General features: G+C 59.7%; 50 protein-coding genes and 2 tRNA genes (1 of these 52 running past the window's edge). 33 read left to right on the top strand and 19 right to left on the bottom strand.

Translation table 11 applies throughout. From position 1 onward, the window contains the following. The 3 genes in view from carB to ACU688_RS21525 are tightly spaced (at most 28 nt apart) and all read left to right on the top strand, a layout consistent with a single transcriptional unit that may run on beyond the window. Nucleotides 1-2,270 carry the 3' portion of a carbamoyl-phosphate synthase large subunit gene (carB, locus tag ACU688_RS21535; RefSeq protein WP_257780016.1) on the top strand. Its footprint begins 952 nt before the window's first position, so only the last 2,270 of its 3,222 coding nucleotides appear in the window; its start codon lies beyond the left edge, outside the window; it ends in the stop codon at nt 2,268-2,270. Continuing rightward, a complete protein-coding gene (gene greA, locus ACU688_RS21530; protein WP_124527760.1) occupies nt 2,267-2,743 on the top strand; it encodes a transcription elongation factor GreA in 477 nt (158 codons plus the stop codon). The genes carB and greA overlap by 4 nt, the downstream gene beginning before the upstream one ends. Nucleotides 2,744-2,771: 28 nt before the next feature. Then, nucleotides 2,772-3,176 (top strand): MFS transporter, encoded by a 405-nt coding sequence (locus ACU688_RS21525; protein ID WP_448186329.1) that lies wholly within the window; start codon nt 2,772-2,774, stop codon nt 3,174-3,176. A 9-nt stretch (nt 3,177-3,185) separates the two neighbouring features. Here the strand turns inward: ACU688_RS21525 and ACU688_RS21520 are convergent, their stop codons facing one another. Beyond that, nucleotides 3,186-3,494 carry a YhbY family RNA-binding protein gene (locus ACU688_RS21520; RefSeq protein ID WP_017139256.1) on the bottom strand — a complete coding sequence of 103 codons (309 nt, stop codon included), beginning with the start codon at nt 3,492-3,494 and terminating at the stop codon, nt 3,186-3,188. Nucleotides 3,495-3,599: 105 nt separating this feature from the next. On the opposite strand from ACU688_RS21520, the gene rlmE reads away from it, so the two are divergent. From rlmE to ACU688_RS21440, 16 genes are all read left to right on the top strand, one after another. Continuing rightward, the gene (gene rlmE, locus ACU688_RS21515; protein WP_017735545.1) at nt 3,600-4,250 is read left to right on the top strand and encodes a 23S rRNA (uridine(2552)-2'-O)-methyltransferase RlmE; all 651 of its coding nucleotides are present in this window, start codon (nt 3,600-3,602) and stop codon (nt 4,248-4,250) included. Nucleotides 4,251-4,450: 200 nt separating this feature from the next. Then, entirely contained in the window at nt 4,451-6,361 is a 1,911-nt protein-coding gene (ftsH, locus tag ACU688_RS21510) for an ATP-dependent zinc metalloprotease FtsH (protein ID WP_448186328.1), read from the top strand. A gap of 8 nt (nt 6,362-6,369) precedes the next feature. Continuing rightward, entirely contained in the window at nt 6,370-7,221 is an 852-nt protein-coding gene (folP, locus tag ACU688_RS21505) for a dihydropteroate synthase (RefSeq protein WP_448186327.1), read from the top strand. A gap of 16 nt (nt 7,222-7,237) precedes the next feature. Next, nucleotides 7,238-8,575 carry a phosphoglucosamine mutase gene (glmM, locus tag ACU688_RS21500; RefSeq protein WP_448186326.1) on the top strand — a complete coding sequence of 446 codons (1,338 nt, stop codon included), beginning with the start codon at nt 7,238-7,240 and terminating at the stop codon, nt 8,573-8,575. A 66-nt stretch (nt 8,576-8,641) separates the two neighbouring features. Continuing rightward, a complete protein-coding gene (tpiA, locus tag ACU688_RS21495) occupies nt 8,642-9,397 on the top strand; it encodes a triose-phosphate isomerase (protein ID WP_026136640.1) in 756 nt (251 codons plus the stop codon). A gap of 4 nt (nt 9,398-9,401) precedes the next feature. Further along, nucleotides 9,402-9,785, top strand: coding sequence for a preprotein translocase subunit SecG (secG, locus tag ACU688_RS21490; RefSeq protein WP_010206600.1), 384 nt, complete (start codon nt 9,402-9,404; stop codon nt 9,783-9,785). A gap of 22 nt (nt 9,786-9,807) precedes the next feature. Continuing rightward, nucleotides 9,808-9,893 (top strand) — tRNA-Leu (locus ACU688_RS21485). Nucleotides 9,894-9,989: 96 nt separating this feature from the next. After that, a tRNA-Met gene (locus ACU688_RS21480) sits at nt 9,990-10,066 on the top strand. Nucleotides 10,067-10,206: 140 nt separating this feature from the next. Beyond that, nucleotides 10,207-10,665, top strand: a complete 459-nt coding sequence (gene rimP / locus ACU688_RS21475; protein ID WP_032864760.1) for a ribosome maturation factor RimP — start codon at nt 10,207-10,209, stop codon at nt 10,663-10,665. A gap of 47 nt (nt 10,666-10,712) precedes the next feature. Further along, nucleotides 10,713-12,194: a transcription termination factor NusA gene (gene nusA / locus ACU688_RS21470; RefSeq protein ID WP_207045563.1), complete on the top strand. Its 1,482-nt coding sequence runs from the start codon at nt 10,713-10,715 to the stop codon at nt 12,192-12,194. 27 nt (nt 12,195-12,221) lie between these two features. Then, nucleotides 12,222-14,738, top strand: a complete 2,517-nt coding sequence (infB, locus tag ACU688_RS21465; RefSeq protein WP_448186325.1) for a translation initiation factor IF-2 — start codon at nt 12,222-12,224, stop codon at nt 14,736-14,738. Between the two features lie 158 nt (nt 14,739-14,896). After that, nucleotides 14,897-15,292 (top strand): 30S ribosome-binding factor RbfA, encoded by a 396-nt coding sequence (rbfA, locus tag ACU688_RS21460; RefSeq protein WP_003176137.1) that lies wholly within the window; start codon nt 14,897-14,899, stop codon nt 15,290-15,292. Nucleotides 15,293-15,295: 3 nt separating this feature from the next. Beyond that, nucleotides 15,296-16,213 carry a tRNA pseudouridine(55) synthase TruB gene (gene truB / locus ACU688_RS21455; protein ID WP_026136642.1) on the top strand — a complete coding sequence of 306 codons (918 nt, stop codon included), beginning with the start codon at nt 15,296-15,298 and terminating at the stop codon, nt 16,211-16,213. 118 nt (nt 16,214-16,331) lie between these two features. After that, a complete protein-coding gene (rpsO, locus tag ACU688_RS21450) occupies nt 16,332-16,601 on the top strand; it encodes a 30S ribosomal protein S15 (RefSeq protein WP_003176135.1) in 270 nt (89 codons plus the stop codon). Nucleotides 16,602-16,795: 194 nt separating this feature from the next. After that, nucleotides 16,796-18,901, top strand: a complete 2,106-nt coding sequence (pnp, locus tag ACU688_RS21445) for a polyribonucleotide nucleotidyltransferase (RefSeq protein ID WP_448186324.1) — start codon at nt 16,796-16,798, stop codon at nt 18,899-18,901. Nucleotides 18,902-19,188: 287 nt separating this feature from the next. Beyond that, nucleotides 19,189-19,812 (top strand): BON domain-containing protein, encoded by a 624-nt coding sequence (locus ACU688_RS21440; protein WP_448186323.1) that lies wholly within the window; start codon nt 19,189-19,191, stop codon nt 19,810-19,812. A 278-nt stretch (nt 19,813-20,090) separates the two neighbouring features. On the opposite strand, the gene ACU688_RS21435 is transcribed toward ACU688_RS21440, so the two are convergent. From ACU688_RS21435 to dksA, 14 genes are all read right to left on the bottom strand, one after another. After that, a complete protein-coding gene (locus ACU688_RS21435; protein WP_448186322.1) occupies nt 20,091-23,009 on the bottom strand; it encodes a DUF748 domain-containing protein in 2,919 nt (972 codons plus the stop codon). Nucleotides 23,010-23,096: 87 nt separating this feature from the next. Continuing rightward, nucleotides 23,097-24,113, bottom strand: coding sequence for a class I SAM-dependent rRNA methyltransferase (locus ACU688_RS21430; protein WP_448186321.1), 1,017 nt, complete (start codon nt 24,111-24,113; stop codon nt 23,097-23,099). A gap of 67 nt (nt 24,114-24,180) precedes the next feature. After that, nucleotides 24,181-25,050: an oxygenase MpaB family protein gene (locus ACU688_RS21425; RefSeq protein WP_448186320.1), complete on the bottom strand. Its 870-nt coding sequence runs from the start codon at nt 25,048-25,050 to the stop codon at nt 24,181-24,183. A 16-nt stretch (nt 25,051-25,066) separates the two neighbouring features. Next, nucleotides 25,067-27,004, bottom strand: coding sequence for an acetate--CoA ligase (acs, locus tag ACU688_RS21420; RefSeq protein WP_448186319.1), 1,938 nt, complete (start codon nt 27,002-27,004; stop codon nt 25,067-25,069). Between the two features lie 105 nt (nt 27,005-27,109). After that, nucleotides 27,110-28,774, bottom strand: a complete 1,665-nt coding sequence (pgi, locus tag ACU688_RS21415) for a glucose-6-phosphate isomerase (protein WP_124527749.1) — start codon at nt 28,772-28,774, stop codon at nt 27,110-27,112. A gap of 213 nt (nt 28,775-28,987) precedes the next feature. Next, on the bottom strand, nt 28,988-29,839 hold the full coding sequence (panC, locus tag ACU688_RS21410; RefSeq protein ID WP_448186318.1) for a pantoate--beta-alanine ligase: 852 nt from the start codon (nt 29,837-29,839) through the stop codon (nt 28,988-28,990). Then, on the bottom strand, nt 29,836-30,636 hold the full coding sequence (panB, locus tag ACU688_RS21405; protein ID WP_448186317.1) for a 3-methyl-2-oxobutanoate hydroxymethyltransferase: 801 nt from the start codon (nt 30,634-30,636) through the stop codon (nt 29,836-29,838). The genes panC and panB overlap by 4 nt, the downstream gene beginning before the upstream one ends. A gap of 306 nt (nt 30,637-30,942) precedes the next feature. Next, nucleotides 30,943-31,428, bottom strand: a complete 486-nt coding sequence (gene folK, locus ACU688_RS21400; protein ID WP_448186316.1) for a 2-amino-4-hydroxy-6-hydroxymethyldihydropteridine diphosphokinase — start codon at nt 31,426-31,428, stop codon at nt 30,943-30,945. Between the two features lie 2 nt (nt 31,429-31,430). Next, the gene (locus tag ACU688_RS21395; RefSeq protein ID WP_017734147.1) at nt 31,431-32,819 is read right to left on the bottom strand and encodes a polynucleotide adenylyltransferase PcnB; all 1,389 of its coding nucleotides are present in this window, start codon (nt 32,817-32,819) and stop codon (nt 31,431-31,433) included. Nucleotides 32,820-33,515: 696 nt separating this feature from the next. Further along, on the bottom strand, nt 33,516-34,946 hold the full coding sequence (locus ACU688_RS21390) for a sigma-54-dependent transcriptional regulator (RefSeq protein WP_448186315.1): 1,431 nt from the start codon (nt 34,944-34,946) through the stop codon (nt 33,516-33,518). A 22-nt stretch (nt 34,947-34,968) separates the two neighbouring features. After that, the gene (locus ACU688_RS21385) at nt 34,969-37,923 is read right to left on the bottom strand and encodes a sensor histidine kinase (RefSeq protein ID WP_448186314.1); all 2,955 of its coding nucleotides are present in this window, start codon (nt 37,921-37,923) and stop codon (nt 34,969-34,971) included. After that, nucleotides 37,907-38,083 carry a hypothetical protein gene (locus ACU688_RS21380; protein ID WP_003176118.1) on the bottom strand — a complete coding sequence of 59 codons (177 nt, stop codon included), beginning with the start codon at nt 38,081-38,083 and terminating at the stop codon, nt 37,907-37,909. Before ACU688_RS21380 ends, ACU688_RS21385 begins: the two co-directional genes overlap by 17 nt. Before the next feature lie 62 nt (nt 38,084-38,145). Next, nucleotides 38,146-39,033 (bottom strand): tRNA glutamyl-Q(34) synthetase GluQRS, encoded by an 888-nt coding sequence (gene gluQRS, locus ACU688_RS21375; RefSeq protein WP_448186313.1) that lies wholly within the window; start codon nt 39,031-39,033, stop codon nt 38,146-38,148. A gap of 83 nt (nt 39,034-39,116) precedes the next feature. Beyond that, the gene (gene dksA, locus ACU688_RS21370; RefSeq protein ID WP_017734143.1) at nt 39,117-39,551 is read right to left on the bottom strand and encodes an RNA polymerase-binding protein DksA; all 435 of its coding nucleotides are present in this window, start codon (nt 39,549-39,551) and stop codon (nt 39,117-39,119) included. Nucleotides 39,552-39,864: 313 nt separating this feature from the next. On the opposite strand from dksA, the gene ACU688_RS21365 reads away from it, so the two are divergent. Further along, nucleotides 39,865-41,037, top strand: coding sequence for a pyridoxal phosphate-dependent aminotransferase (locus ACU688_RS21365; protein WP_448186312.1), 1,173 nt, complete (start codon nt 39,865-39,867; stop codon nt 41,035-41,037). Further along, nucleotides 41,037-41,747: a DNA/RNA nuclease SfsA gene (gene sfsA / locus ACU688_RS21360; protein WP_448186311.1), complete on the top strand. Its 711-nt coding sequence runs from the start codon at nt 41,037-41,039 to the stop codon at nt 41,745-41,747. Before ACU688_RS21365 ends, sfsA begins: the two co-directional genes overlap by 1 nt. Here the strand turns inward: sfsA and ACU688_RS21355 are convergent. Then, nucleotides 41,744-42,061: a Rieske (2Fe-2S) protein gene (locus ACU688_RS21355; RefSeq protein ID WP_448186310.1), complete on the bottom strand. Its 318-nt coding sequence runs from the start codon at nt 42,059-42,061 to the stop codon at nt 41,744-41,746. The genes sfsA and ACU688_RS21355 overlap by 4 nt on opposite strands. Before the next feature lie 156 nt (nt 42,062-42,217). Between ACU688_RS21355 and ACU688_RS21350 the strand changes: the two genes are divergently transcribed. The 3 genes from ACU688_RS21350 to ACU688_RS21340 are packed head-to-tail and all read left to right on the top strand — an operon-like array spanning nt 42,218 to nt 44,897. Next, on the top strand, nt 42,218-43,096 hold the full coding sequence (locus ACU688_RS21350) for a heme/hemin ABC transporter substrate-binding protein (protein WP_448186309.1): 879 nt from the start codon (nt 42,218-42,220) through the stop codon (nt 43,094-43,096). Nucleotides 43,097-43,146: 50 nt separating this feature from the next. Next, nucleotides 43,147-44,130 (top strand): iron chelate uptake ABC transporter family permease subunit, encoded by a 984-nt coding sequence (locus ACU688_RS21345; RefSeq protein ID WP_207045613.1) that lies wholly within the window; start codon nt 43,147-43,149, stop codon nt 44,128-44,130. Further along, complete coding sequence (locus ACU688_RS21340) at nt 44,130-44,897, top strand: heme ABC transporter ATP-binding protein (RefSeq protein ID WP_448186308.1); 768 nt, start codon at nt 44,130-44,132, stop codon at nt 44,895-44,897. The genes ACU688_RS21345 and ACU688_RS21340 overlap by 1 nt, the downstream gene beginning before the upstream one ends. A gap of 244 nt (nt 44,898-45,141) precedes the next feature. Here the strand turns inward: ACU688_RS21340 and ACU688_RS21335 are convergent, their stop codons facing one another. From ACU688_RS21335 to ACU688_RS21325, 3 genes are all read right to left on the bottom strand, one after another. Then, nucleotides 45,142-45,414, bottom strand: coding sequence for a TfoX/Sxy family protein (locus ACU688_RS21335; RefSeq protein ID WP_010562703.1), 273 nt, complete (start codon nt 45,412-45,414; stop codon nt 45,142-45,144). A gap of 200 nt (nt 45,415-45,614) precedes the next feature. Further along, the gene (locus ACU688_RS21330) at nt 45,615-45,959 is read right to left on the bottom strand and encodes a pentapeptide repeat-containing protein (protein ID WP_448186307.1); all 345 of its coding nucleotides are present in this window, start codon (nt 45,957-45,959) and stop codon (nt 45,615-45,617) included. A gap of 93 nt (nt 45,960-46,052) precedes the next feature. Beyond that, on the bottom strand, nt 46,053-47,609 hold the full coding sequence (locus ACU688_RS21325) for a bifunctional aminoglycoside phosphotransferase/ATP-binding protein (protein ID WP_448186306.1): 1,557 nt from the start codon (nt 47,607-47,609) through the stop codon (nt 46,053-46,055). Nucleotides 47,610-47,727: 118 nt separating this feature from the next. Here ACU688_RS21325 and mrcB point away from each other — a divergent pair, with 118 nt between their 5' ends. The 9 genes from mrcB (at nt 47,728) to msrQ (ending at nt 57,546) form a co-directional block, all read left to right on the top strand. Further along, nucleotides 47,728-50,052: a penicillin-binding protein 1B gene (gene mrcB, locus ACU688_RS21320; RefSeq protein ID WP_026136436.1), complete on the top strand. Its 2,325-nt coding sequence runs from the start codon at nt 47,728-47,730 to the stop codon at nt 50,050-50,052. A gap of 16 nt (nt 50,053-50,068) precedes the next feature. Next, nucleotides 50,069-50,803 carry a tetratricopeptide repeat protein gene (locus tag ACU688_RS21315; RefSeq protein ID WP_448186305.1) on the top strand — a complete coding sequence of 245 codons (735 nt, stop codon included), beginning with the start codon at nt 50,069-50,071 and terminating at the stop codon, nt 50,801-50,803. After that, a complete protein-coding gene (locus tag ACU688_RS21310; RefSeq protein ID WP_448186304.1) occupies nt 50,803-51,132 on the top strand; it encodes a YqcC family protein in 330 nt (109 codons plus the stop codon). The genes ACU688_RS21315 and ACU688_RS21310 overlap by 1 nt, the downstream gene beginning before the upstream one ends. Before the next feature lie 431 nt (nt 51,133-51,563). After that, nucleotides 51,564-53,288: an acetolactate synthase 3 large subunit gene (locus tag ACU688_RS21305; RefSeq protein ID WP_026136434.1), complete on the top strand. Its 1,725-nt coding sequence runs from the start codon at nt 51,564-51,566 to the stop codon at nt 53,286-53,288. Between the two features lie 2 nt (nt 53,289-53,290). Then, a complete protein-coding gene (ilvN, locus tag ACU688_RS21300; RefSeq protein WP_003176102.1) occupies nt 53,291-53,782 on the top strand; it encodes an acetolactate synthase small subunit in 492 nt (163 codons plus the stop codon). A 47-nt stretch (nt 53,783-53,829) separates the two neighbouring features. Beyond that, nucleotides 53,830-54,846 carry a ketol-acid reductoisomerase gene (gene ilvC, locus ACU688_RS21295; RefSeq protein ID WP_099584822.1) on the top strand — a complete coding sequence of 339 codons (1,017 nt, stop codon included), beginning with the start codon at nt 53,830-53,832 and terminating at the stop codon, nt 54,844-54,846. Between the two features lie 145 nt (nt 54,847-54,991). Further along, nucleotides 54,992-55,849 (top strand): CDP-diacylglycerol--serine O-phosphatidyltransferase, encoded by an 858-nt coding sequence (gene pssA / locus ACU688_RS21290; RefSeq protein WP_124527730.1) that lies wholly within the window; start codon nt 54,992-54,994, stop codon nt 55,847-55,849. A gap of 63 nt (nt 55,850-55,912) precedes the next feature. After that, entirely contained in the window at nt 55,913-56,926 is a 1,014-nt protein-coding gene (gene msrP / locus ACU688_RS21285) for a protein-methionine-sulfoxide reductase catalytic subunit MsrP (RefSeq protein WP_448186303.1), read from the top strand. Beyond that, nucleotides 56,926-57,546, top strand: a complete 621-nt coding sequence (gene msrQ / locus ACU688_RS21280) for a protein-methionine-sulfoxide reductase heme-binding subunit MsrQ (protein WP_448186302.1) — start codon at nt 56,926-56,928, stop codon at nt 57,544-57,546. The genes msrP and msrQ overlap by 1 nt, the downstream gene beginning before the upstream one ends. Nucleotides 57,547-57,671: the final 125 nt, after the last annotated feature.

Below are 57,671 nucleotides of genomic sequence, written 5' to 3'. Positions count from 1 at the left end.
CGATCGCCAAGGTCGCGGCCAAGCTGGCGGTGGGTTACACCCTGGACGAGCTGTCGAACGACATCACCGGTGGCAAGACCCCGGCGTCCTTCGAGCCGTCCATCGACTACGTTGTGACCAAGCTGCCACGTTTCGCCTTCGAGAAGTTCGCCAAGGCTGACGCACGCCTGACCACGCAGATGAAATCCGTAGGTGAAGTCATGGCCATCGGCCGGACTTTCCAGGAATCCCTGCAGAAAGCCCTGCGCGGCCTGGAAGTCGGCGTTTGCGGCCTGGACGAGAAGCTCGACCTGAGCAACCCGGAAAGCATGAGCGTGCTCAAGCGCGAACTGACCGTGCCGGGCGCCGAGCGTATCTGGTACGTGGCTGACGCCTTCCGTGCCGGCATGACCGTCGAAGACATCTTCGGCATGAACATGATCGACCCGTGGTTCCTGGTACAGATCGAAGATCTGATCAAGGAAGAAGAGAAGGTCAAGACCCTGGGTCTGGCCAGCATCGACCGCGACATGATGTTCCGCCTCAAGCGCAAGGGTTTCTCCGACCAGCGCCTGGCCAAGCTGCTGGGTGTGACCGAGAAGAACCTGCGCACCCATCGCCACAAGCTGGATATCTTCCCGGTCTACAAGCGCGTTGACACCTGCGCCGCCGAGTTCTCCACCGACACCGCATACCTGTACTCTACCTACGAGGAAGAGTGCGAAGCTGCGCCGTCGGGTCGCGACAAGATCATGATCCTGGGCGGCGGTCCAAACCGTATCGGCCAAGGCATCGAGTTCGACTACTGCTGCGTACACGCCGCTCTGGCCCTGCGCGCAGACGGGTACGAGACCATCATGGTCAACTGCAACCCGGAAACCGTTTCCACCGACTACGACACCTCCGATCGCCTGTATTTCGAGCCAGTGACCCTGGAAGACGTGCTGGAAATCGTGCGCGTCGAGAAGCCGAAAGGCGTGATCGTCCAGTACGGCGGCCAAACCCCGTTGAAACTGGCTCGCGCCCTTGAAGCCGCTGGCGTACCGATCATCGGTACCAGCCCTGACGCCATCGACCGTGCCGAAGACCGTGAGCGCTTCCAGCAAATGGTTGAGCGCCTGAATCTGCGTCAGCCGCCAAACGCCACCGTGCGCAGCGAAGACGAAGCCATTCGTGCAGCCAGCAAGATCGGTTACCCGTTGGTGGTGCGTCCGTCCTACGTACTGGGCGGTCGTGCGATGGAAATCGTCTACGAAGAAGAAGAGCTCAAGCGTTACCTGCGTGATGCTGTGAAAGTGTCCAACGACAGCCCGGTGCTGCTGGACCACTTCCTCAACTGCGCCATTGAAATGGACGTGGACGCTGTCTGCGACGGTACTGACGTGGTGATCGGCGCGATCATGCAGCACATCGAACAAGCGGGCGTTCACTCCGGTGACTCCGCGTGCTCGCTGCCGCCGTACTCGCTGCCGCTGCACATCCAGGACGAGATGCGCGAGCAGGTCAAGAAGATGGCTCTGGAGCTGGGCGTGGTCGGTCTGATGAACGTACAGTTGGCGCTGCAAGGCGAAGACATCTACGTCATCGAAGTCAACCCGCGCGCTTCGCGTACCGTGCCGTTTGTTTCCAAGTGCATCGGTGTGTCCCTGGCCATGATCGCTGCCCGCGTGATGGCCGGTAAGACCCTGAAGGAAATCGGCTTCACCAAGGAAATCATTCCAAACTTCTACAGTGTGAAAGAGGCGGTGTTCCCATTCGCCAAATTCCCTGGTGTGGACCCGATCCTGGGCCCAGAGATGAAGTCCACCGGTGAAGTGATGGGCGTGGGCGATACCTTCGGTGAAGCGTTCGCCAAGGCTCAGATGGGCGCCAGCGAAGTGCTGCCGACCGGCGGTACTGCGTTTATCAGCGTGCGTGATGACGACAAGCCACTGGTTGCAGGCGTAGCCCGTGATCTGATCAACTTGGGCTTCGAAGTCGTGGCCACCGCCGGGACCGCCAAGCTGATCGAGGCTGCCGGCCTGAAAGTGCGTCGCGTGAACAAAGTGACGGAAGGCCGTCCGCACGTGGTCGACATGATCAAGAATGACGAAGTCACCCTGATCATCAACACCACCGAAGGTCGCCAGTCGATCGCGGATTCCTACTCCATTCGCCGTAACGCCTTGCAGCACAAGATCTACTGCACCACCACCATTGCTGCTGGCGAAGCCATCTGCGAAGCGCTCAAGTTCGGTCCTGAAAAAACCGTGCGTCGCTTGCAGGATCTACACGCAGGATTGAAGGCATGACCAAATACCCAATGACCGTCCAGGGCTTCAAGGCCCTGGAAGAGGAGCACGCCCACCTGACCAAGGTCGTACGTCCAAAGCTGAGCCAGGACATCGGTACGGCCCGCGAGCTGGGTGACTTGAAGGAAAACGCCGAATACCACGCTGCTCGTGAGCAGCAGGGTATGGTCGAGGCGCGGATCCGTGATATCGAAGGCCGCCTGCAGAACGCGGTGGTCATCGATGTGACGACCATTCCGAAGACGGGCAAGGTGATTTTCGGCACCACCGTGGAAATCGCCAACGTCGAGACTGACGAAAGCGTGGTTTACCACATCGTTGGTGAAGATGAAGCTGACTTCAAACTCGGCAAAATCTCCGTCGGCTCGCCGCTCGCTCGCGCCTTGATTGCCAAGGAAGAGGGTGATGTGGTGGCCGTCAAGACGCCGGGTGGCGTGATCGAGTACGAGATTGTTGAAGTTCGTCACGTCTGAAAGGCGGCGCCCGCTTCGCGCGGGCGCTATGCTTTGGCAGCTCTCCCAGATGCTCTGGGTGGGCGGCCTGTGGTTGTTGCACATTGGTGTTTTACCGGCGCTGGGCCTGATTGGCCTGGCACCGTTGCTGATCGATGAGATCGGCGGATTACTGAGTGCGCTGCTGGTGGGTTTTGCGGCGGCGTGCGTGACACTCCAGACGCTGGTGCTGGTCAAGGCCGAAGGCTGGGGGAGTTTGTGGCGGGATATTCGCGGCCAACTGCTGTTGATGGCGCTGTATGCGTGTGCAATGTTCTGCATCGTGCATGTGTGGCTGCCGGAAGCGTTGCGCTGGCAGTTGTTCAGCTATCTTGTACTGGGGTTCTCTGGCTTGGTGCTGGTTGTACAGCCTGCGCCGGGATGGAGTGGCAGGGCGCGCGAAGCACGCCCGTGACCCTTTGAATCATTTGAAGCGATGAACGTTCGACAGTTGCTTGTTGACGCTGAAATTCTTGCGATACAGCAGCGCCATCTTGCCGATGACCTGAACCAGGTCCGCTTTGCCCACCTTGCACAGTTCTGCAATGGCGGCCAGGCGCGCTTCGCGGTCAAGGATGTTGACCTTGATCTTGATCAGTTCGTGATCGCCCAATGCGCGTTCAAGTTCGGCTAACACACCTTCAGTCAAACCGTTGTCTGCCACAATCAGAACTGGTTTCAGATGGTGGCCAATGGATTTGTACTGTTTCTTCTGCTCTTGAGTGAGCGGCATAATCTGACCCCTGCGTCTGATCTTGTAAAAAGCGGCGGCCAGTTTACCCGAGCGAGTCCGGGACCGCCCAGTTAATCACGACCCGTTTTATTTTCGAGGTGGCCCGTGGCCCGTTCCAAAACTAGCCTTAAGTGGCTGCAAGAGCATTTCAACGACCCTTACGTCAAAAAGGCGCAGAAGGACGGCTACCGTTCCCGCGCCAGTTACAAGCTGCTGGAGATCCAGGATAAGGACAAGCTGATTCGTCCAGGCATGAGCGTTATCGACCTTGGTGCCGCCCCCGGTGGTTGGTCCCAGGTGACCAGTCGTCTGATTGGTGGGCAAGGTCGTCTTATCGCTTCCGACATCCTGGAGATGGACAGCATCCCGGACGTGACCTTTGTTCATGGTGACTTTACCCAGGACACGGTGCTCGCCGAAATCCTTGAGGCTGTGGGAAATTCGCAGGTAGACCTTGTGATTTCCGACATGGCCCCCAATATGAGTGGATTACCGGCCGTCGATATGCCGCGTGCAATGTTCCTTTGCGAGCTGGCGCTGGATTTGGCGGGTCGGGTATTGCGCCCCGGTGGCGATTTCCTGGTGAAAGTCTTCCAGGGCGAAGGTTTCGACGAGTACCACAAGAACATACGCAAGTTGTTCGATAAGGTGCAGACGCGTAAGCCAGACTCGTCCCGGGACCGCTCCAGGGAACAATACCTGCTGTGTCGCGGCTTCCGTGGCGTCGAAGGTGCGACGAGCGAAGAGCGTTTTTAAGAAAGCCGAGGAAGGCGATAGGTTTTTTTATGTCGCTTTCGTCACGAAGCTTTACGAATATTGTGTAGTCAAAGTTTCACAAAGGGTTACAGACGGCGCCTGCCAGAGTTGTAGGTAATGTAGTAAGTTAGGCCGGTGAATATCATGCGAAGCGCGCGCCAGTAGCGGAGCTTGCTTCAGAGGGTAGTTAATTGAACGATATGGCAAAGAATCTGATCCTGTGGTTGATCATCGCAGCTGTCCTGGTGACGGTGATGAACAACTTCTCCAGCCCTAACGAGCCGCAGACCCTCAACTACTCCGACTTCATCCAGCAGGTCAAGGATGGCAAGGTCGAGCGTGTAGCGATTGATGGCTTTGTGATCAACGGCAAGCGCAACGATGGCGATAGCTTCAAGACCATTCGCCCGAATATCCCGGATAACGGCCTGATTGGCGACCTGGTGGACAACCATGTCGTTGTCGAAGGCAAGCAGCCAGAGCAGCAGAGCATCTGGACGCAACTCTTGGTGGCCAGCTTCCCGATCCTGGTGATTATCGCCGTGTTCATGTTCTTCATGCGCCAGATGCAAGGTGGTGCGGGAGGCAAGGGCGGGCCGATGAGCTTTGGCAAGAGCAAGGCGCGCCTGCTTTCCGAAGACCAGGTGAAAACGACCCTGGCTGACGTCGCAGGTTGCGATGAAGCCAAGGAAGAAGTGGGTGAGCTGGTTGAATTCCTGCGCGATCCGGGCAAGTTCCAGCGCCTGGGTGGCCGTATTCCTCGCGGCGTGCTGATGGTGGGCCCACCGGGTACCGGTAAAACCTTGCTGGCCAAGGCGATTGCCGGCGAAGCCAAGGTGCCTTTCTTCACTATTTCCGGTTCTGACTTCGTCGAGATGTTCGTCGGTGTGGGTGCCAGCCGTGTTCGCGACATGTTTGAGCAGGCCAAGAAGCACGCGCCTTGCATCATCTTCATCGATGAAATCGACGCCGTTGGTCGCCATCGTGGCGCTGGCATGGGCGGTGGTCACGATGAGCGTGAGCAGACGCTCAACCAGTTGCTGGTAGAGATGGACGGTTTCGAGATGAATGACGGCATCATCGTCATCGCCGCAACCAACCGTCCTGACGTATTGGACCCTGCATTGCTGCGTCCAGGTCGTTTCGACCGCCAGGTGGTGGTCGGCTTGCCGGACATCCGTGGTCGCGAGCAGATCCTCAAAGTTCACATGCGCAAAGTGCCAATGGGCGACGACGTGGCTCCGGCCGTGATTGCCCGTGGTACTCCAGGCTTCTCTGGTGCTGACCTGGCCAACCTGGTGAACGAGGCCTCGCTGTTTGCGGCCCGTACCGGCAAGCGCATCGTGGAAATGAAAGAATTCGAACTGGCAAAAGACAAGATCATGATGGGCGCCGAGCGCAAATCCATGGTCATGTCCGAGAAAGAGAAGCAGAACACCGCTTATCACGAAGCCGGTCACGCCATTGTGGGTCGCGTTGTGCCTGAGCATGATCCGGTCTACAAGGTGTCGATCATTCCTCGCGGTCGGGCATTGGGTGTCACCATGTTCCTGCCGGAAGAGGATCGCTACAGCCTTTCCAAGCGCGCACTGATCAGTCAGATCTGCTCGCTGTACGGCGGTCGCATTGCGGAAGAAATGACCTTGGGCTTTGACGGTGTGACCACCGGTGCCTCCAACGACATCATGCGTGCCAGCCAGATTGCACGAAACATGGTGACCAAGTGGGGTCTGTCGGAAAAGCTCGGTCCATTGATGTATGCCGAGGAAGAAGGTGAAGTGTTCCTGGGGCGTGGTGGTGGCGGTCAAAGCGCAAGCTTCTCCGGCGAGACAGCCAAGCTGATCGACTCCGAAGTGCGTAGCATCATTGACCAGTGCTACGGCACGGCCAAGCAGATCCTGACCGACAATCGCGACAAGCTGGATGCGATGGCAGATGCGCTGATGAAGTATGAAACCATTGATGCCGATCAGATCGACGACATCATGGCTGGCCGCGCCCCGCGTGAACCGCGCGATTGGGAAGGTGGCTCTGGTACTTCCGGTACGCCGCCAGTGGCTCAGAATGAGCGCCCGGAAACCCCGATCGGCGGCCCTGCGGCTGACCATTAAGGTTTGAAATGACTTCTGTGTTGTCCTCCACCCGGTTGCCTTGCGGCAATCGGGTTCTTGATTTGGCCCATACGCACGTGATGGGTATTCTTAATGTAACCCCCGATTCCTTTTCCGACGGTGGCCGCTTCAGTCAGCTTGATGCTGCCTTGCGCCATGCGGAGGCGATGGTGGCCGCTGGGGCGACGTTGATTGATGTGGGTGGTGAATCCACTCGTCCCGGCGCTCGTGTGGTTTCTCCTTTGGAGGAGCTGGAGCGGGTTGCGCCAATTGTTGAGCGTATCGCCCGAGAGCTGGATGTGATCATCTCGGTTGATACGTCTACCCCGGCGGTGATGCGTGAAACTGCGCGCCTTGGGGCTGGGCTGATCAACGATGTGCGCTCATTGCAGCGTGATGGTGCCCTGGATGCGGCAGCAGCTACCGGTTTGCCGGTGTGCCTGATGCATATGCTGGGGGAGCCTGGGAATATGCAGGACAGCCCGCATTACGATGATCTCGTTGGCGAGGTGAGTGGTTTCCTGGCTGAAAGGATCGCCCAGTGCGCCAATGCGGGGATTGCTGCCGAGAAAATCATCCTTGATCCCGGGTTTGGTTTTGCCAAGACCCTGCAACATAATCTGAGTTTGTTTAAACACATGGAGTCCCTCCATGATCTTGGTCGCCCCCTGTTGGTTGGGGTTTCGCGCAAGAGCATGATAGGGCTGGCATTGAGTCGTCCAGTGGGTGAGCGGTTGTACGGTGGCCTGGCGCTTGCGGCGCTTGCCGTGACCAAGGGCGCGCGCATCTTGCGCGTACATGACGTTGCCGAGACGGTCGATGTGGTGCGCATGCTTGCCGCTGTAGAATTCGCCGAATAAGAATGATGGAGCACTTATGACTAAAAAATACTTTGGTACCGACGGTATCCGTGGTCGGGTCGGCGAGTTTCCGATTACCCCTGATTTCATGCTCAAGCTGGGTTGGGCGGCAGGCATGGCGTTCCGCAGCATGGGCGCGTGCCGCATCCTGGTGGGCAAGGACACCCGGATTTCGGGCTATATGTTTGAGTCGGCGCTGGAGGCGGGTCTGTCTGCCGCCGGTGCTGATGTGATGTTGCTGGGGCCGATGCCGACGCCTGCGATCGCCTACCTGACGCGTACCTTTCACGCTGAAGCCGGTATCGTGATCAGTGCTTCGCACAATCCCCATGATGACAACGGCATTAAGTTCTTCTCCGGTCAGGGCACCAAGCTGCCTGACGAAATCGAGCTGATGATCGAAGAGTTGCTGGATGCGCCGATGACCGTGGTCGAGTCCAGCAAATTGGGCAAGGTGTCGCGCATCAACGACGCCTCTGGCCGCTACATCGAGTTCTGCAAGAGCAGCGTGCCGACCAGCACCAATTTTGCCGGGCTGAAAATCGTCGTCGATTGCGCCCATGGTGCGACCTACAAGGTGGCGCCAAGTGTCTTCAAGGAACTGGGCGCGGATGTCACCGTGTTGTCGGCTCAGCCTGATGGTTTGAATATCAACGAAAACTGCGGTTCCACTCATATGGAGCAGTTGCAGGCCGCTGTCCTGGCCAAGCATGCCGACCTCGGCATTGCCTTTGATGGCGATGGCGATCGCGTGTTGATGGTCGACCACACGGGCGCTGTGGTCGATGGTGATGATCTGCTGTTCATTATTGCGCGCGACTTGCATGAGCGTGACAAGCTGCAGGGTGGCGTTGTCGGTACGTTGATGAGTAATCTGGGGCTGGAGCTGGCCTTGGGTGATCTCGGCATACCGTTCGTTCGTGCCAATGTGGGTGACCGCTACGTGATCGCCGAGCTGCTGGAGCGCAACTGGCAGGTCGGTGGCGAGAACTCCGGGCATGTGGTCTGCTTCCAGCACACCACCACAGGCGATGCAATTATCGCTGCGCTGCAGGTTTTGCTGTCGTTGCGTCGTCGTGAAGAGAGCCTCGCTCAGGCGCGTCAGGCGTTGCGCAAGTGTCCGCAGGTGCTTCTCAATGTGCGCTTTGCGGGCGGCGAAAACCCGATCGAGCACCCGGCTGTCAAAGAGGCCTGCGAGCGCGTAACGCTAGCAATGGCGGGGCGTGGGCGCGTATTGCTGCGCAAGTCCGGTACAGAGCCTCTGGTGCGTGTCATGGTCGAAGGTGACGATGAAACACAGGTTCGCGAGCATGCCGAAAGCCTGGCAAAACTGGTAAGTGAAGTTTGCGCCTGAATTCGGCTTGCCAGTGATGATGTGGTTGGGTAACATCTGCGCCCACTTTGACCGACGAGGTACAGCATGCGTCGCACTATGGTAGCTGGTAACTGGAAGATGCACGGTACCCGCGCCAGTGTCGCTGAGCTGGTAAATGGCCTTCGTCACTTGGCCTTGCCTAGCGGTGTTGATATCGCTGTATTTCCGCCTTGCTTGCATATCGCCCAAGTGGTTGATGGCTTGAAAGGCAAGTCGATTCAGGTCGGCGCGCAGAACTCTGCGGTGGAAGCGATGCAAGGTGCGTTGACCGGTGAGATTTCGCCGAGTCAGCTGGTTGATGTGGGTTGTTCCTATGTGCTCGTTGGGCACTCCGAGCGTCGTCAGATGATGGGCGAGCGTGATGGGACACTCAATCGCAAGTTCGCAGCGGCACAGGCTTGTGGCTTGATTCCAGTGTTGTGCGTAGGGGAAACCTTGGCAGAGCGCGAATCGGGCAAGACTCTTGAAGTTGTCTCGCGTCAGCTGGGCAGCATCATCGAGGAGCTGGGTGTTGGTGCGTTTGCAAAGGCAGTAATTGCTTACGAGCCGGTCTGGGCCATTGGCACCGGGCTGACTGCTACACCGCAACAGGCGCAGGATGTGCACGCAGCCATCCGCGCGCAGTTGGCGGCAGAGAATTCTGAAGTCGCACAAGGTGTGCGGCTTCTATACGGCGGCAGCGTGAAGGCGGCCAATGCGGTCGAACTGTTCGGCATGCCGGATATCGATGGGGGGCTCATTGGTGGAGCTTCCCTGAATGCAGATGAGTTCGGTGCGATCTGTCGCGCCGCGGGAAACTGAAAAAATGCTGGAAACAGTCGTAGTCGTTTTTCATCTGTTGGCTGCCCTGGGCGTAGTTGCCCTGGTTTTGTTGCAACAGGGTAAAGGTGCGGATGCTGGTGCGTCTTTCGGTGCAGGTGCTTCAAATACTGTGTTCGGAAGCCAAGGTTCCTCTACCTTTCTTAGTAAGTTTACTGCTATACTTGCCGCAGGTTTTTTCATAACCAGCTTAGGGTTAGGTTACTTTGCTAAAGAGAAAGCTCATGTGCTGACTCAAGTAGGTTTGCCAAACCCAGCAGTGTTGGAAGTACCAAAAGCAAAACCGGCTTCTGATGATGTCCCGGTGCTTCAAGAGCAAAAGTCGGCTACTCCAGCGACTGACGTACCTCCAGCTCAAGAGCAGAAGTAAGAAGGGTTGTAAACGCTGTATTGCCGAGGTGGTGGAATTGGTAGACACGCAACCTTGAGGTGGTTGTGCCCATAGGGTGTAGGGGTTCGAGTCCCCTTCTCGGTACCAATTATCAGGAGAGCCCGCTGTTGCGGGCTTTCTTGTAGGTGGAAGGTTACATTGACCCTGCAAGGGATCGGTCGTATACTTCCGCCCCAGCTTTGTCGCGGGGTGGAGCAGTCTGGTAGCTCGTCGGGCTCATAACCCGAAGGTCGTCGGTTCAAATCCGGCCCCCGCAACCAGTTTTAGCGGAGCCCCTTTTAAGGGGCTTTTTGTTAGCTGGACACTTTCAACGCCGCTGTTCGACGGCGTTTCAAGGATGGGCGTTTCGCCCATTTTTTTATTTTGCACAGCATGCACATACATGCACGAGGGGGTTCAGGTGTCGAGCAAGCTAGAAGAGTTGCAGGCCTTGCTGGCCCCGGTGGTCGTGGCCCTAGGCTATGAATGCTGGGGTATTGAGTTTTCGGCTCAAGGTCGCCACTCAATGTTGCGCGTTTATATCGATAAAGAGGGCGGTGTGCTGGTGGACGATTGCGCCATTGTCAGCCGTCAGATCAGCGGTGTCCTGGATGTTGAAGATCCAATCTCCGTTGAATACACCCTCGAAGTATCCTCGCCAGGCATGGAACGCCCACTGTTCACTATCGAGCAGTTTGCTAAATATGCCGGTGACCAAGTGAAGATCAAACTGCGCTCCCCTTTTGAAGGGCGACGCAATTTTCAGGGCCTTCTGCGCGGTGTAGAAGAACAGGATGTCGTGGTGCAGGTAGACGACCATGAGTTCCTGTTGCCGATCGATATGATCGACAAGGCCAACATTATTCCCAGTTTTGACTGAGACGCGGATCCCGCGGATCCAATGGCTTGCGAAAGGCGAGGCGTACGATGAGCAAAGAAGTACTGCTGGTTGTTGAGTCGGTATCCAACGAAAAGGGTGTACCGGCAAGCGTGATTTTTGAAGCGTTGGAGCTGGCCCTGGCCACTGCTACCAAAAAGCGTTTTGAAGACGAAGTTGATCTGCGTGTGGAAATCAACCGCCACACCGGTGCCTACGAGACTTTCCGTCGCTGGACGGTCGTCGAAGAGGACGATCTTGATGATCCGGCCATCGAAACCTGGCCGAGCAAGGTTGCGCAAACGCATCCTGGCGCCCAGGTCGGTGATGTCGTCGAAGAAAAGATCGAGTCCATCGAGTTCGGCCGCATTGCTGCACAGACTGCCAAGCAAGTCATCGTGCAGAAAGTACGCGAAGCCGAGCGCGCGCAAGTCGTTGACGCTTATCGCGAGCGCCTGGGTGAAATCATCTCCGGCACCGTGAAAAAAGTGACCCGCGACAACGTGATCGTCGACCTGGGTAACAACGCTGAAGCGCTGTTGGCCCGTGAAGACATCATTTCCCGCGAAACCTTCCGTGTTGGCGTGCGTCTGCGTGCGCTGCTCAAGGAAATCCGCACCGAGAACCGCGGCCCTCAGCTGATCCTGTCGCGTACCGCGCCGGAAATGCTGATCGAGCTGTTCCGTATCGAAGTGCCGGAAATCGCCGAAGGCCTGATCGAAGTCATGGCTGCGTCCCGCGACCCGGGTTCGCGCGCCAAGATCGCGGTCCGCTCCAAGGACAAACGCATCGACCCGCAAGGCGCTTGCATTGGTATGCGCGGTTCGCGCGTCCAGGCAGTGTCGGGCGAATTGGGTGGTGAGCGTGTGGACATCGTCCTGTGGGACGATAACCCGGCGCAGTTCGTGATCAACGCCATGTCGCCGGCTGAAGTGGCGGCAATTATCGTTGACGAAGATGCCCATGCAATGGACATCGCCGTTGGCGCAGACAATCTGGCTCAGGCCATTGGTCGTGGTGGTCAGAACGTGCGTCTGGCCAGCCAACTGACCGGCTGGACCCTGAACGTGATGACCGAATCGGACATCCAGGCTAAGCAGCAAGCTGAAACCGGTGACATCCTGCGCAACTTCATCGACGAGCTGGAAGTCGACGAAGACCTGGCACAGGTGCTGGTAGATGAAGGCTTCACCAGTCTGGAAGAGATTGCCTACGTACCGTTGGAAGAAATGCTCAACATCGACGGCTTTGACGAAGACACCGTCAACGAGCTTCGCGCTCGAGCCAAGGATCGTTTGTTGACTAAAGCCATCGCTACTGAGGAAAAGCTGGCAGACGCCCATCCGGCCGAAGACCTGCTCTCGCTTGAGGGTATGGACAAGGATTTGGCGATGGAACTGGCGGTGCGCGGCGTAATTACCCGCGAAGACCTGGCCGAGCAGTCTATTGACGATCTGCTCGACATCGACGGCATTGACGATGATCGTGCCGGCAAGTTGATCATGGCCGCCCGAGCCCATTGGTTCGAGTAACTAGGCGCGGCCTGAGGAGAGAAGTGCATGACGCAAGTCACGGTGAAACAACTGGCCGATGAGGTCAAAACACCGGTAGAGCGCCTGTTGCAGCAGATGCGTGAGGCAGGTCTGCCGCACACCGCCGCCGATGAAGGTGTGAGCGATAGTGAGAAGCAGTCTTTGCTGACTCACTTGAAGAGCAGCCACAAGGCGAAAGTGGAAGAACCGCGCAAGATTACATTGCAGCGCAAAACCACCAGCACCCTGCGTGTTGCTGGTAGCAAGAGCATCAGCGTTGAAGTACGCAAGAAGAAAGTCTTCGTACAGCGCAGCCCGGAAGAAATCGAAGCCGAGCGCAAACGCGAACTGGAAGAACGTCGCGCAGTAGAAAATGCTGCTCGTCAGAAGGCTGAAGAAGAGTCCAAGCGTCGCGCCGAAGAAGAAGCGCGTCGCCAGCCTGCTGCTGCGCAAACTGCTGCCACTGAAGCGGTCGCTGCGCCTGTTGAAGCTGTGCGTGAGGCCGCTCCGGTTGCCGCTGCACCTGCTCCGGCAGCCGACGCTCGCAAGCGTGACGAACCTCGTCGCCCGGACAAACCACGTGCCGACGATAACAATCGTCGCAGCGGTGGTGGCGATGGCGAGCGCAAAAACGCTCCGCATCGTGCTTCGGTCAAAGAGAAAGCACCTGCTCCACGCGTTGCCCCACGTACTACCGACGAAGAAAGCGATGGCTTCCGTCGTGGTGGTCGCGGCAAGGCCAAGCTGAAAAAACGCAACGCCCACGGTTTCCAGAGCCCAACCGGCCCTGTCGTGCGTGAAGTGAAGATCGGCGAGACCATCACTGTTGGCGATCTCGCCCAGCAGATGTCGGTCAAGGCAGCTGAAATCATCAAGTTCATGTTCAAGCTGGGTACTCCGGCCACCATCAACCAGGTACTGGATCAGGAAACTGCCCAACTGGTTGCTGAAGAGCTGGGCCACAAAGTGACCCTGGTCAGCGACACCGCCCTGGAAGATTCCCTGGCCGAGTCCCTGAAGTTTGAAGGTGAGGCAGTTTCCCGTGCACCGGTCGTGACCGTAATGGGCCACGTTGACCACGGTAAAACTTCCCTGCTCGACTACATCCGTCGTGCCAAGGTTGCTGCTGGCGAAGCCGGCGGTATCACCCAGCACATCGGTGCGTACCACGTTGAAACCGACCGTGGCATGGTGACGTTCCTCGACACCCCTGGTCACGCCGCGTTTACCGCAATGCGTGCCCGTGGTGCCAAGGCGACCGACATCGTGATCCTGGTGGTTGCAGCCGACGACGGCGTGATGCCACAAACCATCGAAGCCGTTCAGCATGCCAAGGCAGCTGGCGTTCCGCTGGTGGTTGCAGTGAACAAAATCGACAAGCCGGGCGCTGATCTTGATCGCATCCGTAGCGAACTGTCGGTTCACGGCGTGACATCCGAAGAGTGGGGTGGCGACACTCCATTCGTACCAGTCTCCGCGAAGATGGGTACTGGCGTTGACGAACTGCTCGAAGCCGTTCTGTTGCAAGCCGAAGTCCTGGAACTGACCGCTACTCCATCGGCCCCTGGCCGTGGTGTTGTGGTTGAATCCCGTCTCGACAAGGGCCGTGGCCCGGTTGCGACCGTACTGGTTCAAGACGGTACCCTGCGCCAAGGCGACATGGTCCTGGTCGGTTCGAACTACGGCCGTGTACGTGCCATGCTCGACGAGAACGGCAAGCCAATCAAGGAAGCAGGTCCTGCTATCCCGGTCGAGATCCTCGGCCTGGACGGTACCCCGGACGCTGGCGACGAGATGAGCGTAGTGGCCGACGAGAAGAAAGCCCGTGAAGTGGCTCTGTTCCGTCAAGGCAAGTTCCGCGAAGTCAAGCTGGCCCGTGCTCACGCCGGCAAGCTGGAAAACATCTTCGAGAACATGGGCCAGGAAGAGAAGAAGACGCTTAACATCGTCCTCAAATCTGACGTACGTGGTTCCCTCGAAGCGTTGAACGGCGCCTTGAACGGCCTGGGTAACGACGAAGTGCAAGTGCGCGTTGTCGGTGGCGGTGTCGGTGGTATCACCGAATCCGACGCCAACCTGGCACTGGCTTCCAACGCTGTACTGTTCGGCTTCAACGTGCGTGCCGATGCTGGCGCTCGCAAGATCGTCGAGCAGGAAGGCCTGGACATGCGTTACTACAACGTCATCTACGACATCATCGAAGACGTCAAGAAAGCCCTTACCGGCATGCTTGGCAGCGACGTCCGGGAGAACATCCTGGGTATCGCCGAGGTTCGTGACGTGTTCCGCTCGCCGAAATTCGGCGCGATCGCCGGTTGCATGGTTGTCGAAGGCACCGTGTACCGTAACCGTCCAATCCGTGTACTGCGTGAAGACATCGTTATCTTCGAAGGCGAGCTGGAATCCCTGCGCCGCTTCAAGGATGACGCCTCCGAAGTACGTGCCGGCATGGAATGCGGTATCGGCGTCAAGAGCTACAACGACGTCAAGGTTGGCGACAAGATCGAAGTCTTCGAGAAGGTTCAGGTTGCTCGCAGCCTCTAACTCGCGCACTTCCGGAGCCACGCAGCGTGTGGGCATGCAAATGCCCCGTGCAGCGACGGACTCTAAACGCAACGCCCGGTCTGGCTTTTGTCAGGCCGGGCGTTTGCCGCTTTCAGACCCCACGGGTTTCACCGTGTGGCAGTAACAGGTAACAAGACATGGCAAAAGAATACAGCCGTACCCAGCGTATCGGCGATCAGATGCAGCGCGAGCTTGCCCAACTGATCCGTCGTGAAGTCAAAGACCCACGCGTTGGCCTGGTGACCATCACCGCCGTTGAAGTGAGCCGTGATGTTGGTCACGCCAAGATCTTCATCACCGTGATGGGGCAGGACAACAGCGAAGAAATCGCGCAAAGCATCAAGGTGCTCAACTCGGCTGCAGGCTTCCTGCGCATGCAGTTGGCCCGTGAAATGAAGCTGCGCAGTGTTCCCCAGTTGCACTTCCACTACGACGAAAGCGTCGTGCGTGGCGCGCACCTGTCGGCACTGATCGAGCGCGCCGTGGCTGAAGACAGCCAGCACCCGTCCACACCTGAAGACGCCAAGGAGTAAGTGGTGGCTCAGGTCAAACGTATCCGTCGCAACGTCAGCGGCATCATTCTGCTCGACAAACCCATTGGCTTTACCTCCAATGCCGCCTTGCAGAAGGTCCGCTGGCTGCTCAATGCCGAGAAGGCCGGGCACACTGGCAGCCTCGATCCCTTGGCCACCGGTGTGTTGCCGTTGTGCTTTGGCGAGGCCACCAAGTTCTCGCAATACCTGCTCGATTCCGACAAGGGTTACGAAACCCTGATGCAACTGGGCAAGACCACCACCACGGCCGATGCCGAAGGTGATGTTTTGCAGGTTCGCGACGTGACCGTTGGTCGTGCAGATATTGAAGCGGCTTTGCCCGGTTTTCGTGGGCAAATCAGTCAGATACCGCCGATGTACTCGGCGCTCAAGCGTGATGGGCAGCCACTTTACAAGCTGGCACGTGCGGGCGAAGTAGTGGAGCGCGAACCGCGTTCTGTTACTATTGCGCGCTTGGAATTGCTCGCCTGTGAAGGTGACACTGCGCGCTTGGCCGTGGACTGCAGCAAAGGCACCTATATCCGTACCCTGGTGGAAGATATTGGTGAAAAGCTCGGTTGCGGCGCGTACGTTGCAGAACTGCGACGCACCCAGGCCGGCCCTTTCACCTTGGCCCAGACGGTCACGCTGGAAGAGTTGGAAGCGGTACACGCCGAAGGCGGCAATGAAGCAGTTGATCGCTTCCTGATGCCATCGGACAGCGGTTTGCTGGATTGGCCATTGCTGCACTTCTCGGAGCACAGCGCGTTCTACTGGCTCAACGGCCAGCCGGTACGTGCCCCGGACGCTCCGAAGTTCGGCATGGTGCGGGTACAAGATCATAACGGTCGCTTTATCGGTATCGGTGAAGTGAGCGAAGACGGGCGCATCGCGCCGCGTCGACTGATTCGGTCAGAATGACCGAACGAGGGTGGCTGTTAACAGGCACGGTCACTTCCTCATTTTTAGATACAGGGATTTGTCCCTGGCCTGTTGAAGCTGTTTCTTTGAAACAGTTTCCTGATAAAAGGATTGCCTCATGGCTCTCGACGTTCAAGAAAAAGCACAAATCGTTGCTGACTATCAGCAAGCTGTTGGTGACACTGGTTCGCCAGAAGTGCAAGTTGCACTGCTGACCCACAACATCAACAAGCTGCAAGGTCACTTCAAGGCCAACGGTAAAGATCACCACTCCCGTCGTGGTCTGATCCGCATGGTAAACCAGCGTCGTAAGCTGCTGGACTACCTGAAAGGCAAGGATCTGGGTCGTTATCAGGCTCTGATCGGTCGCCTGGGTCTGCGTCGCTAATAAGCGATTGCGCTAGAGGTTGGTTGTCTGTCGTGTGTCAGTGGGATTCCCGCTGGCCCATGACAGGCTCCCAGCCTCAAGTTTTATCTGGATACACGTTTTACCCTGGACGAGGCTCGGGCCGATTCCCGAGATTGCCCAAGAATTTCGCAAGAAGACAAGTTCCCCAAGAGCCACAAAGAAGGTAGGACACCGTGAACCCGGTTATCAAAAAGTTCCAGTTCGGTCAGTCGACCGTTACCCTTGAGACAGGCCGTATCGCCCGTCAAGCCTCCGGCGCAGTGCTGGTTACCGTTGACGACGACGTTACCGTTTTGGTGACCGTTGTTGGCGCCAAGACCGCTGACCCAAGCAAAGGCTTCTTCCCTCTTTCCGTTCACTACCAGGAAAAAACTTACGCTGCCGGTAAGATCCCTGGTGGTTTCTTCAAGCGTGAAGGCCGTCCTTCCGAGAAAGAAACCCTGACTTCCCGACTGATCGACCGTCCGATCCGTCCGCTGTTCCCAGAAGGCTTCATGAACGAAGTGCAGGTTGTCTGCACCGTCGTTTCCACCAGCAAGAAAACCGATCCGGACATCGCTGCGATGATCGGTACCTCGGCTGCCCTGGCTATCTCCGGCATTCCGTTCGACGGCCCGATCGGCGCCGCCCGTGTTGCTTTCCACGAAAGCACCGGCTACCTGCTGAACCCGACTTACGAGCAACAGAAAGCATCGAGCCTGGACATGGTCGTTGCCGGTACCTCGGAAGCCGTATTGATGGTTGAATCGGAAGCCAAAGAGCTGACCGAAGACCAGATGCTGGGCGCGGTACTGTTCGCCCACGACGAGTTCCAGGCTGTCATCAAGGCTGTCACCGAGCTGGCTGCCGAAGCTGCCAAGCCTACCTGGACCTGGGCTCCACAGGCTGAAGCGACTGAACTGTTGGGCGCTATCCGCTCCGAGTTCGGCGCTGCGATCTCCGACGCCTACACCATCACCGTCAAGGCCGACCGTTACGCTCGCCTGGGCGAGTTGAAGGATCAGGTTGTAGCCAAGCTGTCCGGTGAAGAAGGCCAGCCTTCGTCCAGCGAAGTCAAAGCCGCTTTCGGCGAAATCGAATACCGCACCGTTCGCGAAAACATCGTTAACGGCAAGCCACGTATCGACGGTCGCGACACCAAGACCGTTCGTCCGCTGAACATCGAAGTCGGCGTTCTGCCGAAGACTCACGGTTCGGCGCTGTTCACCCGTGGTGAAACCCAGGCCCTGGTTGTCGCGACTCTGGGTACTGCCCGTGACGCACAGCTGCTGGACACCCTGGAAGGCGAGAAAAAAGACCCGTTCATGCTGCACTACAACTTCCCTCCGTTCTCGGTGGGCGAGTGTGGTCGCATGGGTGGCGCTGGTCGTCGTGAAATCGGTCACGGCCGTCTGGCCCGTCGTTCGATTGCAGCCATGCTGCCGGCTGCCGACGTGTTCCCGTACACCATCCGTGTTGTATCGGAAATCACCGAGTCCAACGGTTCCAGCTCCATGGCTTCCGTTTGCGGTGCTTCCCTGGCACTGATGGACGCTGGTGTGCCGATGAAGGCGCCGGTTGCCGGTATCGCCATGGGCCTGGTTAAAGAAGGCGAGAAGTTCGCCATCCTGACCGACATCCTGGGCGACGAAGACCACCTGGGCGACATGGACTTCAAGGTAGCCGGTACCGCCAAAGGCGTAACCGCACTGCAGATGGACATCAAGATCAAAGGCATCACCGAAGAGATCATGGAGATCGCCCTGGGCCAAGCCCTGGACGCGCGCCTGAACATCCTCGGCCAGATGAACCAGATCATTGGTCAGTCCCGCACCGAGCTGTCGGAAAATGCTCCGACCATGATCGCGATGAAAATCGACACCGACAAAATCCGTGATGTTATCGGTAAAGGCGGCGCGACTATCCGTGCGATCTGTGAAGAGACCAAGGCTTCGATCGACATCGAAGACGACGGCTCGATCAAGATCTTCGGCGAAACCAAGGAAGCGGCTGAGGCAGCACGCCAGCGCGTCCTGGGCATTACCGCTGAAGCCGAGATTGGCAAGATCTACGTCGGTAAGGTTGAGCGCATCGTCGACTTCGGCGCATTCGTCAACATCCTGCCGGGCAAAGACGGTCTGGTTCACATCTCCATGCTGAGCGACGCTCGTGTTGAGAAAGTGACCGACATTCTGAAAGAAGGCCAGGAAGTGGAAGTGCTGGTACTGGACGTGGACAACCGCGGCCGTATCAAGCTGTCCATCAAGGACGTAGCAGCAGCCAAGGCTTCGGGCGTTTAATCACCCCCAGGCTTCACGCTGAAAAAAAGGACTCTTCGGAGTCCTTTTTTTATGGGCGTTGAAAAAGCGTAGAGGCAAGACCGACGCAAAAGCCGCAACTTGCATGCAGGCACGATGGCCTTCATGCAAGTTGCACGATTTCGGAAATTAAGTAATTTTCTAAGTCATTGTTTTAAAAGGGTTTTATGAGTCTGCAAAACTTGGCACAGCGCCTGCAATATCTCTATCAACGCTGCAGCATCAAGGTACACACACTGCAGACTATTAATAAAACAGGAGTTACTCGTATGAAGAAGTTCGCTCTCGCTACCGCCACTGCTACCGCCCTGACCCTGGCCATGGCCAACGTTGCCTTTGCTCAGACTTCTCAAGCGCCTATGACCCTGGCCGCCGGCGAAGTGACCAAAGCCAAAGAGTCCACCTCGGACACTTGGATCACCACCAAAGTCAAAGCTGACCTGCTGACCGAAAAGGGTATTCCAGGCTCGGACATCAAGGTTGAAACCAACAAAGGCGTGGTTTCCCTGTCCTCGACAGTAGCTATCTCGGACTCGCAGAAAGCGACCGCTGTAGCCATCACCAAGAAAATCAAAGGTGTTACCGCCGTATCGGCTGACGGCCTGCTGGCTGGCGGCGCTACCAAGGCTGACAACATCGACAAAACCAAAAGCGCAGCAGCTGATGCCAAGGGCGCGACTTCCGATACTTGGATCACTACCAAGGTAAAAGCTGACCTGGTAACCGAGAAAGGTATTCCTGGCACCGACATCAAAGTCGAAACCAACAAAGGTGTCGTTTCCCTGTCGTCGGCTACCCCAGTGACCGAAGCACAGAAAACCACCGCGGTGAATATCACCAAGCAAATCAAAGGCGTTAAAGCTGTATCGGCCGATGGCCTGAAAGCAGAGTAATGCCCAACGTATCGTCTTGAACAAAACGTCGGCGGCAACGAGTGAGCCAGATATCCACTCAATGCACCTCACGTGTTCATGCGACCGACCACAGGGATGTGGTCATTACAGGCCCCGGCACTTGTGTCGGGGCCTGTTCTATTTAGTGAGTCCAACAAAGACTCAATGTGGGAGCGGGCTTGCCCGCGATTGCAGTGGTTCAGTCACAGCTGTTCAAGCTGACCCACCGCAATCGCGGGCAAGCCCGCTCCCACACTTAGATTTGCAATGCCCGCTGCTTACTCGGCATCCAGATGCAGCGGTGTCACCACCCGACCATCTTTCTCCGCCTGACCCAGGTTGGCATCAATGAAGTACACCCGGTCATCTTCCAGCTGGCCCTTGTCCACCAGATAGTCCTTGATCGTGCTTGCACGGTCCTGGCCAAGTTGGCGCAGCAGTACGTCACTGGTGCTCCAGAACTTGATCACGCCGTCACGCAGCTTCGCAGTGCGGTCGCTGTCGCTCAGGTCTTTCCATTCCGCCGGAGGTTGTTGTTTCAGGCGCGTGCGGTAGATGCCTTCCAGCAATGGCGCCTTTTCCTTCTCCGGTACAACCAGCAGCGAGGCTTGGGCTGGAACCTTGTCGCCACGGCGCTGGAGGATCTTGTAGTAGTTGTATTGGTATTCACGCTCCAGACGTTCTGCGGCCAGGAACGGCCCGTCACTGCTGGCAGCGGCGGTGCCTTCGATTTCCAGGCGCAGGGCCGGGCGTTCTTTCAGGGCCTTGGCCAGCGTGTTCAGGGCGCCTTCGGCGTCCTTGTTCAGTTCGCTGGAACCTGCGGCGAAGGACACATTGCCCAAGTCCTCCGCACCACCGCCGGTAACCAACCCACCGATAAACTTGAACGGTGCCGTTGCCGCGCGCACCACCAAGTTGCGCAGGGTCTGCCACACGATCGGCATCACACTGAACTGTGGATTGTTGAGGTCGCCCGTCACCGGCAGTTCGATGGAGATCTTGCCGTCCGAGTCCTTGAGCAACGCGATGGCCAGGCGAATCGGCAAGTCCACCGCATCGGCGCTGTCGACTTTCTCACCCAATTGCAGTTGCTCGACCACCACTTTGTTTTCGGCTTTCAGCTGGCCTTTGGTGATCACGTAATGCAGGTCGAGATTGAGCCGGCCCTTGCGGATACGGAAACCGGCGAACTTGCCGGAGTAGGGGGTCAGGGTCGTCAACTCGACCCGTTTGAAGCTGGTGGCGATATCCAGCGCCGCCATCGGGTCAAACGGGTTCACGCTGCCCTTGATGGTCACCGGCGCGTAGCGATCCACCTTGCCCTTGATATCGACGCTGGCCGGTTTGGCCTGGCGGCTGTCGATCGTACCGATCTGCCCGTTGAGTTGTTGAATGGCGGTGGCAAAGTTGGGTGTCAGGCTGAAGTCGGCAAAGTTGGCCGAACCGTCGTTAATCGCAATCTGCCCGATACGAATGCCCAGAGGTTTGTCTTTGCTGGCCGGTTTCGGACTTTTATCGGGCGCCTGTGGAATCAGCAAGTCATCGACGTTGGTGGTGCGGTCGTCGTTGATCATGAAGCGTGCATAGGGTTGCAGCAGGTTGACCTTGTCGATCGACAGGCTCTCGCCGTGCTGGTAGTTGACGCCTTCGACGACCAGCCGCTGCCATTTGAGGAAGTCGCGGGTCTTGAGGGTGTCGAGGGTATGCAGCTGGTCGACCTGCGCGCGGCCGGTAATTTGCAGCTTCAGCGGGTCGGCGCTTTTGAGGTTCACATCCAGGTTGCTGCCGAGCATGCCGCTGCGCAGTTCCAGGCGAATAAACGGGCTGATATAGGCCTGGGCAACCCGCAGGTCGATGTCCTGGGTATTGACCTTGAGCTTGGCACTGATTGGGTTCAGGTTGACCTCGCCCGTCGCGAGGATCTTGCCCTGCTTGCCCAGGCCGGTATCGACCTTCAGGGTAAATGGGCTTTGGTTGAGGCTGTCGAAGTTCTGCACGTCGACGTTCAGCGGGCCCAGCTCCAACGCCACCGCTGGTTTGACCTGGCGGTCGGCCAGGTGCACCTGATAGTTACGCAGTTGCACGTCCTTGAGCAGCACCTGCCACGGCTTGCTTGGTGCTGCCGGTGCCGGTTTGGGTGAGTCGGCGGTGGCCGGTGCGGTCGCGGCTTCCGGCTTCTGGGCCGGCTTGCTCGGTTGGCTGGCGAACAGTTTCTGCCAGTCCAACTGGCCGTCGGCTTCGCGGGCGGCCCAGGTTTCCAGTTTGTTGCTGCGGATCTTGCCCACCACCACCTGTTGCTTGGCCAGGTCCACCGTGGTTTCGCTGACGTCCAGGCGCTCCAGGCGCACCAGTGGCCGGCCATCCGGGGCCTTGATGGCAAACGGCGCGATGCTCGCTGCGGTGTTGGTCAGGTTCAGCTCGGTCTCTTTGGCCAGGCTGAATTTGTAGTCGGTGCTGAAGTTCAGCACGCCGTCCTCAAGCACCAGCGGCAGCGCATCACGCACATACGGCCACCAGGCCTTCATCTTGCCATCGGTGACCTTCAACGTACCTTCGGACGTGATCGGCACCAGGCTGAAGTTGCCTTTCCAGTCGATCTGCCCGCCTTCAGGGCCGGCGGCGACCAGGGTCATGTCGGCATTGTCTTCGGGCAGGGTGCTGAGGTTTTTCAGCTCGAAGTCGAGTTTGTCGTAGAGGAATTCGATGGGCTCGCTGGGGCGCAAGTCCTCAAAGTGCACATAGCCGCCGGCCAGCTTGATGGCGTCGATCCGCAACGGAAAGGGCTTGGCATTCGGGTCGGCCGGGGTGGGCTCGCTTGGCGGAATCTTGAACAGTTGCGCCAGGTTCAACTGGCCGGACTTGTCGAACAGCAGCTCCGTCTTCGGCTGGTCCAATTGCACATCGGCCAGGTGCAGTGCGCGGGTCCACAGGCTGTCGATCTGCAGGTTGGCGTAGAGCCGTTCGAAACCGATCTGTTCTTTGCCGGGCTCGCCGATTTTCAGGCCCCAGACCGTCAGCTCCAGGCTGAACGGATTGAGCTCGATGCGCTCGATCCGTGCCGGCACCGTGGCGTAATTGGCCAGTTGCTGGTTGGCAATGCGAAGGGCAATGCCGGGCAAAATCAGAAAGCCCAGCAAGCTGTACAGGGCAACGGCGGTCAACAAGGCGCCAGTGGCGCGAATCAATCCTTTGGGCATGGGGCGGCGCCATCTATGTCAAACAGGAGTGCCTTGGAGTATGGCACGGGTTTTCGGTTCCGAAGGGCAGGGCTCTTGGGAAACGTCCTACAGCTGCAGTATCAAAGTTTTCAGCGGTGGCTGCTGGTCTTGTGAAGGAAAATCCGCCCCCGGCGTCATGATTTTCCAGTCGCGCACTGGGCGCCCGGCTTTTTCCGCGCAGCGCAGCACCTGTTCGCGCCAGTCATCCATGCTGACTTTCGCCAAGTTGTTGCAGCAGATCAGCACGCCATTGTCGGCCGTGGCGAGCAGTGCGGGCTTGAGCAGGCTTTGGTAGTCGCGCAGCAGGTCGACGGTGCCGAAGGCGCTCTTGGCCCAGGCCGGCGGGTCGAGCAATACGAGGTCGTACTGGCGCTGTTCCAGGCGTGGATAGCTCGGCAGTTTCTGGCCGCGGCGCTGGGTAATGGGCAGGCCGGCCAGTTGGCGGATCGCCGGGAAGTAGTCGGATTGCACGAATTCCATGGTTGGCAATTGCGGGTTCAGCTCGCCGTTTTCGCGACCCACCGCCAGGTTGCCCTCGGCAAAGTCCAGGTTGCACACCTCACGGGCACCGCCCGCCGCCGCGCTGAGGCCGACGCCGCAAGTGTAGGCGAACAGGTTCAACACGCTTTTGCCGGCGCTATGGGCCTTGACCCAGCCGCGGGTGTTGCGCAGGTCGAGGAACAGCAGCGGGTCCTGCCCGGCATGGCGCCCGCGTACACGGTAGTTGAGGCCCCATTCGTGGCCGACCAGGTCTTCCAGCGCTGCCGGTTCAGCGCGGTACACCGTGTCTTCGCGATCGATCCGCGAGTTGCCACGGGAACGGTCGTTGTACACCAGCAGCAATTCCAGGCCGATGTACTGGTTGATCAGCTGGTGCAGGTCCAGCAGCTCGTCGGTTTGCAGCGATTGGTGGAAGCTCTGCACCAGCAATTGCGGGCCGTAGCGGTCGATGGTCAGGCCGCCGGCGCCTTCCTGGCTGCCGTGGAACAAGCGGTAGCAGTCGGTACCTTGGGCGTGCAGCTCGTTGATCAGGTCTTGGCGATGATTGAGGGCGGCGCGCAGCGCCTGATTCAAGGGAGACATGGAGCGCGCCTTGCTTAAGTAATGGGGGTAAATGTGGGCGCGGAGTTTAACAGTTATAGGGCCAGGCCTACATCAAACCCATCCGCCGATGCGCCCGCTGTACCGAACCATTGCGCATCGCCCAGCGCAGCAACGGCGCACTGCGCTTGACCCCGGCGCGGATCATCTGGCGTTGCAGCGGGCTCTGGTGCTGGTCGAGCATGGCGCTGGCCCAGTCCGGCAGCAGGTCGATCCCGGCCTGCATCATCAAGGCACCAAACGGCTTGGCCATCGTGCTGGGTGCCGGGGCATTGAGCAGCAGGCGCAATACCTCACGGCTGCGCTCGTCGCACAGCAGTTGCGGGCGGATACGTACCAGGTAATCCGACACTTCCTGCCGCGAACGCGGCACATGCCGCGCGCCCAGTTGTTCGGCGACCAAGGCGATTTCTGCGAAGTAGCGGTCCTGGTCACGCCCCGAAAGGTGCGGGTTACGGTAGCGCAGGTGGGCGGCGAGGAAGTTGCTGACCTCCGCGACATGCACCCAGGTCAGCAACTCCGGGTCGCTGGCCGCATACGCCCGGCCGTCCGGCGCATGGCCGACCACTTGCAGGTGAATGGTGCGCACCTTTTCGATCAACCATTCGGCGTCCTTGCGCGAGCCAAAGGTGGTGCCGGAAATGAACTGCGACGTGCGCCGCAAGCGCCCGAGCATGTCCTGGCGAAAGTTCGAGTGATCCCACACGCCGGCCAGGGCCAGCGGGTGCAAGGCTTGCAGCATCAGGGCGCTGATACCGCCGATCAACATGCTGCTGAAGTCGCCATGGACTTGCCAGCTGACCGAGTCCGGCCCGAACAGGCCGGGGTCGCCCTTGGGGTTTTCCAGGTCCAGTTGGCCCAGTGACAAGCCCGTGAGGCTCATCAACTGGGTTTCGATACGGCTGCGGATAAATTCCATGGCGACTCAGGTTTTCCTATCGGTTCAGGCGTTTGTCGATCAGGCCATCCACCACGCTGGGATCGGCCAGGGTGGACGTGTCACCGAGGCTGTCCAGTTCGTTGCAGGCGATCTTGCGCAAAATCCTGCGCATGATTTTGCCGGAGCGGGTCTTCGGCAAGGCCGGCGCCCATTGGATCAGTTCCGGCTTGGCAAAGCTGCCGATTTCCTTGCTGACCAGCTCCAACAGGTGTTTTTTTAGTCCATCGTCGGGCGTGACGCCATTCATCGGGGTGACAAAGGCGTAGATGCCCTGGCCTTTGACATCATGGGGGTAGCCCACCACGGCGGCCTCGGCCACCAGGTCATGCAGGACCAGGGCGCTCTCCACCTCGGCCGTGCCGATACGGTGGCCGGACACGTTGATCACATCGTCGATACGCCCGGTGATCCAATAGTCGCCGTCCTCATCGCGCCGCGCGCCGTCGCCGGTGAAGTAGTAGCCGGGGTAGGGTTTGAAATAGGTGTCGATCATGCGCTGCGGGTCGCCGTAGACGCTGCGGATCTGCCCCGGCCAACTGGCCTTGATGGCGAGTACGCCACTGCCTGCGCCGTTGAACACCTTGCCTTGCTCATCCAGCAACACGGGTTGTACGCCAAACATCGGCTGGGTCGCGCAACCCGGCTTGATCCGCTGCGCGCTCACCAGCGGGCTGAGCATGATGCCGCCGGTCTCGGTCTGCCACCAGGTATCGACAATCGGGCAGCGCTGCTCGCCGACGGCGTTGAAGTACCAGTCCCAGGCTTCGGGGTTGATCGGCTCGCCCACGCTGCCGAGCAAGCGAAGGCTGGCGCGGGACGTGTTCTCCAACGGGCCGTGGCCTTCCCGCATCAGCGCACGCAGGGCCGTCGGCGCGGTGTAGAAGATATTGACCTGATGCTTGTCGATTACCTGCCAGAAGCGCGAGCTGTCCGGGTAGCTCGGCACACCTTCGAACATCAGCGACGTTGCGCCATTGGCCAGCGGGCCGTACACGATGTAGCTGTGGCCGGTGACCCAGCCCACATCGGCGGTGCACCAGAACACTTCGCCTTCGCGGTAGTCGAGCACGTACTTGAAGGTCATCGCCGCTTGCAGCAGATAGCCGCCGGTGGTGTGCAGCACGCCTTTGGGTTTGCCGGTGCTGCCGGAGGTGTAGAGGATGAACAGAGGGTCTTCGGCGTCCATCGGCTCGGGTGGGCAGTCGGCGCTGGCGGCGTCGAGGGCTTGTTGATACTTGAGGTCGCGGCCTTCGCTCCAGTTCACGTTCGCGCCGGTGCGTTCCACCACCAAGACGGTGCTGACATTCGGACAACTGGTCAGGGCTTTATCGACATTCTGTTTCAGCGCCACCGGCTTGCCGCCGCGCACGCCTTCGTCGGCGGTGATCACTGTGCGGCAGTCGGCGTCGAGGATGCGGTCACGCAAGGCGTCCGGCGAGAACCCACCAAACACCACCGAGTGCACCGCGCCAATGCGTGTGCAGGCCAGCATGGCGTAGGCCGCTTCCGGGATCATCGGCATGTAGATACACACTCGGTCGCCTTTCTTCACGCCACGGCCTTTCAGCACGTTGGCCAGGCGGCTGACGTTTTCGTGCAGTTGGCGGTAGGTGATTTTGCAGGATTGTGTCGGATCGTCGCCTTCCCAGATGAAGGCCGTTTGCTCAGCGCGGTGCGCCAGATGACGGTCGATGCAGTTGTAGCTGACGTTCAGTTGGCCGCCGGCAAACCACTGGGCGGCGCCGGTGTGGATGTCCGATTGCTGAACGGTGTGCCAGGGGCTGATCCAGTCGAGAAAAACCTTGGCCTGTTCGGCCCAGAAGGTATCGGGTTGCTCGATGGATTGGCGGTAGAGGCGCCTGTAGTCCTCTTGACTGAGTTGCGCAGTGCGGCGCACGGCATCGGCAACGGGGAAAGTGCTGATATCGAACATGAGCGGTCCTTATTCTTGTTTTAGGCACAAGTCATAAAGATGCACGCTGTGGGGGGAGGGTTCAAGGCCAACGTCCAAACGGACGTTGGCCTTGAAGGGGCAGGATCAGCCGCGGTGACGACCGCGGAAATAGTTGATCAAGCCTTGGGTCGAGGCGTCATCCGCCACGGCTTCTTCGGCACCGGTCAAGCGGTTGTACACGCCCTTGCCCAGCTCTTTGCCCAACTCCACGCCCCATTGGTCGAAGGCGTTGATGCCCCAGATCACGCTTTGCACGAACACCTTGTGCTCGTACATGGCCACCAGTGCGCCCAGGCGACGCGGGCTGATGCGTTCCACCACCAAGGTGTTGCTCGGGCGGTTGCCCGGGATCACCTTGTGCGGTGCCAGCTTCTGCACTTCTTCTTCGGCGATGCCCTTGTCGCGCAGCTCGGCTTCGGCTTCGCTGCGGGTCTTGCCGAGCATCAGTGCCTGGCTTTGCGACAGGCAGTTGGCGTACAGCCACTGATGGTGGTCGGACACTGGGTTGAAGCTGACAATCGGCACGATAAAGTCGGCCGGGATCAGTTGGGTCCCTTGGTGCAGCAACTGGTGGTAAGCGTGCTGGCCGTTGCAGCCGACGCCGCCCCAGATGACCGGGCCGGTATCGGTGGACACGGGCGTGCCGTCCTGGCGCACGCTCTTGCCGTTGGATTCCATGTCCAGCTGTTGCAAGTGCTTGGTGATGTTACGCAGGTAGTGGTCGTACGGCAGGATCGCGTGGCTCTGCGCGCCCCAGAAGTTGCCGTACCACACGCCCAGCAGGCCGAGCAGCACCGGCATGTTCTGTTCGAATGGGGCGTTCTGGAAGTGCTGGTCCATGGTGTAGGCACCGGACAGCAGTTCCTTGAAGTTGGACATGCCGATGGCCAGGGCAATCGGCAAGCCGATGGCCGACCACAGCGAGTAACGGCCGCCGACCCAGTCCCACATCGGGAAGATGTTTTCTTCACGGATACCGAATGCCACGGCCGCCGCGTTGTTGCTCGATACGGCGATGAAGTGGCGGTACAGCTCGGCTTCCGAGCCACCCTGGGCCAGGTACCAGGCGCGGGCGGCCTGGGCGTTTTTCAGGGTTTCCAGGGTGTTGAAGGATTTCGACGAGACGATAAACAGCGTGGTCTCGGCGCGCAGCTTCATGGTCAGTTCGTGGAACTCACTGCCGTCGATATTCGCCAGGTAGTGGCAGCGCACGCCTTTGTGGGCGTAGGACAGCAGCGCTTCGGACACCAGCTCCGGGCCGAGGAATGAGCCACCGATGCCGATGTTCACCACGTCGGTGATCGGTTTCTCGGTGTAGCCACGCCACAGGCCGTCGTGGATGCGGCCGACCAGGTCAGTGATCTGGTTCAGCACCTTGTGCACGTCCGGCATGATGTTCACGCCGTTGACCGACAGTTTGTCGCCCACTGGACGGCGCAGCGCGGTGTGCAGGGCAGGGCGGCCTTCGGAGGAGTTGACCGGCTCGCCGGCGTACAGCGCGTTGATCGCGGCCTTGAGGTCGACTTCCTTGGCCAGGGCTACCAGCAAATCACGGGTTTCGCTGGTGATCAGGTTTTTCGAGTAATCGAGGAAAAGTCCGCAGCTGCTCAAGGTGAATTGGGAAAAACGCTGGGGATCGGCATTAAACGCGTCGCGCATGCTGAAATCCTGCATGGCTTGGCGGTGTTGATTGAGCGCTTGCCAGGCGGGCAGAGCGGTAACGTCATGAGGAGTGCGGTAGTACGCCATCGCTGCGGGTTTCCTTTTATTACGGGGACTGCCTTTAGGACACTTCAAAGCCCGGAACGTCCTGCCTCTCATCAAGCGGCGGGTTCCAGACAGCGCTAACCAAGAGCGCAGGGCGATTACATTAAACCTAGCGTGTGAACTTGTCTTGGCTTTGTCTGCGCTGTGGCCGGTACTTTTTTATACCGGCACGGCAGGGAGGGCAACAGGCGAGGGTCAGTTGAGGTTCAGATGCAGGTTATCGATGAGGCGGGTGCTGCCGAGATAAGCCGCGACGAGGATCACCACGTCACGGTCTTCTGGGGTTGCCGGGCGCAGGTTTACGCCTTGACGCACTTCGAGGTAGTCCATGCGCAAGCCTGCGGCTTCGATCTGTTGGATCTGCTCGGCGCGCAGCTTGGCGAAGTCGTGGTCACCGGCTTGGATGGCTGCGGCAATCTGGCTGAGGCTGCGGTACAGCACCGGTGCGGTGGCGCGCTGTTCTGCGCTGAGGTAACCGTTGCGCGACGACAGCGCCAGGCCGTCCTCGGCGCGTACGGTGGGCTCGCCGATGATCTGGATCGGCATGTTCAGGTCCTGCACCATGGCGCGGATCACGGCCAGTTGCTGGTAGTCCTTCTGGCCAAATACCGCGATGTCCGGCTGGACCATGTTGAACAGCTTGCTCACCACGGTCGCCACGCCTTCGAAGTGCCCCGGACGGCTGGCGCCACACAGGCCTTCCGACAGGTGTGGGACGCTGACGCGGGTCTGGCCGGTGGTGCCACCGGGGTACATTTCCTCGACGGTGGGCGCGAACAGCAGGTTGCAGCCGGCTTGCAGGAGTTTTTCCTGGTCAGCGGCCAGGGTGCGCGGGTAGGTATCCAGGTCTTCGCCGGCGCCGAACTGCAGCGGATTGACGAAAATACTCGCGACGACGAAGTCCGCTTGCTGCGCGGCCTTGGTCACCAGGGTGGCGTGGCCGCTGTGCAGGTTGCCCATGGTCGGCACAAAGCCGATGCGTTTGCCGGCGTTGCGGGCGTGGGTCACAGCGGCCCGCAGTTCGCGTAGGCTTTTTACCGTGTTCATGCAGAGAATCCGTGTTCGGCGCCGGGGAAGGTGATGCCTTTGACTTCGCTGACGTAGGCGCTGAGGGCGGCGTGGATGCTGTCCTGGCCGGTCATGAAGTTCTTCACGAACTTCGGCACGCGGCCGGAAATCGACAGGCCGAGCATGTCGTGAACCACCAGCACCTGGCCGTCGGTGGCCGAACCTGCGCCAATGCCGATCACTGGCACTTTAACGGCCTGGGTGATCTCGGCGGCCAGCTCGCTCGGCACGCACTCCAGCAAGATCATCGCCGCGCCCGCTTGTTCCAGAGCGATGGCATCGGCACGCATCTGCCGCGCCTGCGCTTCGTTGCGGCCTTGCACCTTATAGCCACCGAGGACATTCACCGACTGCGGCGTCAGGCCCATGTGCACGCACACCGGGACACCGCGCTCAGCGAGCAGGCGCACCGACTCGGCGAGCCACAGGGCGCCTTCGACCTTGATCATGTGCGCGCCGGCCTGCATCAGCTTGCCCGCGTTCTGGAAAGTCTGTTCGAGGGTGGCGTAAGCCATGAACGGCAGGTCGGCGATGATGAAGGCGCCATCGTTGCCGCGCTTGACGCTGGCGGTGTGGTAGGCAAGTTCATCGGTGGTAACAGGCAATGTGCTGTCATTCCCTTGAAGAACCATGCCCAGGGAGTCGCCCACCAGTAACACTTCAACCCCGGCCTGGCAGCTGGCGTGGGCGAAGGTGGCGTCGTAGCAGGTCAGCATGGTGATTTTTTCACCTTTGAGCTTGAGGCTCTGCAAGGTGGTCAGGGTAATGTCTGGCATGAAAAGGGTCCTCGTTCAGGCGCTTGGAAACAGCGAGTAACGCGCGTGAGTCTTCGTTTATACAGGCGCACTGTCTTGAGAGCAGTGCTTATATGGCCTGGATTGCGCCCTTTAGCGCCGGGTTGGCGGCAGCGGGACGCCTATAGTCGTGAGGAGGACACGGGAAGTCAATTGGATGTGTTACCGCATTGTTACGAGGGGGGTGTTACCCGTGTTACTGATGCGATTCAGCTATGTGAACGGCGTTTCTGAAGACGCTGGAGGTTAAATGTGGGAGCTGGCTTGCCTGCTCCCACAGTGACCGGGTCAGTCTTGAGGCAGGCGTTCCAGGCCGACAAACGGGCAAGCTGCCAGCAAGTCGCTGAGGCGTTGGCCATCCGGCAATAGCAGCGTGTCGGCTGCCAGTTCCGCCAGCGGATACAGCACGAACGCCCGCAAATGCATCTGGTAGTGCGGCACCTTCAGGCGCGGCTCGTCGATCTGGCGCTCGCCAAACAGCAGAATGTCCAGGTCCAGCGTACGTGGGCCCCAACGCTCCAGGCGTTCGCGGCCCTGGTCGTTCTCGATGGCCTGCAGCGCATCCAGCAGTTGCAACGGCGCAAGGCTGCTGTCGAGGGCGGCCACCGCATTGGTGTAGCGCGGTTGGCCGGGGAGCAGGGAGTCACTCTGATAAAACGCGGACACGCCGGCCACCGTGGTGCCTGGCAGTAACGCCAGCGCCTCGATGGCGCTGTGCAGTTGCTGCTCGGGGGCGGCGAGGTTGCTGCCCATGCCGATGTAGATGCGTTCCACGCTTACTCGCCTGAGGTGTCGGCGGCGCTGCGTTTGCGCTTGGTGCCGCTGCGCCGACGCTTTTTCGGGCCTTCGCCGTCGCCTTTGCTGCCGAGGTCGCGAATCATGTCGCGGCGTTCGCTGTCATTGGCGTCCTGGTAATCCGTCCACCATTCGCCCAGGCCGTCGGTCTGCTCGCCGGCGCTTTCGCGCAGCAGCAGGAAGTCGTAGCCGGCGCGGAAGCGCGGGTTGTCCAGCAACAGGTCGGCGCGTTTGCCGCTGCGGCGTGGCAGGCGCTCCTGCATGTCCCAGATCTCGCGGATCGGCATGGTGAAGCGCTTAGGAATGGCGATGCGCTGGCACTGTTCGGCGATCAGCTCGTGCGCGGCTTCCTGCATGGCCGGGATCGGCGGCATTCCGCGCTCTTGCAGGCGCAGTACGCGCTTGGGCAGGGCTGGCCACAGCAAGGCGGCAAACAGGAACGCCGGGGTGACCGGTTTGTTCTGCTTGATGCGCAGGTCGGTGTTGATCAGCGCTTCGCTGATCAGGGTGTGGGTATAGGTCGGGTTCTGTTCCAGTGCTTCGGCGCTGGCCGGGAACAATGGATCGAACAGTTGCAGGTCCACCAGCATTTCGAAGGTGTCTGCGGCGTAGCCCGAGAGGAACAGCTTGAGCACTTCTTCGAACAGGCGCGCCGAGGGGATTTCCCGCAGCATGGGGGCCAGTTCGCGGATCGGCGCGGCGGTGTGCTTCTCGATGCCGAAGTTCAGCTTGGCGGCGAACCGCACCGCGCGCAGCATGCGCACCGGGTCTTCCTGGTAGCGCTGCGTCGGGTCACCGATCAGGCGGATCAGGTTGTTGCGAATGTCGTGTACGCCGTTGGCGTAATCGAGGATGCGCTCGCTGACCGGGTCGTAATAGAGGGCGTTGATGGTGAAATCGCGGCGCTGCGCGTCTTCTTCCAGGCTGCCGTAGACGTTGTCGCGCAAGATGCGCCCGCTCTCGTTGCGGGAAGACTGGTTGGTGTCTTCCTCTTCATCGTTTTGCGGGTGATTGGCGCGGAAGGTCGCGACTTCGATGATCTCGCGACCGAAGTGGATGTGCACGAGCTTGAAGCGACGGCCGATGATGCGCGCGTTGCGGAACTCGGCGCGCACTTGTTCAGGCGTGGCGCTGGTGGCGACGTCGAAATCCTTGGGCGTGATATTGAGCAGCATGTCGCGCACGCAACCACCCACCAGGTAAGCCTGGTAGCCGGCGTTCTGCAGGCGCTCGACGATGTTCACCGCATAACGGCTGAACTGGGCGCGCTGCAACGAATGCTGGTTGCTGTTAAGCACCTCAGGCGTGCTGCGAATGTGTTGCGTACGACGCAAGGGAGAACGGAATGACTGGAACAACTTCTTCAGCATGGGATGCACTGTTTGAAGGAATGTTCGGCCATAACGAAGAATGACCGCATGATGGGCGAGGATTCTAGCATTTAGTCAGGGGATGGTGTAGGAACAAGCTACAGGCCTTGCGCCATAAGCCTTTAAACGTCAAATGCCGGAAACTACAAGGGGAGCCGAAGCTCCCCCAGAAGTAGTTGCGTGCTCTATTTTTATTATGGTTTCGGGCTTTTTGTTTTTGTTGATCGCCCTCGCCATGAAGCTTCACCTTCATGACACTCCCAATCGGGAGTCAAGAGCAAACGGATTGCTTTGGTCGCTGTGTTGCTGATCTACGATCCAACCAGTTCAGGCTCTGCCTTAGGGCAGTTTTTGTTGTTCTCGGCCTGGTTGCGGGGCAAGCCCCAAATGCAACGCCTCTCCAAAAGAATCAGTTAGCTGCGCCTCCGCCGTGTTGTTTTTGTTATGCGTGAGTCGATTCGTCTTATTTTTATTGTCTTGTACAAAGCTTGTTATTGTTTTTGTACTAAGCATATAGCAGGGTGCGTGCCAACTTTTACGCCGACCAGCAAATACAGGGGTATGAGCTGATTTTGAGCGTTTGGCAGGCGAAAAAAAGCCGGGGCTTCGTTACCGTAAGCCCCGGCTTTTGTTACGTGAAAAATCAGCGGTAACAGTTTTTTCACATCTGAGGGTGTTACCTGTGGGGGCACCCCCTCAACTTTCGCTGGCAACCCCGGTCTTGCGCCGTGGGATGCCCAGGCGCTGGCGGCGTTCCCACAGGCATTTACGGCTCACGCCCAGTTTGCGCGCCAGTTCGGTCTCGGTCATGTGGTCCTGATGCTCAAGGACGAAGTGCTGGAAGTAATCTTCCAGTGACAAATCTTCCGTCGGCTCATGGCTGGTATTGCTACCACCGCCCTGTTGCGGGGCCAGGCCGATGAAATCGTCGTCGTCCAGGTCGCTCAGCTCAATGTCGATACCCAGCAGCTCGGCCGAAATCTCCGGGCTCTCCGACAGGATCACCGCACGCTCGACCGCGTTCTCCAGTTCCCGCACGTTACCCGGCCACGAGTAATGCCGAATCGCCTGCTCGGCGTCCGGGGCAAACTTGAGGTCGGTACGGTTGATGCGCGCACTCTGGCGCAGCAGGAACGCGTTGGCGATCTCGTTGACGTCGGCGCCACGCTCGCGCAGGGCCGGCAGCTTGAGGGCAATCACGTGCAGGCGGTAATACAAGTCTTCACGGAACTGGCCGATCTTGGCCAGGCTCTTGAGGTCTCGGTGAGTGGCCGCGATCAGGCGCACATCGACCTTTTGCGACTGCACCGAGCCCACGCGGCGAATCTCGCCTTCTTGCAGTACACGCAGCAAGCGCGCCTGGGCTTCCAGTGGCAGCTCGCCGATTTCATCGAGGAACAAGGTGCCGCCATCCGCCGCTTCCACCAGGCCCGCACGCCCGGCGCTGGCGCCGGTAAACGCGCCTTTCTCGTGGCCGAACAGTTCGGACTCGATCAGGGATTCAGGAATGGCCGCGCAGTTCACCGAGATCATCGGTGCCTTGGCACGCTTGGACAGGTTGTGCAGGGCGCGGGCCACCAGTTCTTTACCGGTGCCAGATTCGCCCTGGATCAACACATTGGAGTCAGTGGGGGCGACTTTGCGGATCTTGCTGTACAGGTCCTGCATCGGTGGGCAGGAGCCGATGATGCCGATCTCGCCGTTGCTGTTATCCACACCCGGTTTGTCGGCGGCTTTGCCAGCCGGACGTTGTTCTGCCGGCGTGCTGCTGGCCGACTGTCGGTCACGCAGGATGCGGGCCACGGCCTGGAGCATTTCGTCATGGTCGAAAGGTTTGGCGATGTAGTCCACCGCGCCCATCTTCATGGAGTCCACCGCCGAGCGCAGGCTGGCGTAGCTGGTCATGATCAGCACCGGCGTGCCCTGGCCAAGCTTGATCAGCTCGGTACCCGGCGCGCCCGGCAGGCGCAGGTCGCTGACAATCAGGTCGAACGTGGGAATGCTGAAACGCTCCTGGGCTTCCTGCACCGAGCCAGCTTCGCTGACCTGGTACTGATTACGTTCAAGCAGGCGACGCAAGGCAGAGCGGATAATGGTTTCGTCTTCGACGATCAAAATGTGCGGCATTGATTCAATTCTCTCGACGGTCTCAGTTCACAGCGGACGTCGCTTCGACATGACGCGGCAAGGTCACCCGGATACGGGTGCCGCGTTGGCTTTCGGTGTCAGCCGGGCTGTCGATGGTGATTTGTCCATAATGCTCTTCAACGATGGAATAGACCAGTGCAAGGCCCAGACCGGTTCCTTCACCGGGGTCCTTGGTGGTGAAGAAGGGTTCGAACAATCGGTCCATGATGTTCTGTGGAATGCCGCTGCCCTCGTCCTCGACGATCAGGTCCACCGTGTGCTCGAAAGCCTCGGTCTTGACACGTACTGCACCGCCCGGCGGAGTGGCGTCGCGCGAGTTGGACAGCAGGTTGATCAGCACTTGGGCCAGGCGTTGTGAGTCGCCGTCGACCCAGTGGTCGGGATCGCACAAATTGAAAAACTGTACTTCGAAATTGCGCCGGTTCAGGGCCAGCAGCCCGATCGCATCCTGGGCCACTTCGGCCAGGCACACGGCTTCGTCCTGGTTCTGATGGGCGCCCGCGTGGGCAAAGCTCATCAGCGACTGCACGATGCGCGAAACACGTTTGGTCTGCTCAAGGATCTGCCCGCTGATTTCGGTGATCTCGCCGTCCTCTTCGCGCTCTTCCCGCAGGTTCTGCGCCAGGCAGGCGATACCGGTGATCGGATTGCCAATCTCGTGGGCCACGCCGGCTGCCAGGCGACCAATGCTGGCCAAGCGCTCGGAGTGCACCAGCTTGTCTTCGAGCATCTGGGTTTCAGTCAGGTCTTCCACCAGCAGTACCAGGCCGCTGTTACCCGGTGCCAGGGGCTCATCGATGGCGGCTTTGTGCAGGTTCAACCAACGAGTCTGGCCGTCGAGGGCCAGGTGCTGTTTGTGCAAGTGTTCGTCGGGAAGGTTGATAAACCCTTGCAGCAGTTCCTTCCAGGGATCGCCCAGGGTGTTCAGGCGCGAGCCGACCACGCGCTGCGCGGCGATGCCGGTGAGTTCCTCCATGGCCTTGTTCCACATCAGGATCTCTTGATCCTTGGCCAGGGAGCAGACGCCCATCGGTAGTTCTTGCAGGGTCTGGCGGTGGTAGCGGCGCAGGGCATCGAGTTCGGCGGCAAGGCCGGTGAGGCGCGAGTGGTAATCCTCCAGTCGGCTCTCGATGAAATGGATGTCTTCGGTGACGTAGTTTTCGCCGCCGGCCTTGTAGGGCAGGAATGTTTCCACCATGTCCTGGGACACACTCGGTCCCATCAAGCCGGAGAGGTTGGCCTCGATCCGATCACGCAGGCGGCGCAGGGCATACGGACGGCGTTCGTCGAACGGCAGGTAAAGATCGCGCAGCGCCTGCTCGACCTCTTTTTGCGCAGCCTTGGCACCCAAGGGTTTAGCAAGTTGCGTGGCGAACTCCTGGGGCGACGCCGCATGCAGCTCACGGCGTTGCGGGCGGCGTACGTTGTCCACGGCGCAGGCTTCGGCGGCGCTGGTTTCTTCCGGGCTGGCGTTGGTGAACAGCGAGATCAGGGTGAACATCAGCACGTTGGCGGCCAGGGACGCAATCGCGGCCATGTGCCAACTGGTGTCGTCGAGCACGTAGATCATGTTCAGCAAGGGGATGTAGAAGCCCTGCAAGTTGCCGACCAGCGGCAACAGCATGGTGACGATCCACACCAGAATGCCCGCCAGCAACCCGGCGATAAACCCGCGGCGATTGGCCGTCGGCCAGTACAGCACCGACAACACCCCCGGGAGGAATTGCAAGGTGGCAACAAAGGCAACGATGCCCAGGTTGGCCAGGTCCTGCCCGGCGCCCAGCAGCAGGTAGAAACCGTAGCCCGCCATGATGATCGCGACGATCAGCGCGCGGCGCGTCCACTTCAGCCAGCGGTAGATATTGCCTTCAGCCGGCGGCTGATACAGCGGCAGTACCAGGTGATTGAGGGCCATGCCCGACAGTGCGAGCGTGGTGACGATGATCAGCCCGCTGGCCGCCGACAAACCGCCGACATACGCGAGCATCGCCAAGGCCGGGCTGTTGGCCGCAATGCCGATGCCGAGGGTGAAGTATTCGGGGTTGGTGGTGGCGCCCAGTTTCAGCCCGGCCCACAGGATCAGCGGCACCGCCAGGCTCATCAGCAGCAGGAACAGCGGCAAGCCCCAGCTGGCGCTGACCAGCGAGCGCGGGTTGAGGTTCTCGGTGAAGGTCATGTGGTACATGTGCGGCATCACAATCGCCGAGGCGAAGAACACCAGCAGCAGCGTGCGCCACGGGCCTTCCTGCAGCGGCGTGTGCAAGGCGGCGAGGGCGGTCTGGTTTTGCAGCAGCCACAGTTCCAACTGTTGCGGGCCGTCGAACACGCCGTAGAGCGCATACAGGCCGACGCCGCCGATGGCGATCAGCTTGATCACCGACTCGAAGGCAATCGCAAATACCAGGCCTTCGTGTTTCTCGCGGGTGGCGATATGGCGCGAACCGAAGAAGATCGTGAACAACGTGATCAACGCGCAAAAGGCCAGCGCGACGCGATGTTGCACGGGCTCACGGGTGAGGATGCTGATGGAATCGGCCACGGCCTGGATTTGCAGGGCCAGCAACGGCAATACGCCGATCAACATGAAAATGGTGGTCAGTGCGCCGGCCCAGGTGCTGCGAAAGCGGAAGGCAAACAGGTCGGCCAGGGACGACAGCTGATAGGTGCGGGTGATCTTCAGGATCGGGTACAGCAACACCGGCGCCAGCAGGAACGCGCCGGACACGCCGAGGTAGCTGGACAAAAAGCCATAACCGTACTGATAGGCCAGGCCCACCGTGCCATAGAACGCCCAGGCACTGGCGTAGACGCCGAGGGACAAGGTGTAGGTCAACGGATGGCGAATGATCGCCCGCGGAATCATTCCGCGCTCACTGATCCAGGCCACCCCGAACAGCGCGGCCAGGTAGGCGGCGCTGACCAGCAGCATCTGGGTGAGGCTAAAGCTCATCGGCATCTTTTTGGCTCTGCAGGATGAAAGTCACGACGATCAGGATCAGCCACAGCAGATACGGGCGATACCAGGCGCCCGTGGCGTCGATCCACCAATCCATGATGGCGGGGGAAAACAGGTAGATCCCGACGACCAGCAGCAGGACCAATCGATAGATGTACATGTTGGCCTCTGTGTAAAAACGTGCGGCGATGGTAACGGATGGTTGGCAAGCTGCAAGCGCCTTCAGCTCAATTGCGCTTCGGCCAGCGTGAGTGTGCGCGGGATCCGTGTGGCATCCCAGTGCTGGATGCCCCAATCCAGCAGTTCCCGTGGGCTGGCGTGCAGCAACTCGTTGCCGGGTTGCTGGCCGAGGGCGCGCAAGGCCCTTAGCAGCAACGGCGTGGCCTGGTCGGGCGTCAACGGGGGCGAGCGGTAGGACTTGCCGAGCTTGTTGCCGTCCGGCTGGATGATCAACGGGACGTGCAGGTAGCGCGGCTGGCGCAGGCCCAGCAGTTCTTGCAGATACAGCTGGCGCGGCGTGGAGTCCAGCAGGTCGGCGCCGCGCACGATATCGGTGACACCTTGCCAGGCATCGTCGAGGACCACGGCCAGTTGGTAGGCGTAGAGGCCATCGCGGCGCCGGATGATGAAGTCGCCTACGTCGCGGCCCAGGTGTTGTCGGAATTCGCCTTGTACGCGGTCGGTAAAGTGGTACTCCAGCTCGGGAACACGCAAACGGATAGCGGCGTCTTGTTGATCGTGGCCGGCGTTGCGGCACAGGCCGGGGTAGATGCCGTTGTAGGGCTCCAACTGCTTGCGCGAGCAGGTACAGGCGTAGGCCAGGCCGTGGTTGAACATGTCGTTCAGCACTTTGGCGTAGGCGTCGTGCCGCTCGCTTTGTCGGACCAGCTCACCGTCCCACTCAAAGCCGTAGCTTTCCAGGGCGTGCAGAATCGCCGCCTGGGCGCCGGGCTCTTCACGCGGTGGGTCGAGGTCTTCCATGCGCATCAGCCAGCGGCCATGGTTGGCGCGGGCATCGAGGTAGGAGGCGAGGGCGGCGACCAGGGAGCCAAAGTGCAAATGGCCGCTGGGCGTGGGGGCGAAGCGCCCGATATAGGTAGAGGCTGTCATGGGCCGGATACTACTGGAAATTCGCTAAACGCCAGAAACAAAAATGGGGCGTTTGCACGCCCCATTCGTTCAGCCCGGCAGGATTACTTGCCGACCTGTTTTTCCTTGATTTCAGCCAAGGTCTTGCAGTCTACGCAGAGGTCCGCGGTTGGGCGGGCTTCCAGGCGACGGATACCGATTTCGACGCCGCAGGATTCGCACCAGCCGTATTCTTCGTCTTCGATCAGTTGCAGGGTCTTGTCGATTTTCTTGATCAGCTTGCGCTCGCGATCACGGGCGCGCAGTTCAAGGGCGAACTCCTCTTCCTGGCTGGCACGGTCTGCCGGGTCCGGGAAGTTGGCGGCTTCGTCCTTCATATGGTCAACCGTGCGGTCGACTTCCTGCATCAAGTCCTGCTTCCACTGCTTCAGGATTTTGGAGAAGTGTTCGCGCATGGGCTTGCCCATGTATTCCTCACCCTTCGATTCTACGTAGGGTTGGAAACCGCTGATGTTCTGTTGCTTTGCTTGGGTGGGCATGAATGGACCGCCTCTCACTCTTCTAATCCATTGCGCAGGATTGCAACATCACCGACACCTGCCGGCCCTGCGGCTGCAAGCGGGCGAACTTACCAGATAGATTCGGGGTGCGCCACTCCCGGTTGTCGAGGCCCCGCCCTGTACGGGTTGCGAACGGCTGCAAGAGGGGAGACAGCAGCCTCGAATGTTGATTTTAGTCGTTCTGGCGGCGCTTGCCCGAACCGCTTGGCGCGCGTCGTATGGCAATAGAGCGGGCGTTACGCGCGGGGTTGGGTAGAATCGACGCTTTGTACTTACCCGTTAAGGAAGGCTAATGGCTCAGCCCTACAGTGCGCGCAGTCGCGCCATCGAACCTTTTCATGTCATGGCGTTGCTGGCGCGGGCCAATGAGCTACAGGCCGCCGGGCACGATGTGATTCACCTGGAGATCGGCGAGCCGGATTTCACCACCGCCGAGCCGATTATCCAGGCCGGCCAGGCGGCACTGGCCAACGGCAAGACCCGCTATACTGCGGCCCGTGGCCTGCCGGAGTTGCGCGAAGCCATCAGCGGTTTCTACCAGCAACGTTACGGCTTGAACGTGGACCCGGAGCGCATCCTGATCACTCCCGGCGGCTCCGGCGCCTTGCTGTTGGCCAGCAGCCTGCTGGTGGACCCCGGCAAGCACTGGCTGCTCGCGGACCCCGGTTACCCGTGCAACCGGCACTTCCTGCGCCTGGTAGAAGGCGCGGCGCAGTTGGTGCCGGTTGGCCCGGAAGTGCGTTATCAATTGACCGCTGACCTGGTGGCCAAACACTGGGACGCGGACAGTGTCGGTGCGCTGGTCGCCTCGCCGGCCAACCCGACAGGTACGATCCTTACGCGGGATGAATTGGCCGGGTTGTCGAGTGCCATCAAGGCGCGCAACGGCCATCTGGTGGTAGACGAGATTTACCACGGCCTCACCTACGGCACCGATGCTGCGAGCGTGTTGGAAGTGGACGACGACGCCTTCGTCCTGAATAGTTTTTCGAAGTATTTCGGCATGACCGGTTGGCGCCTGGGTTGGCTGGTGGCACCGCCAGAAGCGGTCGGTGAGTTGGAAAAGCTCGCGCAGAACCTCTACATCAGCGCACCGAGCATGGCTCAGCATGCCGCACTCGCCTGTTTCACCCCACAAACCCTGAGCATCCTGGAAGAACGCCGCGCCGAATTCGGCCGCCGTCGCGATTTCTTGCTGCCAGCCTTGCGTGAGCTGGGGTTCGGCATTGCCGTCGAGCCGGAGGGGGCGTTCTATTTGTATGCCGATATCCGCGCGTTTGGCGGCGATGCCTTCGCGTTCTGCCGGCACTTCCTCGAAACCGAGCACGTGGCGTTTACGCCCGGGCTGGATTTCGGCCGTTATCAGGCTGGTCACCATGTGCGCTTTGCCTACACGCAAAACCTTGATCGGCTACAGGAGGCGGTGGACCGCATCGCCCGTGGCTTGCGGAGCTGGCAAGGCTGATGCGTTTTAATCCTCCCCTCGAAGAAGGTCGGCTGATTCGCCGTTACAAGCGTTTTCTCACCGATATCGAAACCGTTACCGGCGAGTTGCTCACCATTCACTGCCCCAACACCGGCTCGATGCTCAATTGCATGGTGGAAGGCGGGCAGGTCTGGTTCAGCCGCTCCAATGACCCCAAGCGCAAGCTGCCCGGCACCTGGGAAATCGCCGAGACACCCCAAGGGCGCTTGGCCTGCGTGAACACCGCGCGCGCCAATCAACTGATCGAGGAGGCGTTGCACGCCGGGGTGATCAGTGAGCTCAACGGCTTTACGGCCTTGAAGCGTGAAGTGCCTTACGGCCAGGAGAACAGCCGCATCGACTTTCGACTGGACTATGCCGACGGTGCGGCGTACGTCGAAGTCAAAAGCGTCACCCTGGGCTTTGATGGCAGCGCAGTGGCGGCTTTCCCCGATGCGGTGACGCAGCGCGGGGCCAAGCACTTGCGCGAGTTGGCGCACCTGGCCCGCGACGGTGTGCGGGCGGTGCAGTTGTATTGCGTCAACCTGTCGGGGATCGAGGCAGTGCGCCCGGCCGTGGAGATCGATCCCGCTTACGCCGCTGCATTGCGTGAAGCCAAGGCCGCCGGTGTCGAGGTGTTGGCGTACGGCGTGCGGGTGACTGCTGAGGAAGTGTGTGTGGACCGGCGCCTTGAGGTACTGCTCGACTAGAGTTCCACCCACAGGCCCTGTGCGTCTTCACGGCCGGGCAGGGCGGTGAGGCTTTGCCCGGCGCACGGGCCGGAGATGCACTCACCGCTTTCGATCAGGAACAAGGCGCCGTGGGTGGCGCACTGGATCAGGCTGGCGCTGGTGTCGAGGAACTGGTCGGTCTGCCATTCCAGCGGGATGCCGCGATGCGGGCAGCGGTTGATATAGAAGTAGGCAACGCCGTCACGGCGCACCGCCAACAATTTGCAACCATCGAGTTCAAAACCGCGGCTGCTGTCGGGCGCGAGAGTGTCGGAGGGGCAGAGAAACTTCATTTCAATCCTTAAGTGCCTTGACGTTCAAATGCAAACAATTATCAAATGCCGGCTTCGCCCGTTAGCTGACTGGGCGCTCAGTACGATGCCAGGCAGGGATTATCTGTCACATCGTCGGGTGCTCGTAAGGCCCCGCCTCTGGAAGGAAACCCTGTTATGCGCCTGAGTACCAGCGCTATTGCGCTTGTTGTCGGACTGCTGGTCAACCACGGGGCGCAAGCCTCTGAACTGCCGCAACGCTGGGTCAGTGCCGGTGGGGCGCTTTCGGAGTGGGTGACGGCCCTGGGCGGTGAGTCGAAGCTGGTGGGGGTGGACACCACCAGTCAGCACCCGGCGTCACTCAAGGCCTTGCCGAGCATTGGTTATCAGCGACAACTGTCGGCGGAGGGCATCCTGAGCCTGCGTCCGCAGATCCTGGTGGGCACCGAGGAAATGGGCCCGCCGCCGGTACTGGCACAGATCCGCAGCGCCGGCGTGCAAGTGGAAATGTTCTCGGCCCAGCCGGACTTGCCGACGCTGCAAGGCAATCTTCAGCACCTGGGCAAGCTGCTGGGTGATGAGGGCAAGGCCAGTGAATTGTTTGCCGGGTATGAGCAGGCCCTGGACCAGCAAAAGAGCTGGCTGACCAAGGCGCAAGCCACGCAAAAAGCCCCGGGTGTGTTGCTGTTGCTCGGCCATGCAGGCGGCAAGCCGCTGATCGCGGGTAAAGACACGGCGGCAGATTGGGTGCTGCAACAGGCGGGCGGGCACAATCTGGCAACCCATACGGGCTACAAGCCATTTTCCGTGGAGTCGCTGGCGGGCTTGAGCCCTGATGTGCTGGTGTTTTCTGATCGCGCCCTGAGCGGTGATGCGGCGCGGGCGGCCTTGTTCAAGGAAAACCCGATCCTGGCGGCAACCCCTGCGGCCAAGAGTGGGCGGGTGTTTGAGTTGGACCCGACGCTGCTGGTCGGTGGGCTCGGGCCGCGCTTGCCGCACAGCCTGGTGCAGTTGTCCGCCGGGTTTTACCCGTCCCAGGCCAAGCCCGCTCCATGACCACTCTGGTTAAACCCAAGACGCTGTTTATCGGGCTGGCGCTGTTGTGTGTGCTGGCGATCTGGCTGTCGTTAGCCCTGGGCCCGGTCAGCCTGCCGTTGCTGGATACGCTCAAGGCGGCGTTGCGCTTGATGGGCGTGCCCATTGACGGCCAAGGGCTGGAGCAGGCGGAGCTGATCCTGGGGCAGATCCGTTTGCCGCGCACATTGCTGGGGTTGGCGGTGGGCGGCGTGCTGGCATTGTCGGGTGTGGCGATGCAGGGCTTGTTTCGCAACCCGCTGGCGGATCCGGGGTTGGTCGGTGTGTCCAGCGGCGCCGCGCTGGGGGCGGCCATTGCGATTGTCGGTGGAACGTTTTTTGGCGGCTTGCCGGATGCGTTCGGTCCGTACCTGTTGTCGTTGTGCGCGTTTCTCGGTGGGTTGGGTGTCACCGCGCTGGTGTATCGACTGGGGCGGCGTAACGGCCAGACCAATGTCGCAACGATGCTGCTGGCTGGTATTGCGCTGACGGCACTCGCCAGTTCGGCTGTGGGTTTATTTACCTACCTGGCGGATGACGCCACCTTGCGCACCTTGACCTTCTGGAACCTGGGCAGCCTCAATGGCGCCAGCTATTCGCGGCTGTGGCCGTTGTTGCTGGTGAGCGCCGGCGTCGCACTGTGGTTGCCGCGCCGGGCCAAGGCGTTGAACGCGCTGCTGCTGGGCGAGTCGGAGGCCAGCCATCTCGGGATTGACGTTGAGCGGCTCAAGCGCGAACTGGTGTTCTGCACGGCCCTGGGTGTGGGCGCGGCAGTGGCGGCGGCGGGGATGATCGGTTTTGTCGGCTTGGTGGTGCCGCACCTGGTGCGCTTGCTGGCGGGGCCGGATCATCGCGTGCTGCTGCCGGCCTCGGTGCTGGCGGGGGCGAGTTTGTTGCTGTTTGCCGACCTGGTGGCGCGCCTGGCCCTGGCGCCGGCGGAATTGCCCATCGGCATTGTGACGGCGTTTATCGGCGCGCCATTTTTTCTTTACCTGTTGTTGCGGGGGCGTGCCTGATGCTGCGTGTGGAAGACTTGCAGATCCGGCGCGGACGCAAAACCGTGCTGGCGGATGTCACCCTGCAATTGTTGCCGGGGGAAGTGCTCGGTGTGCTGGGCCCCAATGGTGCGGGCAAAAGCACGTTGCTTGGGGCGTTGTGTGGTGAGTTGCAGCCGGACCAGGGCGGCGTGTGGTTGGATCAGCGGCCCTTGGGCGATTGGAGTGGCGCGGAGCGTGCGCAACGGTTGGCTGTGTTGCCGCAAACCTCGACTCTGGATTTTGCTTTCCGTGTCGAAGAAGTCGTCGGCATGGGGCGCTTGCCCCATCAGACCGGGCGGGTGCGCGATGACGAAATTATCGCGGCGGCGTTGCAGGCTGCGGATGTCGGGCATTTGAGCGGTCGCAGTTATCTTGCTTTGTCTGGCGGTGAGCGTCAGCGCGTGCACCTGGCGCGGGTGCTGGCGCAGTTATGGCCGGGCGAGGCGGGACAGACATTGTTGCTGGATGAGCCGACGTCGATGCTGGATCCCTTGCATCAACACACGACCTTGCAAGCCATTCGCACCTTTGCGGATCGCGGTGCAGCCGTGTTGGTGATCCTGCATGACCTGAACCTGGCGGCGCGCTACTGCGATCGGATTCTGTTGCTGGAGGACGGCCGTCCCCATGCCCTGGATACGCCGGCGCTGGTGATGCGCCCGGAGCCGCTGAAAGCAGTGTTTGGCTTGGATGTGTTGGTGCAACCCCATCCAGAGCGCGGGCATCCGCTGATTATCGCGCGCTGAGATCAGCTTTTTCACAGGCAAAAAAAGACCCGGCAAGAGCCGGGTCAAATAACCGTGATTAGCCTGATGAGGAGATAATCTGAGAGTCCGAACCAATGGTCTTTCAGTTATCGGCTGATCTCGCGACCAGTTGTGATAATCATAACGATTCTCATTTGAGAGTCAACATTTGTTTTTGCACTCACTTCGGCTTTTCTCAAACGCCCGTTTGGAATGCCCGAAATTGCTGGGCTTGGTTAGCGCTCTAATTTTTTTGGCGTGCCGAGATAGCATCCAATTGACGGTTCAACGCCTCCTTGCGTTCGGCTGGAATATCGTTCCAGTGAACATCCATCAATGCCCCTTCGATTGCATACAGCAGTACTTTCGATGCGCGGAACCCGCGAGTCCGCACAGCTCGATAGGCATCGACCGCGCCTAGGCGGCGTAAGTCGGACGCACTGTGGATGCCCACCGCATGCAGCCACTGTGCCGACGTCTTGCCGAGGTTTTTCAGGTGTTGCAGCTCATCGTTCATCAAGCCTCCTTGCGACGGCCGAATGGTTCGGTGGGTATCGTGACCAGGCAAGCCTGAAAAGGAGTGTAGCGCTCAGTAGGAAAAGCGTGGTTCTTTGGCCGGAAGCGGCCTAAAAGCTTATAAGAATGATCCGAGGATTTTTTGCCAGGCAGGCGCAAACCCCGGCGCACGGGTGCGCTCCGGGGTTTTTATGCAAGAAGTTACTTGGTGCGGTAGCGCAGGCGCGTACCGAAATTGACCGACATGAGGATCTCATCGGCGGTCAGCTCAGGCGGGAAGTAGGTGCCCGAGATTTGTGCATGGGCCAGGCTGGCGCCCTCCAGTGAGCAGTCGCGCAAGTCCAGGCCGCGCAAGTCGGCAGAGCGGAAGTAGGCGTCGGTAAAGTCCACGCCTACAGCGTTCAAGTCACGTAGATCCAGCCCGCGGAAATCGCCGCCGCGCATGTCGATGGTGCCGTCTTTCGGGCGTTCCTGGTTGAAGCCGCGGATATCGTCTTTATGCAGGAGCGAATAGAGCGGGGTATCAAGAAGCTTGGGCTGACTCATGACAACGACTCCTGTTGGATTTATGACGCCATTATAGTGCCACTATCGCTTGGCCGTGCGCCCAAAGTAGGTGACACGGCCAAGAAATATTTCTTACAGACCCGGCAGGCGCTGGCGGATGTGCGCCACCAAGGCGTCCAACGTCCCGCTTTCATTGGTTTCGACGCGCTTGCTCAGGAGCAGTTCTTCGGCGGTCAGTGGGTCGCGATTGGCTTGCTGTTCGTCGATTACTGCCAATGTGGCGTCGGAAGGGTCGTTTTTATCCGCCTGACGCTGTGCCAGCCAGCTCTCGATAACGGCCCGTGGTGCGTTGCAGTCCAGGATCAGGAAGGGCGCGCCGGTGGCTTCGGCAACCTTGGCGGCGGCTTCGCGTTGGGTGCGCTTCAGGAAAGTGGCATCCAGCACGACTGGGAAACCGGCGCGCAGCACGGTCGCGGCGAGCTCATTCAAGCGTGCGTAGGTAGCGGCGCTGGCGTCGGCCGCATAGATGCCGGCCTGTGGCGTGTTTTCCACCTGCTGCTCGCCGAACAGGCGCTTGCGTTCCACATCCGAACGCAGACGCACGGCGCCGAGGGCTTCGACCAGGCGCATGGACACCTGGCTTTTACCGACGGCAGAAACACCGTGGGTGATCGCCAGGAAACGCGACGGGATGGTGCTGTAGCTTTCTGCCAGGTTGGCGTAGTTGCGGTACTGGCGCAGGCTGGTGGCACGCTGCACTGGAGTGGCGTCGCCCGGCATGCTGAACAGCGCAATCTTGGCGCGTACCAAGGCGCGGTAGGCTTTGTAGAAGTTCAGCACTTCCAGGCCTTGATAGTCGCCGGTCAGCTCCAGGTATTGGCTGATGAAACGCCGCGCCAGGGATTTGAGGCCACGGTCTTCCAGGTCCATCGCCAGGAAGCCGGTGTCGGCGTAAACGTCGGTGAAGCGGAACGGTTCATTGAACTCGATGCAGTCGAAGATCACGACCTGGCCATCGATCAGGGTGGCGTTACCCAAGTGGATGTCACCGTGGCATTCACGGGTGAAACCCTCCAGTTTGCGCTGGGCAAACAGCGGCTTGAGGCGTTCGAAGCTGCTTTCGGCCCAGGCTTGCAGAGCGTCCAGTTGGGTCAGGTCCGCCTTGTCGCTGAGGAACGGGCGGATCTGGTCGAAGTTCTGGCGAACCGGTGCCATGAGCTCATCCGGGGTGCCGGCCGGGTGGTCTTGCGGGACTTTCGGCGCCGTGAGGTGGAAATGTGCAATCTGCTTGGCCATCTCATCGATGTGCGCGGCGGTCAGTTCGCCGTTGGCTTGCAGGGTGCTGAGCAACTGGCTTTGCGGGAACTGGCGCATTTTCAGCGCGTACTCGATGGCCGGGCCCTCGCCACCCAGTTGCGGGGCTTCGGCAGTGCCGGTGATCGGCAATACTTCAAGGTACAAATCTTCGGTCAGGCGCGCGTTGAGACGCAGCTCTTCACGGCAGAAGTGGCCGCGATCTTCCAGCGATGTGAAGTCCAGGAAGCCGAAGTTCATCGGCTTCTTCAATTTATAAGCGTAAGGACCGGTGAGCACGACCCAGGAAATATGGGTCTCGATAACTTGGAACGCTTCAACCGGATGAGGGTACAAAGCCGGGTTTTGCAGGGCTGCGATCAGGGACTGGCTCACGGGCGATCCTTCAAAGACTGGGGGAAATCATGGCGGGCATTATGGCTGCTGGCGCCTGCCATGCAAACCGCTGTCCGGCTCATGTTGAACATCAACAAAGTGCGTATAATCCGCCGCCATGACTCGAACCCGATCTCCCCGTTCCCGTAAAAAACCTCCTTCCCGCGGCCTGCGCCCGTGGCTGGGCTGGGCGCTCAAGCTCAGTCTGGTGGGCCTTGTGGTACTTGCCGGCTTTGCGGTGTACCTCGACGCTGTGGTGCAGGAGAAGTTCTCCGGCAAGCGCTGGACCATTCCGGCCAAGGTGTACGCACGCCCGCTGGAGTTGTTCACCGGCCAGAAGCTGAGCAAGGATGACTTCCTCACCGAGCTCGATGCGCTGGGCTATCGCCGTGAACCCGTGAGCAACGGCCCGGGCGCGGCGGCGGTCAGCGGCAATACCGTCGATCTGAACACCCGTGGCTTCCAGTTCTATGAAGGCCTGGAAAAAGCCCAACCGGTGCGCGTGCGTTTCTCCGGCGACTACGTGGCCGAACTGGCGTCCCTCAACGGCTCGAAGCTGCCGGTGGTGCGCCTGGAACCGCTGATGATCGGCGGCATTTACCCGAAGAACCTTGAAGATCGCATCCTGATCAAGCTTGATCAGGTGCCGCCGTACCTGCTCGAAACCCTGGTCGCCGTAGAAGACCGCGATTTCTACAGCCACTGGGGCGTCTCGCCGAAGTCGATTGCCCGCGCAGTCTGGGTGAACACCTCCGGCGGCAAGATGACCCAGGGCGGCAGTACGCTGACGCAACAATTGGTCAAGAACTTCTACCTGACCAATGAGCGCAGCCTGACCCGCAAGCTCACCGAGGCCATGATGGCGATGCTGCTGGAGCTGCACTACAGCAAGCAGGAGATCCTCGAGGCGTACCTCAATGAGGTCTTCGTCGGCCAGGACGGCCAGCGCGCGGTGCACGGTTTCGGCTTGGCCAGCCAGTTCTTCTTTGGCCAGCCGCTGTCCGAACTCAAGTTGCATCAGGTCGCGTTGCTGGTCGGCATGGTCAAGGGCCCGTCCTACTACAACCCGCGGCGCAACCCGGAGCGTGCGCTGGAGCGCCGCAACCTGGTGTTGGATGTACTGGAACAGCAGGGCGTTGCCACCGCTGAACAAGTGGCGGCGGCGAAAAAGATGCCGCTGGGCGTCACCACGCGCGGCAAACTGGCCGACAGTTCGTTCCCGGGCTTTATCGACCTGGTCAAGCGCCAACTGCGCGAAGACTACCGCGACGAAGACTTGACCGAAGAAGGCCTGCGGATCTTCACCAGTTTCGATCCGATCCTGCAGATGAAGGCCGAAGCGTCGGTCAACGACACCTTCAAGCGCATGACGGGCCGCAAAGGCGCGGATGAAGTCGAAGCGGCCATGGTCGTGACCAACCCGGAGACCGGTGAGGTCCAGGCAATGGTGGGCAGCCGCCAGGCCAGTTTTGCCGGTTTCAACCGTGCACTGGATGCGGTGCGGCCGATTGGCTCGCTGGTCAAGCCGGCGGTCTACCTGACGGCGTTGGAGAAACCAAGCAAATACACCCTGACCAGTTGGCTGTCGGATGATCCGCTGTCGGTCAAAGGTGGCGATGGCCAGGTGTGGACACCGCAGAACTTCGACCGTCGTTCCCACGGTACGGTGTTCCTGTACCAAGGGCTGGCGCATTCCTACAACATCTCCACCTCTCGCCTCGGGCTTGAAGTGGGCGTGCCGAATGTGTTGAAAACCCTCGCTCGCCTGGGCATCACCCGTGAATTCCCGGCTTTCCCGTCGATCCTGCTGGGTGCCGGCGCGATGACGCCGATGGAAGTCGCGACCATGTACCAGACCCTGGCCAACGGTGGTTTCAATACCCCGATGCGTGGGATTCGTAGCGTGCTGACCGCCGAAGGTGAGCCGCTCAAGCGTTATCCGTTCCAGATTCAGCAACGTTTCGATGCAGGCTCCATCTACCTGATCCAGAACGCCATGCAGCGCGTGATGCGTGAAGGTACCGGTGCCTCGGTCTATAAGGTGCTGCCATCGAACCTGACACTGGCAGGCAAGACCGGTACCAGTAACGACTCGCGTGACAGCTGGTTCGCCGGCTTCGGCCAGGATGTGCTGGCGGTGGTGTGGATGGGCCGTGATGACAACGGCAAGACCCCGTTCACCGGGGCGACCGGCGCGCTGCAAGTCTGGACCAGTTTCATGCGCAAGGCCGACCCGCTGCCATTGAACATGCCGCAGCCGGACAACATCGTGCAGGCCTGGATTGATCCGCACACGGGGCAGGGCTCCGATGCCAACTGTCCGGGCGCGGTACAGATGCCGTATATTCGCGGCAGCGAGCCACCACCCGGCGCCGCGTGCGGTGGCAGTGCCCCTGCTGACGCGGATTCGGTGATGGATTGGGTCAAGGGCTGGATGAATTAAGCAAAGAGGGTTTCACGTGAACAAGTGGTTGTTTCCAGCTATTACAACTCTGGCTTTGCTCGGTGGTTGCTCCAGCGTGCAGCGCGGCTCCATCCCTGTGGTGGATTCGAGCACTGCGGTGTCCAACAGCGACCGTATCTCGGCCAATGGCGGCTTCCGCCAGACCGTGACGAATCGTCCCGCTCAAGCCCGTCCGCAGGCTGTGCCGCAGGATTCTGGCGTGGTGGTGATGGTGCCGGGTGGCGGTGCTGCTACCGCCGCGCCGATCAGCGCAGAGCCTTGGACCCCGGGGCCAAGCACCTCCGGTCCAATTGATGCCGCGCCGATTCAAACGGCGCCGATCAACCAGGGCACTTACAACATGCCATCGACGCCGAGCGGCATTCCGTCGTCCTCAAACTCCGGTGGCCTGTCGGCTGACGAGCAACTGGACGGCCCGGTATTGGCGCTGCTGACCACTGCCCAGCAACAGCAGGCCGGTGGCGATCTCAATGGCGCGTCGTCCAGCCTGGAGCGTGCCCAGCGTGTTGCGCCTCGCGAGCCGCAAGTGCTGTATCGCCTGGCCCAGGTGCGCATGGCCCAGGGTGATGCGCCGCAAGCCGAACAGTTCGCCCGTCGCGGCCTGACGCTGGCCAACGGTCGTCCCGACTTGCAAGCCAACCTGTGGGCACTGATCGGTGATGCGCGTGCGGCCCAAGGCGATGCCGCCGGTGCCGCCCAGGCACGGCAAAAAGGCAAGGTTACCTACTGATGGATGTGCGTTTTCCTGCGATTGCCGAGCAGTTGTTGCTGATTGAGCGCGAGTTGCGCGTGCAGGGCTGGTGGGGCGAGGTGTCCCCCAGCGTCGAGGCGCTCAGCAGTGTCGAGCCCTTTTCGGTCGATACCTTGGACTTTCACCAGTGGTTGCAATGGATCTTCCTGGCGCGCATGAAGCAGATCCTCGAACAGGATCTGCCGTTGCCGAATGCGTCGGGCATCTTGGAGATGGCGGAAATGGTCTACGCCGACCGCCCGCGAGAGAGCCTTGGATTGCGTAACGCGCTGAAAAAGTTCGATCAATTGATCGTCGACGCTCGTTAATTGCCTGACTGCCGGGTTTTCCGGCAGTCTTGCGCACATTTCTACCGCTTGACGACATTCAGGCGAGTTTTATCCCTCCTCAAAGCCCTTTCTTCTACGTTCTCATGCGCTTAGTTGGAAAAAAGCGCAATTATTGCTTGACTTGAACGGCCTGAAACAGAAGAATCCAAAGTCCGCTGTATCGGGACTGCCAGAAGCAGGCCCGCTCGGCAGATCATGAGGCGCACATCCGCGCCGACCTGTTACACCCGCAACGCGTTACCTCGCGCTGGGTGGGAAAAGCCCGCAACACTTGGGACGATCCCAATACTTGCTCAGTCAGTGCTGACGTAGTCGGCGACCACCGTCGCTCATGCTCTGTTGAGAAGTAAACCTATTAAGACCCGTCGGTTTTCAACGGACGGTATTCTGGCGTTTTAGAGGTGAACAACGTGGAGCTTTTATCTGGTGGTGAGATGCTCGTCCGCTTTTTGCGTGACGAAGGCGTCGACTATATCTACGGGTACCCAGGTGGTGCTCTGCTGCATGTCTACGACGCGCTGTTCAAGGAACCGGCTGTTAATCACATCCTGGTTCGCCACGAACAGGCCGCGACCCATATGGCTGACGGTTATGCCCGTGCCACCGGTAAAGCCGGTGTGGTACTGGTAACGTCCGGCCCAGGCGCAACCAATGCCATCACTGGCATCGCGACTGCGTATATGGACTCCATCCCGATGGTGATCATTTCCGGCCAGGTGCCAAGCACCATGGTGGGCACCGACGCATTCCAGGAAACCGACATGATCGGTATCTCCCGGCCGATCGTGAAACACAGCTTCATGATCAAGCATGCCTCGGAAATCCCGGAAGTCATGAAAAAGGCGTTCTACCTCGCGCAGTCCGGTCGCCCGGGTCCTGTGGTGGTCGATATCCCTAAGGACATGACCAACCCAGCGGAAAAATTCGAATACGTCTTCCCGAAGAAAGCCAAGCTGCGCTCCTACAGCCCGGCAGTCCGTGGGCACTCGGGGCAAATCCGCAAGGCGGCAGAAATGCTCCTGGCGGCCAAGCGCCCTGTGCTGTACTCGGGCGGTGGCGTGATTCTGGGCGGCGGTTCCGCACCGCTGACCGAACTGGCCAAGATGCTCAACCTGCCAGTGACCAACACCCTGATGGGCCTTGGCGCATTCCCGGGCACCGACCGTCAGTTCGTCGGCATGCTGGGTATGCACGGCAGCTACACCGCCAACCTGGCCATGCACCACGCTGACGTGATCCTGGCGGTCGGTGCGCGCTTCGATGACCGCGTGATCAACGGCCCGAGCAAATTCTGCCCGAATGCCAAGATCATCCACATCGACATCGATCCGGCGTCCATCTCCAAGACCATCAAGGCCGATGTGCCGATTGTAGGTCCTGTGGAAAGCGTGCTGACCGAAATGGTCGCTGCGCTGAAGGACATCGGCGAAACGCCAAACAAGGAGTCCGTTGCCAGCTGGTGGAAACAGATCGACGAATGGCGCGGCGACCGCGGCCTGTTCCCTTATGACAAGGGCGACGGCAGCGTCATCAAGCCACAAACCGTGATCGAAACCCTGTGCGAAGTGACCAAGGGCGACGCCTTTGTAACCTCCGACGTGGGCCAACACCAGATGTTCGCCGCGCAGTACTACAAGTTCGATAAACCCAACCGCTGGATCAACTCCGGTGGCCTGGGCACGATGGGCTTTGGTTTTCCGGCGGCCATGGGTGTGAAGCTGAGCTTCCCGGACACCGACGTTGCATGCGTGACCGGTGAAGGCAGCATCCAGATGAACATCCAGGAATTGTCGACCTGCTTGCAGTACGGCCTTCCGGTGAAGATCGTCTGCCTGAACAACGGCGTACTGGGCATGGTTCGCCAGTGGCAGGACATGAGCTACAACAGCCGTCACTCCCACTCCTACATGGAGTCGCTGCCAGATTTCGTCAAATTGGTTGAAGCCTATGGCCACGTCGGCATTCGCATCACCGATCTGAAAGATCTGAAGCCGAAGATGGAAGAGGCGTTCGCCATGAAGGACCGCCTGGTGTTCATCGATATCAAGGTGGATACCAGCGAGCACGTCTACCCGATGCAGATCAAAGACGGCTCTATGCGCGACATGTGGCTGAACAAGACGGAGCGTACTTAATCATGCGGCATATTATCTCCCTGCTTCTGGAGAACGAACCCGGCGCTCTGTCTCGTGTTGTCGGTCTGTTTTCGCAACGCAACTACAACATCGAAAGCCTGACCGTGGCCCCGACCGAAGACCCGACTCTGTCGCGCCTGACGTTGACCACCGTAGGCCATGATGAGGTGATCGAGCAGATCACCAAGAACCTCAACAAGCTGATCGAAGTGGTCAAGCTGGTCGACCTGTCGGAAAGTGCCCACATTGAGCGCGAGCTGATGCTGGTTAAAGTCAAGGCCACGGGTGCTCAACGTGCCGAGATCAAGCGCACTACCGATATTTATCGCGGGCAGATCGTCGATGTGAGCGCCAGTGTTTATACCGTTCAACTGACCGGTACGAGCGACAAGCTGGACAGCTTCATCCAGTCGATCGGGACGGCCTCGATTCTGGAAACGGTACGCAGTGGTGTCACCGGGATTGCCCGTGGCGACAAAGTACTCAGCATCTAACCCAAATTAGTGAATGGCCTTACGGCCTGGATATATAGAGGAACCTCATGAAAGTTTATTACGAAAAAGATTGTGACCTGTCGATCATCCAGGGCAAGAAAGTCGCCATCATCGGCTACGGCTCCCAGGGCCACGCTCAAGCGTGCAACCTGAAAGACTCCGGCGTTGACGTGACCGTTGGCCTGCGTAAAGGCTCGGCCACTGTTGCCAAAGCTGAAGCCCACGGCCTGAAAGTGACTGACGTTGCTTCCGCTGTTGCTGCTGCCGACCTGGTCATGATCCTGACCCCGGACGAGTTCCAGTCCGCGCTGTACAAGAACGAAATCGAGCCGAACATCAAGAAGGGCGCCACCCTGGCCTTCTCCCACGGCTTCGCGATCCACTACAACCAGGTTGTGCCGCGCGCTGACCTCGACGTGATCATGATCGCGCCGAAAGCACCGGGCCACACCGTGCGTTCCGAGTTCGTCAAAGGCGGCGGTATCCCTGACCTGATCGCGATCTACCAGGACGCTTCGGGCAACGCCAAGAACGTTGCGCTGTCCTACGCCGCTGGCGTTGGCGGTGGTCGTACCGGCATCATCGAAACCACCTTCAAGGACGAGACTGAAACCGACCTGTTCGGCGAGCAAGCCGTTCTGTGCGGCGGTACCGTTGAGCTGGTGAAAGCTGGCTTCGAAACCCTGGTTGAAGCTGGCTACGCGCCAGAAATGGCCTACTTCGAGTGCTTGCACGAACTGAAGCTGATCGTTGACCTCATGTACGAAGGCGGTATCGCCAACATGAACTACTCGATCTCCAACAACGCCGAATACGGCGAGTACGTGACCGGCCCGGAAGTGATCAACGCCGAGTCCCGCCAGGCCATGCGCAACGCCCTGAAACGTATTCAGGACGGCGAATACGCCAAAATGTTCATCACCGAAGGCGCTACCGGCTACCCTTCGATGACCGCCAAGCGTCGTAACAACGCCGCTCACGGTATCGAAGTCATCGGCGAGCAACTGCGCTCCATGATGCCGTGGATCGGTGCCAACAAGATCGTCGACAAAGCCAAAAACTAAGTCGCACGCATCAAGGGAAAACGCGGCTTAGGCCGCGTTTTTTCGTTTGGGGGGCAGGTTCTGGTATAAAGCTGCATCGTTTGCGGGCGAATACTCGCCGCAAGTATCAGTCGAATTTTTTTCACACCGTTGCAAGGTAAAGTCCATGAGCGAACGTCCCGAAGAGCCAAACCAGGCTTCTGACGCCGAAAGCCTGCTACCGATCGATGAGCATGTCGAAGAAGGGCATGACGCGGAAGGCCGCAAGGTCCGGCATCGTGGCATCTATCTGCTGCCCAACCTGTTCACCACGGCGAACCTGTTTGCCGGGTTCTATTCCATCATCAACTCCATGAGCGCCCAAAGTGCGTTGGCGGCGGGCGATGCGGTCAGTGCCAGCAAATACTTCGGTTTTGCTGCCATCGCAATCTTTGTTGCCATGGTGCTCGACGGCCTGGATGGGCGTGTGGCGCGCATGACCAATACCCAAAGTGCCTTCGGTGCCGAGTACGACTCGCTGTCGGACATGGTTGCCTTTGGTGTTGCACCTGCGTTGCTGGCATTTGCCTGGGCGCTGGGTGATATGGGCAAGGTCGGCTGGATGGTCGCCTTTATCTATGTCGCGGGGGCTGCTTTGCGCCTGGCGCGTTTCAATACTCAGGTGGGGACCGCTGACAAGCGTTACTTCATCGGCCTGGCCAGCCCGGCTGCAGCGGGTGTGGTAGCGGGGATCGTCTGGGCGTTCAGTGACTACGGCATCCAGGGTTCGAAGATGTCGTTCCTGGTGGCCTTGATGGTTGCGGCGGCCGGCATGCTGATGGTCAGCAATATCAAGTACAACAGCTTCAAGGAGCTGGATCTCAAGGGGCGTGTGCCTTTTGTGGCAATCCTGGCCGTTGTGCTGGTGTTCGCCGTGGTCTTCAGTGATCCGCCGCGGATTCTGCTGTTGGCGTTCCTGGTCTATGCGGCGTCGGGCCCGGTCCAGTACTTGCTGCACCTGCGTCGGGACAAAACATTGCCTTAATGTAATTTCCCCCATACTCCGCAGTCTATTGGTGCATCAGTTCTCCAATGCTGCGGAGTTGCCATGTTAATCAAATTGCCAAAAGCGTCCGATTGCCACGAGTCGGATGTCACGCCTGAATCCCTTTATTTCTCTCGCCGCAGCTTGCTCGGTGGTGCGCTCGCCGGTATTGCTGCCAGCAGCTTACCGCGCTGGGCCAGTGCGGATGATGCCTCGCGGTACGCCGATGTCGAGCCGGGCAAGGCGCCGAAGTGGTTTGCCGAGAAACTGCGGGGCACCCAATGGCAGGCGGTGACGGTAAAAGACGAAGCGATAACGCCCTTCAAGGATGCAACCCACTACAACAACTTCTATGAGTTCGGCACCGGCAAAGGTGACCCGGCAACGAACGCCGGCTCGCTCAAGACTGAGCCCTGGAGTGTTGTGATTGATGGTGAGGTTGCAAAGCCGGGGCGTTATGCCCTGGAAGACTTCATGAAACCGTATCAGTTGGAGGAGCGGATCTACCGCTTGCGTTGTGTCGAGGCGTGGTCGATGGTCATTCCCTGGATCGGCTTCCCGATCTCGGCTTTGCTCAAGCAGGTCGAACCGACGTCCAAGGCCAAGTACATTCGATTTGAGACGCTCCAGGATCCGAAGAGCATGCCGGGCCAGCGTTCAAGCTTTGGCCTGATCGACTGGCCTTATATAGAAGGGTTGCGTCTGGATGAGGCGATGAACCCTTTGGCGATCCTTGCCGTTGGCATGTACGGGCGTGAGCTGCCTAACCAGAATGGCGCACCGTTGCGCTTGGTGGTGCCGTGGAAGTACGGCTTCAAAAGCGTGAAGTCCATCGTGCGCATCAGTCTCGTGAGTGAGCAGCCGAAAACCACCTGGCAGAGTATTGCGGCGGATGAGTATGGGTTCTACGCGAATGTGAACCCCACGGTTGATCATCCGCGCTGGACCCAGGCGCGGGAGCGGCGCCTGCCGAGTGGGCTGTTCAGTCCCAATGTGCGTGAGACGCAGATGTTCAATGGCTACTCGGATGAGGTTGCCTCTCTTTATAGCGGCCTGGATTTGCGGAAGAACTACTGATGCGCTATCCAATCTGGCGCCTCGGCGTCTTTATCGCGTCGGCAGTGTGGCCGCTATTCTGGCTATACGAAGCGTGGAGCTCGGTTCTCGGGCCTGATCCAGGCAAGGTGCTGGTGGATCGACTTGGTCTCGGAACGTTGATCCTTTTGCTGATTACCCTTGGAATGACGCCGCTGCAGAAGCTCAGCGGTTGGGCAGGGTGGATAGCTGTGCGCCGGCAGTTGGGGTTGTGGTGCTTTGCTTATGTAGTGCTGCATTTGGCGGCTTATTGCGTGTTTGTCCTTGGGCTTGATTGGTCGCAGCTGGGGGTTGAGCTGCGTAAGCGGCCTTACATAATTGTGGGGGCGTTGGGCTTCTTGTCGCTTTTGGTGTTGGCAGTGACTTCAAATCGCTATAGCCAGCGACGTTTGGGCAGTCGGTGGAAGAAATTGCATCGTCTGGTTTACGTGATTCTCGGGCTGGGCTTGCTGCATATGTTGTGGATCGTGCGAGCCGATCTGAAGGAGTGGGTTGTCTATGCTTCTATAGGTGCGCTGCTTTTGGTCTTGCGGATTCCGCCAGTGATGCGCCGAATACCACGTCTTATTGCTAAAAAAGCACCTTCTGCAACAAAAGCGTAATTAACGGTTGACGGCAGATTCCAGATGTCTATAATTCGCCCCACTTCCGGCGCAGTCGAAACGGAAAACTCCTTGGTAAACAATGAGTTATGTAGGTTTCGGCAGTGGGTTGCTTCAGTTTATCG

This window comes from Pseudomonas acericola (SeqCode), from assembly GCF_053456465.1.
This window is presented reverse-complemented; position numbering and strand designations above follow the sequence as displayed.

Excerpts from the sequence above, each read along its gene's own strand:
- greA (WP_124527760.1), top strand. The coding sequence starts at position 2,267 with ATGACCAAATACCCAATGACCGTCCAGGGCTTCAAGGCCCTGGAAGAG.
- ACU688_RS21525 (WP_448186329.1), top strand. The coding sequence starts at position 2,772 with ATGCTTTGGCAGCTCTCCCAGATGCTCTGGGTGGGCGGCCTGTGGTTG.
- ACU688_RS21520 (WP_017139256.1), bottom strand. The coding sequence starts at position 3,494 with ATGCCGCTCACTCAAGAGCAGAAGAAACAGTACAAATCCATTGGCCAC.
- ftsH (WP_448186328.1), top strand. The coding sequence starts at position 4,451 with ATGGCAAAGAATCTGATCCTGTGGTTGATCATCGCAGCTGTCCTGGTG.
- folP (WP_448186327.1), top strand. The coding sequence starts at position 6,370 with ATGACTTCTGTGTTGTCCTCCACCCGGTTGCCTTGCGGCAATCGGGTT.
- glmM (WP_448186326.1), top strand. The coding sequence starts at position 7,238 with ATGACTAAAAAATACTTTGGTACCGACGGTATCCGTGGTCGGGTCGGC.
- tpiA (WP_026136640.1), top strand. The coding sequence starts at position 8,642 with ATGCGTCGCACTATGGTAGCTGGTAACTGGAAGATGCACGGTACCCGC.
- secG (WP_010206600.1), top strand. The coding sequence starts at position 9,402 with ATGCTGGAAACAGTCGTAGTCGTTTTTCATCTGTTGGCTGCCCTGGGC.
- nusA (WP_207045563.1), top strand. The coding sequence starts at position 10,713 with ATGAGCAAAGAAGTACTGCTGGTTGTTGAGTCGGTATCCAACGAAAAG.
- infB (WP_448186325.1), top strand. The coding sequence starts at position 12,222 with ATGACGCAAGTCACGGTGAAACAACTGGCCGATGAGGTCAAAACACCG.
- rbfA (WP_003176137.1), top strand. The coding sequence starts at position 14,897 with ATGGCAAAAGAATACAGCCGTACCCAGCGTATCGGCGATCAGATGCAG.
- rpsO (WP_003176135.1), top strand. The coding sequence starts at position 16,332 with ATGGCTCTCGACGTTCAAGAAAAAGCACAAATCGTTGCTGACTATCAG.
- ACU688_RS21440 (WP_448186323.1), top strand. The coding sequence starts at position 19,189 with ATGAAGAAGTTCGCTCTCGCTACCGCCACTGCTACCGCCCTGACCCTG.
- ACU688_RS21435 (WP_448186322.1), bottom strand. The coding sequence starts at position 23,009 with ATGCCCAAAGGATTGATTCGCGCCACTGGCGCCTTGTTGACCGCCGTT.
- ACU688_RS21430 (WP_448186321.1), bottom strand. The coding sequence starts at position 24,113 with ATGTCTCCCTTGAATCAGGCGCTGCGCGCCGCCCTCAATCATCGCCAA.
- ACU688_RS21425 (WP_448186320.1), bottom strand. The coding sequence starts at position 25,050 with ATGGAATTTATCCGCAGCCGTATCGAAACCCAGTTGATGAGCCTCACG.
- acs (WP_448186319.1), bottom strand. The coding sequence starts at position 27,004 with ATGTTCGATATCAGCACTTTCCCCGTTGCCGATGCCGTGCGCCGCACT.
- pgi (WP_124527749.1), bottom strand. The coding sequence starts at position 28,774 with ATGGCGTACTACCGCACTCCTCATGACGTTACCGCTCTGCCCGCCTGG.
- panC (WP_448186318.1), bottom strand. The coding sequence starts at position 29,839 with ATGAACACGGTAAAAAGCCTACGCGAACTGCGGGCCGCTGTGACCCAC.
- panB (WP_448186317.1), bottom strand. The coding sequence starts at position 30,636 with ATGCCAGACATTACCCTGACCACCTTGCAGAGCCTCAAGCTCAAAGGT.
- ACU688_RS21395 (WP_017734147.1), bottom strand. The coding sequence starts at position 32,819 with ATGCTGAAGAAGTTGTTCCAGTCATTCCGTTCTCCCTTGCGTCGTACG.
- ACU688_RS21390 (WP_448186315.1), bottom strand. The coding sequence starts at position 34,946 with ATGCCGCACATTTTGATCGTCGAAGACGAAACCATTATCCGCTCTGCC.
- ACU688_RS21385 (WP_448186314.1), bottom strand. The coding sequence starts at position 37,923 with ATGCCGATGAGCTTTAGCCTCACCCAGATGCTGCTGGTCAGCGCCGCC.
- ACU688_RS21380 (WP_003176118.1), bottom strand. The coding sequence starts at position 38,083 with ATGTACATCTATCGATTGGTCCTGCTGCTGGTCGTCGGGATCTACCTG.
- gluQRS (WP_448186313.1), bottom strand. The coding sequence starts at position 39,033 with ATGACAGCCTCTACCTATATCGGGCGCTTCGCCCCCACGCCCAGCGGC.
- dksA (WP_017734143.1), bottom strand. The coding sequence starts at position 39,551 with ATGCCCACCCAAGCAAAGCAACAGAACATCAGCGGTTTCCAACCCTAC.
- ACU688_RS21365 (WP_448186312.1), top strand. The coding sequence starts at position 39,865 with ATGGCTCAGCCCTACAGTGCGCGCAGTCGCGCCATCGAACCTTTTCAT.
- sfsA (WP_448186311.1), top strand. The coding sequence starts at position 41,037 with ATGCGTTTTAATCCTCCCCTCGAAGAAGGTCGGCTGATTCGCCGTTAC.
- ACU688_RS21355 (WP_448186310.1), bottom strand. The coding sequence starts at position 42,061 with ATGAAGTTTCTCTGCCCCTCCGACACTCTCGCGCCCGACAGCAGCCGC.
- ACU688_RS21350 (WP_448186309.1), top strand. The coding sequence starts at position 42,218 with ATGCGCCTGAGTACCAGCGCTATTGCGCTTGTTGTCGGACTGCTGGTC.
- ACU688_RS21340 (WP_448186308.1), top strand. The coding sequence starts at position 44,130 with ATGCTGCGTGTGGAAGACTTGCAGATCCGGCGCGGACGCAAAACCGTG.
- ACU688_RS21335 (WP_010562703.1), bottom strand. The coding sequence starts at position 45,414 with ATGAACGATGAGCTGCAACACCTGAAAAACCTCGGCAAGACGTCGGCA.
- ACU688_RS21330 (WP_448186307.1), bottom strand. The coding sequence starts at position 45,959 with ATGAGTCAGCCCAAGCTTCTTGATACCCCGCTCTATTCGCTCCTGCAT.
- mrcB (WP_026136436.1), top strand. The coding sequence starts at position 47,728 with ATGACTCGAACCCGATCTCCCCGTTCCCGTAAAAAACCTCCTTCCCGC.
- ACU688_RS21310 (WP_448186304.1), top strand. The coding sequence starts at position 50,803 with ATGGATGTGCGTTTTCCTGCGATTGCCGAGCAGTTGTTGCTGATTGAG.
- ilvN (WP_003176102.1), top strand. The coding sequence starts at position 53,291 with ATGCGGCATATTATCTCCCTGCTTCTGGAGAACGAACCCGGCGCTCTG.
- ilvC (WP_099584822.1), top strand. The coding sequence starts at position 53,830 with ATGAAAGTTTATTACGAAAAAGATTGTGACCTGTCGATCATCCAGGGC.
- pssA (WP_124527730.1), top strand. The coding sequence starts at position 54,992 with ATGAGCGAACGTCCCGAAGAGCCAAACCAGGCTTCTGACGCCGAAAGC.
- msrP (WP_448186303.1), top strand. The coding sequence starts at position 55,913 with ATGTTAATCAAATTGCCAAAAGCGTCCGATTGCCACGAGTCGGATGTC.
- msrQ (WP_448186302.1), top strand. The coding sequence starts at position 56,926 with ATGCGCTATCCAATCTGGCGCCTCGGCGTCTTTATCGCGTCGGCAGTG.